The organism is Pseudomonas sp. LjRoot277 (genome assembly GCF_964253845.1).
In the GTDB taxonomy this organism is placed as follows: Bacteria; Pseudomonadota; Gammaproteobacteria; order Pseudomonadales; family Pseudomonadaceae; genus Aquipseudomonas.
This window is the reverse complement of sequence record NZ_CAXURI020000001.1, coordinates 4,589,152-4,645,861: the sequence shown is the minus strand read 5'-3', so window position 1 is coordinate 4,645,861 and position 56,710 is coordinate 4,589,152. Positions and strand designations below refer to the sequence as shown.

At 59.0% G+C, this 56,710-nt stretch carries 54 protein-coding genes and 1 pseudogene (2 of these 55 running past the window's edge); 20 read left to right on the top strand and 35 right to left on the bottom strand.

The features are described from left to right. On the top strand, positions 1-1,111 hold the 3' portion of the coding sequence (locus ACSQ87_RS21875; RefSeq protein WP_223430586.1) for a winged helix-turn-helix domain-containing protein. 119 nt of this gene lie to the left of the window's left edge; 1,111 of the gene's 1,230 nt are visible here — the last part of the coding sequence; the start codon falls outside the window, past its left edge; it ends in the stop codon at positions 1,109-1,111. A 104-nt stretch (positions 1,112-1,215) separates the two neighbouring features. Here ACSQ87_RS21875 and ACSQ87_RS21870 read toward each other — a convergent pair whose 3' ends face one another. Continuing rightward, positions 1,216-2,562 (bottom strand): class II 3-deoxy-7-phosphoheptulonate synthase, encoded by a 1,347-nt coding sequence (locus ACSQ87_RS21870; RefSeq protein ID WP_008031425.1) that lies wholly within the window; start codon positions 2,560-2,562, stop codon positions 1,216-1,218. Positions 2,563-2,711: 149 nt separating this feature from the next. On the opposite strand from ACSQ87_RS21870, the gene ACSQ87_RS21865 reads away from it, so the two are divergent. Continuing rightward, positions 2,712-3,467, top strand: coding sequence for a spermidine synthase (locus ACSQ87_RS21865; protein WP_436274360.1), 756 nt, complete (start codon positions 2,712-2,714; stop codon positions 3,465-3,467). 175 nt (positions 3,468-3,642) lie between these two features. On the opposite strand, the gene ACSQ87_RS21860 is transcribed toward ACSQ87_RS21865, so the two are convergent. Continuing rightward, the gene (locus tag ACSQ87_RS21860) at positions 3,643-4,434 is read right to left on the bottom strand and encodes a crotonase/enoyl-CoA hydratase family protein (RefSeq protein ID WP_436274359.1); all 792 of its coding nucleotides are present in this window, start codon (positions 4,432-4,434) and stop codon (positions 3,643-3,645) included. Between the two features lie 432 nt (positions 4,435-4,866). Between ACSQ87_RS21860 and ACSQ87_RS21855 the strand changes: the two genes are divergently transcribed. Further along, complete coding sequence (locus ACSQ87_RS21855) at positions 4,867-6,540, top strand: DEAD/DEAH box helicase (RefSeq protein ID WP_008146183.1); 1,674 nt, start codon at positions 4,867-4,869, stop codon at positions 6,538-6,540. Between the two features lie 221 nt (positions 6,541-6,761). Here the strand turns inward: ACSQ87_RS21855 and ACSQ87_RS21850 are convergent, their stop codons facing one another. From ACSQ87_RS21850 to minC, 8 genes are all read right to left on the bottom strand, one after another. After that, a complete protein-coding gene (locus ACSQ87_RS21850) occupies positions 6,762-8,915 on the bottom strand; it encodes a mechanosensitive ion channel family protein (protein WP_436274358.1) in 2,154 nt (717 codons plus the stop codon). Positions 8,916-8,992: 77 nt separating this feature from the next. Then, positions 8,993-9,160: a hypothetical protein gene (locus ACSQ87_RS21845; protein WP_223430688.1), complete on the bottom strand. Its 168-nt coding sequence runs from the start codon at positions 9,158-9,160 to the stop codon at positions 8,993-8,995. Between the two features lie 157 nt (positions 9,161-9,317). Further along, positions 9,318-10,607, bottom strand: a complete 1,290-nt coding sequence (locus ACSQ87_RS21840; RefSeq protein WP_046047516.1) for a M18 family aminopeptidase — start codon at positions 10,605-10,607, stop codon at positions 9,318-9,320. Positions 10,608-10,713: 106 nt separating this feature from the next. Further along, entirely contained in the window at positions 10,714-11,556 is an 843-nt protein-coding gene (locus ACSQ87_RS21835) for a hypothetical protein (protein ID WP_436274357.1), read from the bottom strand. A 148-nt stretch (positions 11,557-11,704) separates the two neighbouring features. Further along, the gene (locus ACSQ87_RS21830; protein ID WP_150656323.1) at positions 11,705-12,340 is read right to left on the bottom strand and encodes an RluA family pseudouridine synthase; all 636 of its coding nucleotides are present in this window, start codon (positions 12,338-12,340) and stop codon (positions 11,705-11,707) included. 91 nt (positions 12,341-12,431) lie between these two features. Further along, positions 12,432-12,686 (bottom strand): cell division topological specificity factor MinE, encoded by a 255-nt coding sequence (gene minE, locus ACSQ87_RS21825; RefSeq protein ID WP_007898843.1) that lies wholly within the window; start codon positions 12,684-12,686, stop codon positions 12,432-12,434. Then, on the bottom strand, positions 12,686-13,498 hold the full coding sequence (gene minD, locus ACSQ87_RS21820; RefSeq protein ID WP_223430582.1) for a septum site-determining protein MinD: 813 nt from the start codon (positions 13,496-13,498) through the stop codon (positions 12,686-12,688). The genes minE and minD overlap by 1 nt, the downstream gene beginning before the upstream one ends. 203 nt (positions 13,499-13,701) lie before the next feature. Next, positions 13,702-14,439, bottom strand: coding sequence for a septum site-determining protein MinC (gene minC / locus ACSQ87_RS21815; RefSeq protein ID WP_046054034.1), 738 nt, complete (start codon positions 14,437-14,439; stop codon positions 13,702-13,704). A 118-nt stretch (positions 14,440-14,557) separates the two neighbouring features. On the opposite strand from minC, the gene ACSQ87_RS21810 reads away from it, so the two are divergent. Together ACSQ87_RS21810 and ACSQ87_RS21805 are read left to right on the top strand one after the other, a co-directional pair. Further along, positions 14,558-15,490, top strand: coding sequence for a lipid A biosynthesis lauroyl acyltransferase (locus ACSQ87_RS21810; RefSeq protein ID WP_150656321.1), 933 nt, complete (start codon positions 14,558-14,560; stop codon positions 15,488-15,490). Positions 15,491-15,524: 34 nt separating this feature from the next. After that, on the top strand, positions 15,525-16,679 hold the full coding sequence (locus tag ACSQ87_RS21805) for a patatin-like phospholipase family protein (RefSeq protein ID WP_223430581.1): 1,155 nt from the start codon (positions 15,525-15,527) through the stop codon (positions 16,677-16,679). 87 nt (positions 16,680-16,766) lie between these two features. On the opposite strand, the gene ACSQ87_RS21800 is transcribed toward ACSQ87_RS21805, so the two are convergent. From ACSQ87_RS21800 to puuE, 8 genes are all read right to left on the bottom strand, one after another. Continuing rightward, the gene (locus tag ACSQ87_RS21800) at positions 16,767-17,552 is read right to left on the bottom strand and encodes an outer membrane protein OmpK (protein ID WP_223430580.1); all 786 of its coding nucleotides are present in this window, start codon (positions 17,550-17,552) and stop codon (positions 16,767-16,769) included. 374 nt (positions 17,553-17,926) lie between these two features. Then, the gene (locus ACSQ87_RS21795; RefSeq protein WP_223430579.1) at positions 17,927-18,712 is read right to left on the bottom strand and encodes an outer membrane protein OmpK; all 786 of its coding nucleotides are present in this window, start codon (positions 18,710-18,712) and stop codon (positions 17,927-17,929) included. A 94-nt stretch (positions 18,713-18,806) separates the two neighbouring features. After that, positions 18,807-20,165: a nucleobase:cation symporter-2 family protein gene (locus ACSQ87_RS21790; RefSeq protein ID WP_076027965.1), complete on the bottom strand. Its 1,359-nt coding sequence runs from the start codon at positions 20,163-20,165 to the stop codon at positions 18,807-18,809. 139 nt (positions 20,166-20,304) lie between these two features. After that, complete coding sequence (locus tag ACSQ87_RS21785) at positions 20,305-21,606, bottom strand: urate hydroxylase PuuD (RefSeq protein WP_056740369.1); 1,302 nt, start codon at positions 21,604-21,606, stop codon at positions 20,305-20,307. A 50-nt stretch (positions 21,607-21,656) separates the two neighbouring features. After that, the gene (locus tag ACSQ87_RS21780) at positions 21,657-22,160 is read right to left on the bottom strand and encodes an ureidoglycolate lyase (protein WP_436274356.1); all 504 of its coding nucleotides are present in this window, start codon (positions 22,158-22,160) and stop codon (positions 21,657-21,659) included. 147 nt (positions 22,161-22,307) lie between these two features. Beyond that, a complete protein-coding gene (alc, locus tag ACSQ87_RS21775) occupies positions 22,308-23,303 on the bottom strand; it encodes an allantoicase (RefSeq protein ID WP_017339775.1) in 996 nt (331 codons plus the stop codon). A gap of 101 nt (positions 23,304-23,404) precedes the next feature. Further along, positions 23,405-23,920: a 2-oxo-4-hydroxy-4-carboxy-5-ureidoimidazoline decarboxylase gene (gene uraD, locus ACSQ87_RS21770; RefSeq protein WP_223430578.1), complete on the bottom strand. Its 516-nt coding sequence runs from the start codon at positions 23,918-23,920 to the stop codon at positions 23,405-23,407. Continuing rightward, positions 23,917-24,843 carry an allantoinase PuuE gene (gene puuE, locus ACSQ87_RS21765; RefSeq protein WP_111449005.1) on the bottom strand — a complete coding sequence of 309 codons (927 nt, stop codon included), beginning with the start codon at positions 24,841-24,843 and terminating at the stop codon, positions 23,917-23,919. Before puuE ends, uraD begins: the two co-directional genes overlap by 4 nt. A 431-nt stretch (positions 24,844-25,274) precedes the next feature. On the opposite strand from puuE, the gene uraH reads away from it, so the two are divergent. Then, positions 25,275-25,628: a hydroxyisourate hydrolase gene (gene uraH, locus ACSQ87_RS21760; protein WP_008146146.1), complete on the top strand. Its 354-nt coding sequence runs from the start codon at positions 25,275-25,277 to the stop codon at positions 25,626-25,628. Between the two features lie 190 nt (positions 25,629-25,818). Here the strand turns inward: uraH and ACSQ87_RS21755 are convergent, their stop codons facing one another. From ACSQ87_RS21755 to ACSQ87_RS21745, 3 genes are all read right to left on the bottom strand, one after another. Next, positions 25,819-26,445 (bottom strand): LysE family translocator, encoded by a 627-nt coding sequence (locus tag ACSQ87_RS21755; RefSeq protein WP_223433599.1) that lies wholly within the window; start codon positions 26,443-26,445, stop codon positions 25,819-25,821. Positions 26,446-26,524: 79 nt separating this feature from the next. After that, positions 26,525-27,874 (bottom strand): NCS2 family permease, encoded by a 1,350-nt coding sequence (locus ACSQ87_RS21750; protein ID WP_150656312.1) that lies wholly within the window; start codon positions 27,872-27,874, stop codon positions 26,525-26,527. 213 nt (positions 27,875-28,087) lie between these two features. Continuing rightward, entirely contained in the window at positions 28,088-28,534 is a 447-nt protein-coding gene (locus ACSQ87_RS21745; protein WP_429510574.1) for a MarR family winged helix-turn-helix transcriptional regulator, read from the bottom strand. Between the two features lie 83 nt (positions 28,535-28,617). Here ACSQ87_RS21745 and ACSQ87_RS21740 point away from each other — a divergent pair, with 83 nt between their 5' ends. Then, complete coding sequence (locus ACSQ87_RS21740; RefSeq protein WP_436274355.1) at positions 28,618-29,784, top strand: PLP-dependent aminotransferase family protein; 1,167 nt, start codon at positions 28,618-28,620, stop codon at positions 29,782-29,784. A 79-nt stretch (positions 29,785-29,863) separates the two neighbouring features. On the opposite strand, the gene ACSQ87_RS21735 is transcribed toward ACSQ87_RS21740, so the two are convergent. The 9 genes and pseudogenes from ACSQ87_RS21735 to ACSQ87_RS21695 all read right to left on the bottom strand — a co-directional run bounded on the left by ACSQ87_RS21735 (position 29,864) and on the right by ACSQ87_RS21695 (position 36,319). After that, a complete protein-coding gene (locus ACSQ87_RS21735) occupies positions 29,864-30,235 on the bottom strand; it encodes a glutathione S-transferase N-terminal domain-containing protein (RefSeq protein WP_129436949.1) in 372 nt (123 codons plus the stop codon). A gap of 1,018 nt (positions 30,236-31,253) precedes the next feature. Further along, positions 31,254-31,733 carry a hypothetical protein gene (locus ACSQ87_RS21730; RefSeq protein ID WP_436274354.1) on the bottom strand — a complete coding sequence of 160 codons (480 nt, stop codon included), beginning with the start codon at positions 31,731-31,733 and terminating at the stop codon, positions 31,254-31,256. Positions 31,734-32,006: 273 nt separating this feature from the next. Continuing rightward, a complete protein-coding gene (gene folE, locus ACSQ87_RS21725) occupies positions 32,007-32,552 on the bottom strand; it encodes a GTP cyclohydrolase I FolE (RefSeq protein WP_010456659.1) in 546 nt (181 codons plus the stop codon). A gap of 22 nt (positions 32,553-32,574) precedes the next feature. Continuing rightward, positions 32,575-32,817, bottom strand: a pseudogene (locus ACSQ87_RS21720) (site-specific integrase); the annotation flags it as partial. 94 nt (positions 32,818-32,911) lie between these two features. Further along, positions 32,912-33,586: a polysaccharide lyase family 7 protein gene (locus ACSQ87_RS21715; protein ID WP_223433596.1), complete on the bottom strand. Its 675-nt coding sequence runs from the start codon at positions 33,584-33,586 to the stop codon at positions 32,912-32,914. Between the two features lie 253 nt (positions 33,587-33,839). Further along, complete coding sequence (locus tag ACSQ87_RS21710; RefSeq protein ID WP_223433595.1) at positions 33,840-34,574, bottom strand: XRE family transcriptional regulator; 735 nt, start codon at positions 34,572-34,574, stop codon at positions 33,840-33,842. 69 nt (positions 34,575-34,643) lie between these two features. Beyond that, positions 34,644-35,201 carry a Smr/MutS family protein gene (locus tag ACSQ87_RS21705; RefSeq protein WP_008146127.1) on the bottom strand — a complete coding sequence of 186 codons (558 nt, stop codon included), beginning with the start codon at positions 35,199-35,201 and terminating at the stop codon, positions 34,644-34,646. 75 nt (positions 35,202-35,276) lie between these two features. Continuing rightward, positions 35,277-35,597 carry a hypothetical protein gene (locus ACSQ87_RS21700; RefSeq protein WP_033057147.1) on the bottom strand — a complete coding sequence of 107 codons (321 nt, stop codon included), beginning with the start codon at positions 35,595-35,597 and terminating at the stop codon, positions 35,277-35,279. 131 nt (positions 35,598-35,728) lie between these two features. Beyond that, on the bottom strand, positions 35,729-36,319 hold the full coding sequence (locus ACSQ87_RS21695; protein WP_223433594.1) for a cysteine hydrolase family protein: 591 nt from the start codon (positions 36,317-36,319) through the stop codon (positions 35,729-35,731). Between the two features lie 238 nt (positions 36,320-36,557). On the opposite strand from ACSQ87_RS21695, the gene prmB reads away from it, so the two are divergent. Then, positions 36,558-37,466, top strand: a complete 909-nt coding sequence (gene prmB, locus ACSQ87_RS21690) for a 50S ribosomal protein L3 N(5)-glutamine methyltransferase (RefSeq protein ID WP_436274353.1) — start codon at positions 36,558-36,560, stop codon at positions 37,464-37,466. A gap of 111 nt (positions 37,467-37,577) precedes the next feature. Here the strand turns inward: prmB and ACSQ87_RS21685 are convergent, their stop codons facing one another. Together ACSQ87_RS21685 and ACSQ87_RS21680 are read right to left on the bottom strand one after the other, a co-directional pair. After that, positions 37,578-38,369 (bottom strand): hypothetical protein, encoded by a 792-nt coding sequence (locus tag ACSQ87_RS21685; protein ID WP_223433592.1) that lies wholly within the window; start codon positions 38,367-38,369, stop codon positions 37,578-37,580. Positions 38,370-38,468: 99 nt separating this feature from the next. Continuing rightward, positions 38,469-39,467, bottom strand: coding sequence for an alpha/beta hydrolase (locus tag ACSQ87_RS21680; protein ID WP_150656304.1), 999 nt, complete (start codon positions 39,465-39,467; stop codon positions 38,469-38,471). An 83-nt stretch (positions 39,468-39,550) separates the two neighbouring features. On the opposite strand from ACSQ87_RS21680, the gene aroC reads away from it, so the two are divergent. The 5 genes from aroC to mtnC are packed head-to-tail and all read left to right on the top strand — an operon-like array spanning position 39,551 to position 43,699. Continuing rightward, a complete protein-coding gene (gene aroC, locus ACSQ87_RS21675; RefSeq protein WP_129436940.1) occupies positions 39,551-40,642 on the top strand; it encodes a chorismate synthase in 1,092 nt (363 codons plus the stop codon). Between the two features lie 28 nt (positions 40,643-40,670). Then, on the top strand, positions 40,671-41,822 hold the full coding sequence (locus ACSQ87_RS21670) for an MFS transporter (RefSeq protein WP_436274352.1): 1,152 nt from the start codon (positions 40,671-40,673) through the stop codon (positions 41,820-41,822). Then, a complete protein-coding gene (locus tag ACSQ87_RS21665) occupies positions 41,819-42,445 on the top strand; it encodes a methylthioribulose 1-phosphate dehydratase (RefSeq protein WP_436274351.1) in 627 nt (208 codons plus the stop codon). Before ACSQ87_RS21670 ends, ACSQ87_RS21665 begins: the two co-directional genes overlap by 4 nt. Positions 42,446-42,465: 20 nt before the next feature. After that, the gene (locus ACSQ87_RS21660) at positions 42,466-43,011 is read left to right on the top strand and encodes a 1,2-dihydroxy-3-keto-5-methylthiopentene dioxygenase (protein ID WP_436274350.1); all 546 of its coding nucleotides are present in this window, start codon (positions 42,466-42,468) and stop codon (positions 43,009-43,011) included. A gap of 4 nt (positions 43,012-43,015) precedes the next feature. Next, complete coding sequence (gene mtnC / locus ACSQ87_RS21655; protein WP_436274349.1) at positions 43,016-43,699, top strand: acireductone synthase; 684 nt, start codon at positions 43,016-43,018, stop codon at positions 43,697-43,699. 188 nt (positions 43,700-43,887) lie between these two features. Here the strand turns inward: mtnC and ACSQ87_RS21650 are convergent, their stop codons facing one another. Further along, entirely contained in the window at positions 43,888-44,166 is a 279-nt protein-coding gene (locus tag ACSQ87_RS21650) for a DUF3509 domain-containing protein (RefSeq protein ID WP_008146103.1), read from the bottom strand. A gap of 344 nt (positions 44,167-44,510) precedes the next feature. Between ACSQ87_RS21650 and ACSQ87_RS21645 the strand changes: the two genes are divergently transcribed. Together ACSQ87_RS21645 and ACSQ87_RS21640 are read left to right on the top strand one after the other, a co-directional pair. Continuing rightward, positions 44,511-46,349: a long-chain-acyl-CoA synthetase gene (locus ACSQ87_RS21645; protein ID WP_436274348.1), complete on the top strand. Its 1,839-nt coding sequence runs from the start codon at positions 44,511-44,513 to the stop codon at positions 46,347-46,349. Positions 46,350-46,460: 111 nt separating this feature from the next. Beyond that, complete coding sequence (locus ACSQ87_RS21640) at positions 46,461-46,979, top strand: ankyrin repeat domain-containing protein (protein ID WP_223432569.1); 519 nt, start codon at positions 46,461-46,463, stop codon at positions 46,977-46,979. A 165-nt stretch (positions 46,980-47,144) separates the two neighbouring features. Here the strand turns inward: ACSQ87_RS21640 and ACSQ87_RS21635 are convergent, their stop codons facing one another. Together ACSQ87_RS21635 and xthA are read right to left on the bottom strand one after the other, a co-directional pair. After that, positions 47,145-48,485: a substrate-binding domain-containing protein gene (locus ACSQ87_RS21635; protein WP_436274347.1), complete on the bottom strand. Its 1,341-nt coding sequence runs from the start codon at positions 48,483-48,485 to the stop codon at positions 47,145-47,147. 191 nt (positions 48,486-48,676) lie between these two features. Beyond that, the gene (gene xthA / locus ACSQ87_RS21630; RefSeq protein WP_095128964.1) at positions 48,677-49,489 is read right to left on the bottom strand and encodes an exodeoxyribonuclease III; all 813 of its coding nucleotides are present in this window, start codon (positions 49,487-49,489) and stop codon (positions 48,677-48,679) included. A 176-nt stretch (positions 49,490-49,665) separates the two neighbouring features. Here xthA and ACSQ87_RS21625 point away from each other — a divergent pair, with 176 nt between their 5' ends. From ACSQ87_RS21625 to ACSQ87_RS21605, 5 genes are all read left to right on the top strand, one after another. After that, a complete protein-coding gene (locus tag ACSQ87_RS21625; RefSeq protein WP_223432571.1) occupies positions 49,666-50,316 on the top strand; it encodes a GNAT family N-acetyltransferase in 651 nt (216 codons plus the stop codon). Between the two features lie 65 nt (positions 50,317-50,381). Continuing rightward, positions 50,382-52,109: an autotransporter assembly complex protein TamA gene (locus tag ACSQ87_RS21620; RefSeq protein WP_436274346.1), complete on the top strand. Its 1,728-nt coding sequence runs from the start codon at positions 50,382-50,384 to the stop codon at positions 52,107-52,109. Further along, positions 52,106-55,780, top strand: coding sequence for a translocation/assembly module TamB domain-containing protein (locus ACSQ87_RS21615; RefSeq protein ID WP_436274345.1), 3,675 nt, complete (start codon positions 52,106-52,108; stop codon positions 55,778-55,780). The genes ACSQ87_RS21620 and ACSQ87_RS21615 overlap by 4 nt, the downstream gene beginning before the upstream one ends. Before the next feature lie 275 nt (positions 55,781-56,055). Then, positions 56,056-56,529, top strand: a complete 474-nt coding sequence (locus tag ACSQ87_RS21610; protein WP_008146086.1) for a MarR family winged helix-turn-helix transcriptional regulator — start codon at positions 56,056-56,058, stop codon at positions 56,527-56,529. After that, a protein-coding gene (locus tag ACSQ87_RS21605) for an efflux transporter outer membrane subunit (RefSeq protein ID WP_436274344.1) crosses the window boundary here: on the top strand, positions 56,526-56,710 show its beginning. The gene runs 1,285 nt beyond the window's last position; 185 of the gene's 1,470 nt are visible here — the first part of the coding sequence; the start codon lies at positions 56,526-56,528; the stop codon falls past the right edge of the window. The genes ACSQ87_RS21610 and ACSQ87_RS21605 overlap by 4 nt, the downstream gene beginning before the upstream one ends.

The window sequence follows — 56,710 nt, the reverse complement described above, 5'->3', positions numbered from 1 at the left end:
CGAGCGGCTGGGCATTCTGCAAATCGATTCGGTCAATGCGTTGGTGCGTTCGCACTACCTTCCCTTGTTTTCCCGCCTCGGCAATTACTCATCCGACTTGCTCGACCAGGCTGCCTGGAGTTCGGGCCGGCGGCGCACGCTCTTCGAGTATTGGGGGCATGAAGCCTCGTTGCTGCCCTTGTCGATGTACCCGTTGATGCGCTGGCGAATGCTGCGCGCAACTCGTGGTGAAGATATCTACCAGCAATTGGCACGTTTCGGGCGTGAGAAGCAGGACACGATTCGTCGGGTACTGGCCTCGGTTGAGGAGCTGGGCGCATTGGGTGCCGGAAGCCTGTCGACCCGTCAAGAACGGGCAGGGCCCTGGTGGGACTGGAGCGCGGAAAAGCATGCGCTGGAATGGTTGTTCGCCGCCGGTGAAGTGACCGTGGCCGGGCGGCGCGGGTTCGAGCGGCTTTATGATCTGCCGGAGCGGGTGATTCCTTCGGCGATTCTTGCACAGCCGCTGCTGAGTGAGGCCGAGGCCCAGCGCGGCTTGTTGCTGCATGCCGCGACAGCCTTGGGCGTCGGAACAGAAAAAGACCTGCGCGATTACTTTCGTTTGAGCCCCGGTGATGCCCGTCCGCGCTTGGCGGAACTGGTGGAGGCCGGTGAATTGCTGGCTTGTGAAGTCCAGGGCTGGCGGCAACCGGCCTATTGTCTGCCGGAGCCAAAAGTGCCGCGCAAGGTTGAGGCTAGCGCCTTGCTTTCACCCTTCGACTCACTGATCTGGGAGCGCAGTCGCACCGAGCGTCTGTTCGATTTCCGCTATCGGCTGGAGATTTATACGCCGCAGGACAAGCGGGTCTACGGCTATTACGTGCTGCCGTTTTTGCACAATGAACGGATTGCCGCGCGTGTGGACCTGCGCGCCGAGCGGGCGTTGGGCAGGCTGGCGGTGCACGCCGTGCATGAGGAAGAGCCGGGGCTGGATGAGGAGGGGATGACCGCGTTGGCGGTGAATCTGCGGCGGATGGCGGATTGGCTGGGGCTTGAGCGGGTTCAGTTGAATTGCCCGCGGGCGAGTGCGGCTCGGTTGCGGGTGGCATTGGCAACGATTGGCGCTGATTGAGTTGACGCCATCGCGAGCAGGCTCGCTCCCACATTAGACCGCGTCCGTATGGACAACTCGGTCAACTGTGGGAGCGGGCTTGCTCGCGAAGGGGGCGCTGCGATTTAACGGCGGACTTGCTTCAACGTCTCGGCAATCAAAAACGCCAACTCCAGCGACTGATCGGCATTCATCCGCGGGTCGCAATGGGTGTGATACCGGTCCGACAACCCGTCTTCGGTAATCGGCCGCGCACCGCCAATGCACTCGGTGACATTCTGTCCGGTCATCTCGATGTGGATGCCGCCGGCATACGTGCCTTCCGCTTCGTGAACCTGGAAGAACTGCTTCACTTCGCCAAGGATCTGCGCAAAGTCGCGGGTCTTGTAGCCGCTGCTCGCCTTGATGGTGTTGCCGTGCATCGGGTCGGAACTCCACAGCACTTGCTTGCCTTCGCGTTGCACGGCACGGATCAGTTGCGGCAGGTGATCGCCGACCTTGTTCGCACCCATCCGCGCAATCAGGTTCAGACGACCCGGATCGTTGTCCGGGTTGAGCACATCGATCAGGCGAATCAGGTCTTCGGGGTTCATGCTCGGGCCGACTTTGACCCCGATCGGGTTGTTCACGCCACGCAGGAATTCGACGTGAGCACCGTCGAGCTGACGGGTGCGGTCGCCGATCCACAACATGTGCGCCGAGCAATCGTAGTAATCGTTGGTCAGGCTGTCACGACGCACGAAGGCTTCTTCGTAGTTCAGCAGGAGCGCTTCGTGGGCGGTGAAGAAACTGGTTTCGCGCAGTTGCGGCGAGCTGTCCATGCCGCAGGCGCGCATGAACGCCAGGGTTTCGTCGATGCGATCGGCCAGGTGGCTGTACTTTTCCGCCAGCGCCGAGTTGGCGATGAAGTCCAGGTTCCACTTGTGCACCTGATGCAGGTCGGCAAAACCGCCCTGGGCGAAGGCGCGCAACAGGTTCAGGGTCGCGGTGGACTGGTGGTAGGACTGGAGCAAGCGCTCCGGGTCCGGCACGCGGCTTTTTTCGTCGAAACCGATGCCGTTGACGATGTCGCCACGGTAGGCCGGCAGGGTTACGCCGTCGATGGTTTCATCGTTGGCCGAACGCGGCTTGGCGAATTGCCCTGCCATGCGCCCGACCTTGACCACCGGGCAACCGGCGGCGAAGGTCATGACGATCGCCATTTGCAGCAGGACTTTAAAGGTGTCGCGGATTTTCGCGGCGGAGAACTCGGCGAAGCTTTCGGCGCAGTCGCCGCCCTGCAGCAGAAACGCGCGGCCCTGGGTCACTTCGGCAAACTGACGGCGCAACTCCCGGGCTTCACCGGCAAACACCAGCGGCGGATAACTGGCCAGCGTTTGCTCGACGTGTAGCAAATGCGCTGCGTCGGGGTAGTGGGGTTGTTGCTGGATCGGCAGGGCGCGCCAGCTGTCAGGGCTCCAGGGTTGGCTCATCACGGTCTCTAGTGTTTTACGCTCGGACGGTCATGTTATCAGCAATTAGTGCGTGACCTGTTCCCGTCGCTTCGCGGACAATCGCGCTTTTGCCGCGCCACTCCGCGGTTTTATTGCGTTGCCGGGTCCGGTGACGATCAGGAGACGAAATGACTGAGGAGCGCGTCGAGCATCTGCTCGCCGAGGTACAGGATGAGTTCGGCGTGATTCGCGTGCTGGAAGTGGCCGATTACCGTTTTCTCGAGTTCGGTGATGCCATCGAACAGAGCTGCGTGTTCACGGCTGACCCGAGCTGGCTCGAATACGATTACACCCGGGCGATGCTGATTGGCGCGTTGTGCCACGAGCAGCCGGAAAGCGCGCTGTTCCTCGGCCTCGGTGCTGGCACCCTGACCCAGGCCTGCCTCAAGTTCCTGCCGCTGGAAGACGTCGAAGCCATCGAGCTGCGTCCGGACGTGCCACGCCTGGCCATCGAATACCTTGGGCTGGATGACGATCCGCGACTGTATATCCGGGTGGGCGATGCGCTGAAACTACTCGATACCGCTGAGCCGGCGGATCTGATTTTCGTCGACCTTTATACCGATGTCGGGCCGGGTGTCGGGCATCTGGCGTGGAATTTCCTGGAAAACTGTCAAAAACGCCTGAACCCGGGTGGCTGGCTAGTGATCAATCAGTGGGCCACCGATGATGGCAAACCGTTGGGCGCCGCATTGTTTCGCGGGCTCTATCACCGGCATTACTGGGAACTGCCGGTGAAGGAGGGCAACGTGATTCTGCTAGTGCCTTCGGAGCTGGATCAGGAGCTGGACATGGACGGCTTGATCGCCCGGGCCGAAGGGCTGGCGCCGCGGTTGGGGTATTCGTTGCAGTCGTTGATCAAGGCAATCCGCCCGGCGACTTGATGCGATGAGGTCACCTGTGGCGAGGGGATTTATCCCCGTTGGGCTGCGCAGCAGTCGTAAAATCCGGCTGATGCGGTTTAGCTGTTACCACCGGGTTGAATGGTTTTGGGGCTGCTTCGCAGCCCAACGGGGATAAATCCCCTCGCCACAGAACCCCCTCACCACCGGTTGAACGTCAGCAGCCCTTGAACACACCCGGCCGCTTCTCGATCATCGACCGAACGCCTTCCTTGGCATCCTCACTGGCCAGCAGCTTCTTCGCCAGCGGCTGCAAACCCCGCGCCGCCGCTGTTTCCCCTTCATAACGCGCCTGTCTTGCAGACATCAGCGTCGCCTGAACCCCAAGCGGCGCTTGCCGGGCAATCCGCTCAGCCAGCTCAATCGCCCGTGGTAGCAGATCCTCGCTGGCCATGACTTCCTGCACCAACCCCAGGTGCAACGCCTCATGCGCATCGAATTCATCGCCGGTCAGCAGCCAACGCATGGCATTGCCCCAGCCAGCGACCTGATGCAGGCGTAATGTGGCGCCGCCGAACGGGAAGACCCCGCGTTGCACTTCTTTCTGGGCGAAGCGGGTGTTGCTGGCGCACAGATTGATATCGGCGGCCAGCATCAATTCGATACCGATGGTCAGGCAGTAGCCTTGCGCGGCGACAATCACCGGTTTGCTGACTCTGGGGCCAGCAAATACACCCCACGGATCGCAGCCGCCGGGCGGTGTCTGCCAGTCTTCGGCCAGGGCCGCGCTGGCACTGACCAGGTCCAGTCCTGCGGTGAAATGCTCTCCATGGCCGAACACCACCGCCACCCGCGCCTCGCTGTCGGCCTCGAACTCGCCATAGGCCAGGCTCAGTTCGTTGAGCAGGTCGAGATCGAAGGCGTTGCGTTTGGCCACCCGATCCAGGCCGATCATCAGGACATGACCGTGCCGTTCACGGCTCACGCGACTGGAGCAGGGCTGATTCATGGAGTATTTCCTCGGGCGGGAAGGGGTGGGTAGGGGTATGTGAGACAGCAGGTCTGCCTGATAACGATGAACCGTTTTAGCGCCATCGCCAGCAGGGCCGGGCCTTTGAAAAATAGACCGTTGCACGATTATCCGCAAAGCCTGTGACATAACGGTGTATCCGTCAGTTTTCCGACAAATAATGCTCCCTTTTTGGGCTAATTCCGGTATAGTGCGCGCCGGCCTTTAACCGGGCCGCGTTTAGGTAGCGCAATTCCCCGAAGTCAGCTTCGGCTGCACGTCCGCACAGCGGACTCTCCCTTGACGAATCTTTTTCATTCATTCGTTTTCGCAAATCCCCGCCGACAAAGCAGCCAGGGCGACTCTTGAGTCTTACACGGCATGCGCAGCTTTGGAGCATGGGTCTTTGCGGATGCACTTAGAGGCAGACCCATGACCCAGGAAACCGGCGGCTTCGCCGCTTTTAATCTTAATCCGAATATTCTTGCAGCCGTCATCGCGACTGGCTACGAAGAGCCTTCGGCTATTCAGCAGCAATCGATCCCGATCATCATGGCCGGCCACGACATGATTGGTCAGGCGCAAACCGGTACGGGTAAAACCGCTGCGTTCGCCCTGCCGATCCTGCATCGCATCGATCCTGCCAAGCGCGAGCCGCAAGCCCTGATCCTGGCGCCAACCCGTGAGTTGGCGCTGCAAGTAGCAACCGCTTTCGAAACCTACGCCAAGCAAATGCCGGGCGTTACCGTTGTGGCCGTTTACGGCGGCGCCCCTATGGGTCCACAACTGAAAGCAATCCGTAATGGCGCACAGATCGTTGTCGCCACGCCGGGCCGTCTGTGCGACCACCTGCGTCGCGACGAAAAAGTTCTGTCGACCGTGAACCACCTGGTTCTCGATGAAGCGGACGAAATGTTGAAACTGGGTTTCATGGACGACCTCGAAGTTATCTTCAAGGCCTTGCCTCCAACCCGTCAGACCGTATTGTTCTCGGCTACCTTGCCGCAGTCGATCCGTGCCATTGCCGAACGCCATCTGCGCGATCCGCAACACGTGAAGATCCAGACCAAGACTCAGACCGTTACCGCGATCGAACAGGCTCACCTGTTGGTTCACGCTGACCAGAAGACCTCGGCTGTATTGAGCCTGCTGGAAGTTGAAGATTTCGACGCCCTGATCATGTTCGTGCGCACCAAGCAAGCGACCCTGGACCTGGCCAGTGCCCTGGAAGCCAAAGGCTACAAAGCCGCTGCGCTGAACGGTGACATTGCTCAGAACCAACGTGAGCGCGTGATCGAATCCCTCAAGGATGGCCGTCTGGACATCGTTGTTGCGACCGACGTTGCTGCTCGTGGCCTGGACGTTCCGCGCATCACTCACGTGTTCAACGTTGACATGCCGTACGATCCAGAGTCCTACGTTCACCGTATCGGCCGTACCGGCCGTGCCGGTCGCGAAGGTCGTGCACTGCTGCTGGTGACTCCGCGTGAGCGCCGTATGCTGCAAGTGATCGAGCGTGTAACCGGTCAGAAAGTTGCCGAAGTTCGCCTGCCGGACGCTCAGGCCGTTCTCGATGCTCGCATCAAGAAACTGACCAACAGCCTGTCGCCGCTGGTGGCTGATGCCGAATCGACTCACGGTGATCTGCTGGATCGCCTGACTGCCGACATCGGTTGCACCCCGCGTGCACTGGCCGCTGCTCTGCTGCGCAAGGCAACCAACGCTCAAGCGTTGACCCTGGCTGCCATCGAGAAAGAACGTCCACTGGTGCCGAACAACGCACCGCGTGGCGATCGTCCAGAGCGTACCGGTGATCGTCCGGACCGTGGTGATCGTGAGCGTCGTGCTCCGGTTCCATTGGCCGAAGGTCGTGCTCGTTGCCGTACCGCGCTGGGTGCGCGTGATGGTATCGCTGCCAAGAACCTGCTGGGCGCTATCCTCAATGAGGGTGGTCTGGCTCGCGAAGCAATCGGTCGCATCCAGGTGCGTGACAGCTTCAGCCTCGTTGAGCTACCGGAAGATGGTCTGGAGCGTCTGCTGACCAAGCTGAAGGACACTCGCGTTGCCGGTAAGCAGTTGAAGCTGCGTCGCTATCGCGAAGATTGATCCGCTCTCGGGCTGATTGATCGAACATAAAAAATCCCCGACTGGTTCGGGGATTTTTTTTGTCTGCCGTTTGTAGCAGCTGTCGAGCCTGCGAGGCTGCGTTCGGCGGCGTAGCAGTCGTAATCCCTGTATGCACGGTGTATCAGCAAGATTGCGGTGTCTGATTTCACGACTGCTTCGCAGCCGAACGCAGCCTCGCAGGCTCGGCAGCTGCTACAGATTTAGTCCGCCACTTGGCCGCCGCTTGCCGTCACTACATGCACGCTCATGCGTGGCGTCGCCAGGTCGAGTCCGGCTTCGTCCAGGTGCCGTTTGAGTGACAGGTTGAACGCTCGGGACACTTCCCATTGCTTGATGGGTGCGGTCTTGAACCGGGCACGAAGAATCGCGTTGCCTGACTCGAAGCTCTCGACACCCTGAATCTCCAGTGGCGACCAGATGTTGCGCCGTTGCAGTGGGTCGCTGCGCATCTTCTGACCGACGTCGCGCATCAGTTTGATCGCGTTATCGATGTCCATGTTGGAAGGTATCGCCACCCGGAAAATCGCGTAGCCGAATTCCCGGGAGTAGTTCTTGATGCTTTTGATTTCGCTGAACGGAATGGTATGGACGATGCCGTCGATGTCCCGCAGGCGCACGGTACGAATGGTCAGCCCTTCGACGGTGCCCAAGTGGCCGCCAACGTCCACGTAGTCGTCGATGGCCAGCGAGTCTTCGATGATGATGAACAGCCCGGTGATCAGGTCCGCCACCAGCGACTGTGCACCGAAACCGATGGCCAGACCGATCACGCCGGCACCGGCCAGCAATGGTGTGACGTTCATGCCCATGTTCGCCAGGGCGACGATCAGCGCAATGATGAAAATCGCTACGAACAACACGTTGCGGATCAGCGGCATCATTGTCTGCGCGCGGGCATTTGCCAGGCCTTTGCGCGAGCGGGTGAGGGCGTGGTGCACGGCGGTGTCGCTGAGAATCCAGATCAGCCAGGCAAAAATCAGCGTGCCGCCAAGGCTGAACAGTTTGACGCTGACTTCATGACCTTCGCCTTCGGTGAAGCGGATCAGCGACATGCCCCAGACCCGCAGGCCGAGTTCGATGAACGCGAGCCACACCACCAAATGAGCGAGTGTGTAGAAGAAGCTTTTCAGGCGCTCCGAATACAGCGCATGATGCTTCACGCCGCGCTGTGGTTTGAGTGAATGGCGGCGCACGAGGCCGTTGATGACCATGCACAACACCAGCAGCACCGTGCAGATCAGCGACTGACGCAACGCGGTGCTGGTATCGCCGGCCGAGACGAACGTGGCGAACAGCGAAATACCCACCAGCACCAGCGCCGGCATGTACCAAAAGGTGCCGAGAATCTCGATCGTGTCGCTGAGGGCGCGGCGGGTCAGGCGTCGGGACAGCGGTTGGTTGCGAATCAAGTGGGCGATCGGGCGCCGGAACCGCAGGATGAACAGCCCCGTAGACAACGCTGCCAGTACGTTGGCGACCGTCGCGGCGGTGTGCGCCAGATGAGTGCCAAGGCTTTCGACCAGTCGCGGATCGCTCAGGGCTTCACCGAAGGCTGCGAAACTGCCGATCAGCCACAGCGGCCGAAAGGCTTGATGCCGCAGGATGTACAGGGCGCGATGGCGGTGTGGGCCGTCGAGCAGCGAAAAGGCGATCACGCAGATCGCCGAAAAACAGGTGCCGACCACCAGCGCATAAGCCAGCACCATCGCCAGGCTTTTGCCCAGTGACGAGGGCAGGGCGTAGCTCATGTAGACCGTCATCACCAAAGCAATCAGCCACGGCCCGAGTTTGCGCAGGGCGAAGCGCAGCATGTCCAGGGCCTTGGGGTGCTGCGGCAGTTCTTCGGTCAGGCCGAAGCGCATCCGCACCCGGTGGCTGACCCAGATCAGCGCGGCGGCCAGCAAACTCCAGAGCATCAGGATCATGGCAAAGGCAAAGATGATCGGCAGCCATTCATTGGCTGGCAGCACCAGCGCTGTCAGTTCATCCTCAGCCAGTTTGAACTCTTCGGACCAGCGAGTGAGAGGGCTGTCGGCGCCTGAAAACTGTTTTTCGAAACTGGCCAGGGTGCCACCGATCAGTCCCAGGACGCCTACTTCGGTGGCCGGCTGGGCTTTTTTGGTGACATCGCGCAGCTTCTTCAAATCCGCCAGCAATTTGGTGCGTTGCTGATCGTTCTCCAGCGACTTGATGACTTCGTCCAGGGATTGCCCCAAGGGCTCTTGCGCCTCAGGCTGTTTTGCCGAGCTGTTGAGCAGGCCAGGCAAGCCGACCGCCTGGGCGGGCGCCATCGGCAGCAGCGTCATGAGGCAGACAAGGAATAAACACGGCAGGGCAAAAAGGCGAGCGAACACTAGGCGGTCAACCTCGGGATGAGCGGATCGGCCGAGTGTACGAGCCCGCCAAAATCAATGCGAGCCAGGGTGAGGATTTATTCGTTGAGTTTGGCGAGGATCTTGAACACCACGGTGGCGAGGATCATCAACATGCCGATCCACATCGCGAACACGCCGATGTTCTTGTCGCGAAAATTGAAGCCGATTGCCAGCATGATCATCCCGGCAAGAATCGGGATCAGCATGGCGTGAAATGAAGACATCGAGATCATGAGCGACTGCCTTGTCGAAAGGGGTATTGAAAGTGTAGGAGCTGTCGAGTGAAACGAGGCTGCGATCTTTTGACTTTGCTATTTAAAAACAAGATCAAAAGATCGCAGCCTCGTTTCTCTCGACAGCTCCTACCAGCTCCTGCACGGGTTATGGCAGCTCGCGGCAGGCGTAAAACGCGCTCAACACTTTGACCAGGTGCGCCAGGTCATGGCTGCCGCACAGTTCACGGATCGAGTGCATGGCGAAGGTTGGCAGGCCGATGTCCACGGTGCGCACGCCCAGGTGGCTGGCGGTGATCGGGCCGATGGTCGAGCCGCAACCCATGTCGCTGCGCACTACGAAGCTCTGCACCGGCACTTCTTCGGCCATGCACAGGTGGCGGAAGAACCCGGCGGTTTCGCTGTTGGTGGCGTAGCGCTGGTTGCTGTTGACCTTGATCACCGGGCCGGCGTTGAGTTTCGGGCCGTGATTGGCATCGTGCTTGTCAGCGTAGTTGGGGTGCACGCCGTGGGCGTTGTCAGCCGAGACCAGCAGGGATTTCTGAATGGTGCGGACGAATTCATCACCTTCGGGCAACAGACGACGCAGTGTTTGCTCAAGCATCGGGCCGTCGGCACCGCAGGCTGAACAGGAGCCGACTTCTTCGTGATCGTTGCAGACCAGCACGCAGGTTTCGTCGGTTTCGGTGGTCAGCAAGGCTTGCAGGCCGGCGTAGCACGACAGCAAATTGTCCAGGCGTGCGCCGGCGATAAAGTCGCCATGCAGGCCGATGACCGCAGCGCTTTGGGTGTCGTAGAAGCTCAGCTCATAGTCGAGCACCACGTCAGCGTTCAGGCCGTGTTCGCGGGCGAGTTGATCGGTGAGCACGGCACGGAAGTCCACGCGCTCGTCACCGGCAAATTGCGCAAGGATTGGCGGCAGTTCGGTCTGGGCGTTGATCGCCCAGCCCATGTTGGCTTCACGGTTCAGGTGAATGGCCAGGTTCGGGATGATGGCGATCGGCGCCTTGAAGTCGACCAGCTGGCTCTCGACCTTGCCGTCACGGCGGAAGGTCACGCGGCCGGCCAGGGACAGGTCGCGGTCGAACCATGGCGCCAGCAGTGCACCGCCATAGACTTCGACGCCCAGTTGCCAGAAGCCCTGGCGTTGCAGTTCCGGCTGGGGTTTGACCCGCAGGCACGGGCTGTCGGTGTGCGCGCCAACCAGGCGAATGCCGCCGTGCAGGGGCGAATGACGGCCCATCTTGAACGCAACGATCGACGAGTCGTTACGGGTGACGTAGTAACGACCGTTGGCTTCGGTGGTCCATGGCTCGCGCTCGTCAAGGCGTTGATAGCCCGCCGCTTCCAGGCGCTGAACAAGGCTGGCGGTGGCATGGAATGGGGTAGGGGAGGCCTTGAGGAAATCGATCAGGCCTTGGTTCAACTCTTCGCGCATAAGTAGCTCCAGACAGCAATGGCGCAAGTTTAACGTATTGGCTCACGGCATTGCAGAGACAATGCCGTTCGACGTACGCCAGCTGCCGATTGGCGAAGAGGATGAGTCAACCGGTGATCAGCTTGCCATTGAGGAACACTTCGCGACGTTGCTTGCGGCCTACATATTCATGTTTGCTCGCGAGGTACACTTCGTTGAATTTTTCCTTCGAGATGCCCGGGATCTGTCGAATGTATTCGTCCACCAGTCGGTCATAGGCGGCTTCGGTGATGAACTTATAGATGTCCCGGCGATAGAAAAAGCCCAGTTGAAAACCGAGGGTTTCGCTTTGATGGTTTGTCTGCCCGACAAAGCAGTTTTCAAAGTCGATGGCTTTGAGTGGGGTCCGCGACGTTTCCGGGGTCATGATGTTTCCAGCCCAGAAATCCATGTGCGTGATGTTCTTGCGTGACAAGGAGCTCAGCAATTCGAAGGCATCGAGAATGAATGTTTCGACGCTGTCCGGGTTGCGTTTAAGCCATTGCACACCGTCGATATGATCGTCGAGCAGGCGCGTGATAATGAAATACTCCTGGGTCAGCCCCAGTCGGTCCTTGGTGTAACCGAACCCTTGCAGCGGCGGCATTTGTACGCCACGGCGTTGTGCTTCGAGCGTATTGATCAACTCTTCCAGCGGCCAGTCGAATCGGCCATTGCGCTGTGGTTTGCCAAAGGTGACCCGCACTTTTGCCTTCAAGGTATCCAGCGTGTGGACCTTGGCAAACAGCGGCGAATCGCCGGAGACCAGCGGCGCGCTCGCACGGGGGAGCTTGCGGGCGCGTCGTTTGTGTATGAGCTGTTCAAGCGCCTGTTGTGCTTCGGCTGAAGGCTGCTCGCTAAGGTGCAGCGTGGTGTTGAACAGGCAGAAGGTGAACGGGAAGTCGTCTTGGAATGTCTTGTTGCTGAGCACAAGGGCTTCCTGCCTGAAAACAAAGTGCGGTTATTTTACGTTTCATTACAAATTCATGACAATATTTTCACGCCATGTTCACGTCGATTTGTAACAAGAAATAAAAAACGCCCTTCAATGGAAGGGCGTTTTTTGGTTCGCCGGTTGCTTAAAAAGGAGCAGGACACTCGAAGCGCAAGCGTTCGCCGCTTTGCGGGTGAGTGAAGCTCAGCATGCTCGCGTGCAAACATAGTCGTGGCCAGGCCGCCAATGCTTGCTCGTGGGCATACAGCCCGTCACCCAGCAGTGGGTGGCCGATGGAAAGCATGTGCACGCGCAACTGATGGGAGCGGCCGGTGATCGGCGTCAATTCGACACGACACCAATCGCCGCAACGCTCCAGTACGCGCCAGAAGGTCAGGGCGTGTTTGCCCAATTCATGGTCCACCACATGGCGTGGCTTGGTCGGTGGGTCGTAGCGCAAGGGCAGATCGATGCTGCCACTGTCCAGTTCCGGCTGACCCCAGCACAGGGCGGTGTAGGCCTTTTCGGTTTCGCGGTCATGAAATTGCCGAGACAGCTCGCGATGCGTGTCCGGATCACGGGCCAACAGAATAATGCCGGAAGTTTCCCAGTCCAGCCGATGGACGATTCGTGCTTCCGGGTAGCCGTTTTCCTGCAGGCGGGTAATCAGGCAGTCCTTGTTGTCATCGGCCCGCCCAGGGACGGAGAGCAGCAGGGTCGGTTTGTTCACCACCAGTACGGCGGCGTCCTGATGGATGATGCGGATGTTGGACAGCGGCATTAAAACAGCCTCGTAACAAACGCCAACGGCGACTCAGGCCCCTTCCATTAACAGAAGGGGCCTGAGCCGCCGTGGCTCCAGCCGGATCGACTCAGCGGTCTGGCAGGGTGATATTGAGTTCCAGAATCGAGCAACTGCCCTGGTTTTCCAGAGCGACGTGCACGTCATCGGACCCGATATTGACGTACTTGCGGATGACCTCGACCAATTCCTTCTGCAAGGCTGGCAGGTAGTCCGGTGTACTGCGTTGGCCGCGTTCGTGCGCCACGATGATCTGCAGACGCTCTTTCGCTACCGACGCGGTGCTGACCTTTTTGCTGGCACGAAAGAAGTCAAAAAGATTCATTATCTACCTCCAAACAGGCGCTCGAAGAATCCCTTCTTCGTTACATCGAGAAAACGATGCTCCACGTTTTTTCCCAGCAGACGATCGACCGCATCGCTGTATGCCTGACCGGCATCGCTCTGGTCATCGAGAATGACCGGCACGCCCGAGTTGGAAGCCTTGAGTACCGCTTGGGATTCCGGAATGACACCCAGCAGGGCGACCGCCAGAATCTCTTTGACGTCTTCGACGCCGAGCATCTCGCCGTCACTGACCCGTTGCGGGTTGTAGCGGGTCAGCAGCAGGTGTTCCTTGATCGGGTCTTCGCCCTTTTCAGCGCGGCGCGATTTGCTGGCCAGCAGGCCGAGCATGCGGTCCGAGTCACGAACCGAGGACACTTCCGGGTTGGTCACGATAATCGCTTCGTCTGCGAAGTACATGGCCAGGTGGGCGCCTTTTTCGATGCCGGCCGGAGAGTCGCAGACCACGTATTCGAAGTCTTCTTTCAGCGCCATCAACACTTTTTCCACGCCTTCCACGGTCAGCGCGTCTTTGTCGCGGGTCTGACTGGCGGCCAGTACGTAGAGGTTTTCCAGGCGTTTGTCTTTGATCAGGGCTTGTTGCAGGTTGGCTTCGCCGTTTACCACGTTGACGAAGTCATACACCACGCGGCGCTCGCAACCCATGATCAGGTCAAGGTTACGCAAGCCCACGTCGAAGTCGACGATCACTGTTTTGTGGCCGCGCAGAGCGAGGCCGGTACCGATAGCGGCGCTGGTGGTGGTCTTACCCACACCACCCTTGCCGGATGTAACCACGAGAATCTTGGCCAAGGTGTTTCACCCCTAAGGAAAAAGGACTTGTTAGCCCCTGAAAAACATCTCTTTTAAAAACTACTGCAGTCGGACAGCCTTGGCTGGAATTCGGTTTTGAGCGATGCCTACCCCCGGTAAACACTGCTTTTGGCCTTTTTCCTACTTCGTTTGAGCCGTTTTCGCTACGTTTTAGAGATGCTTGGAAAATGCGGCAGTATCCGTTAAAGACGAATGATGTTCAACACATCGCCCGACAGGCTGACCTGTACACCCGCGCCCCACAAAGGGTCGCGACGCAGATCCTCCGAAACCTTGTAGTGGCCTGCGATGGAGACCAGTTCAGCGCTCATTTGCTGACAGAAAATCCTGGCTTTCGTGTCGCCTTTGACGCCGGCCAACACTCGGCCACGCATCGGGCCGTATACATGGATGTTCCCGTCGGCGAGAAGTTCCGCCCCCGGGCTGACCGACGAGATCACCACCAGATCGCAGCCCTGGGCATAAATCTGCTGCCCACCGCGTACGGGCGAGGTGATGATCTTCGTTGGCTTGATCGTCGGCTCCGGCGGTTTTTCCGGTTTTTTCTTGATTTGGCCTTCGAGCGGGTCAAGCGGGCGCTCACGGGCGCCGGACGGTGGCAGCACCGGCAGGTCGACCGCGATGGCCGCGGCGATGTCTTCGATGCGGCTGGCACGGATCGCCAGGGTGCGCAGGCCATGTTGGCGGCAGACGCGCATCAGGCCCGGCAGATCGACCGCACCTTCGCTGGCCGGGAGTTTGTCCAGGGCCAGCACCAGTGGCGCGTTACTAAAGAAGTTAGGCGCCTGGGCGACCTTGGCGGCCAGTTGACGATCGAGGTTCTCGAGGTCGTTACGGGCCAGTTCCAGCACCGTAATGGCGAGCATGCTGCCCTTCAGCTGGAACACGGGATCTTGGTCTAGCGGTTCGGTTTGGCTCATGGTCGGCATACAACGACTTGTCACTAAAAGTGCCGAGACTTATAACGAGAACGCCCGCGAGCCGCAAGCCGGGTCGAACGATGTAGAATGCGCGGCCATTGTCTTTCCGGAACCTTTAATGGATCGCCCGCGTTTTCGAACAGCATTTCTATCTCCACGTTTCTGGCCGCTGTGGTGTGGCTTGGGGCTGTTGTGGCTGATTGTCCAGCTGCCGTATCCGGCGTTGCTGTCGATTGGTCGCGCCCTGGGTGCATTGATGTATCGAGCAGCGGGCGACAGACGGCGCATTGCCAAGCGCAATCTCGAACTGTGTTTCCCTGAAAAAACCGCTGCCGAGCGTAAGCGCCTGCTCAAGGAAAACTTCGCCTCAACAGGCATCGCGTTTTTCGAAATGGCGATGAGCTGGTGGTGGTCGCGCGAGCGTCTGGCGAAGCTGGCTCACGTCGAAGGCCTGGAGCATTTGAAAAAAGCCCAGCGCGACGGCAAAGGCGTGATCCTGATGGCCGTTCATTTCACCACGCTGGAAATCGGCGCGGCGTTGCTCGGCCAGCAGCACACCATTGATGGCATGTACCGCGAACACAAAAATCCGTTGTTCGACTACGTCCAGCGCCTGGGTCGCGAGCGGCACAACGTCGACTCGCTGGCAGTGGAGCGCGACGACGTGCGCGGCATGCTCAAATTGCTGCGGGCAGGCCGGGCAATCTGGTACGCACCGGATCAGGACTATGGCGCCAAGCAAAGTATCTTCGTGCCGCTGTTCGGGATTCAAGCCGCGACCGTCACCGCCACCAGCAAGTTTGCGCGGTTGGGCAAGGCGCTGGTGGTGCCGTTCACTCAGGAGCGTCTGGCGGACGGCAGCGGTTATCGACTGGTGATTCATGCACCGCTCGAGGGTTTCCCCGGCGAAACCGAAGAGGCCGATTGCCTGCGGATCAATCAATGGATCGAAGGCGTCTTGCGTGAATGTCCAGAGCAATACCTCTGGGCCCATCGTCGCTTCAAGAGCCGTCCGCCGGGTGAGCCGAAGCTGTACGCAAAACGCGGTTGAACCACCGTCCTTATAAGCACCATGGAGTGTTGCGATGAGTCCTGCTGAACCGGTTACAGGGTTGATTCTTTCCGGCGGCGGGGCTCGGGCGGCTTATCAGGTCGGTGTGCTGGCGGCGATTGCCGAGCTGTTGCCGGTCGGCGCGAGCAATCCGTTTCCGGTGATCGTCGGCACCTCGGCCGGCGCAATCAACGCGGTCAGCCTCGCCAGTGGAGCGATGGATTTTCGTGGTGCAATTCAACGTCTGACAGCCTTCTGGCAGGGCTTTCGCAGTCATCTGGTGCTGCGCAGCGACTGGCCGGGCGTGATCCACCAGGCCAGCCGTTTTGTCACCCACAGTTTGCTCGGGATTGGCGCTCAGGTGCCGGTGGCGTTGCTCAACAGTTCGCCGCTGCGCGGATTGCTCGACGACAAACTGCAGATGAGCGGGATTGCCGAGGCCATTGCACAGAAGCAGTTGCAGGCGGTTGCGGTGACTGCGTTTGGCTACGAGTCCGGTCAGGCGGTGACCTTTTATCAGGGCGGCGGCACCATCAATGCCTGGTTGCGCCATCGGCGAATCGGCGTCCCCACGCAATTGACCGTCGACCACTTGCTGGCCAGCTCCGCCATTCCGCTGTTGTTTGCGCCAGTGAAAATCGGTGAAGAGTATTTCGGCGACGGCGCGGTACGTCAGTCGGCACCGATCAGTCCGGCGCTGCACCTGGGCGCCAGCCGAGTGCTGGTGGTGGGCGTCAGCGGCAACCCCCGCGGCGTCGACCCGGAACAACCGCTGCTGCGCGCCTACACTGGCCAGCAGCCGAGCCTGGCGCAGATCGGTGGGCACATGCTCAACAGCACGTTCATTGACAGCCTGGAAAGCGATATCGAGTTGCTGCAGCGGCTCAATCAGTTCAGTCATCTGCTGCCCGATGGCACGCCGACTCGCGCGCTGGGTGTTGCGCCGGTGGACGTGCTGGTGATTTCGCCGAGTCAACCGATCGATGAGATTGCGGCGCGGCATCGGCAGGAATTACCGGCAGCGCTGCGCCTGTTTCTGCGCGGGCCGGGGGCGACCAAGACGAGCGGGGCGGGGGTGCTGAGTTATCTGCTGTTCGAGGCGGGGTATTGCAGCGAATTGATTGATTTGGGGCGGCGGGATGCGTTGGCCAAGCGGGATGAGTTGTCCCGGTTTCTGGGATTGTCATAAAGCAAAGATCGCAGGCTGCGCCAGCTCCTACATAGGAACGCATCTCCCTGTAGGAACTGCCGAAGGCCGCGATCTTTTGACTTTAAATCAGAAGTGGAACTTCACCAGGAAGCTCGTGGTGCTCTGATCGGTTTTGAAGCCCTGACTGTCTTCAATACCGTACTTGTTTTTCCAGTAGTCATACTCGACGCCAACGTACAACTGCTTTTCGCCAAGGTTCAGCGCCTTGCCCAAGTCGTATTTGACTTGTGGATTGAAGTGCAGGTTGGCGTGGTATTCGCCTTTTTTGTTGACGTCGTTGTCGACCACCCAGTCCATGAAACCGTCGATCAGGATGTTCGAATCGCCCACCGGGATGGTGTAGGACCAGACCGGGGTGATCTGCCAGATGTTGTCACCCGGACGGTCGCCTTCGGTGTGACGGTTGTAGAAGTTCAACTGGAAGTAATCGAAGCCCGGGATCGCCAGGTCAAAAGCAGGACCGACCAGGTAGGACTCGGTATCGTCTTCACCGAACTCGTAAGTCATGGCCAGCAGCACATCTTTGATCGGGCCGAACTCGAGTTTCTGATCGAAGATCTTGCCGAACGAAAGGCGCGGGCTGATTTCACCGTAGTAGCTGTTCTCACCGGCGTAGTAATCTTCCTTGCCGTTGTAGAAAATCTTGTCGATGAACATGAAGTTGTCACCGTATTTCCAGCCATCGACGTGTTCGAAGGTCACCGTCTGCTGAATGCGCGGATTGACCTGGAAGTCCTTGCCATACAAGTAGGACAGGCTGTTGTTCTGCCATTGCAGCAAGTCGCCGGCCATGGCCTGGCCCCCGGCCAGCAAAGATCCCGCCAGCATCAGGCTAGTGCACGTACGTTTCATTCGGTTGCTCCCAAAAAGTAGGTGGTTCCACGTTATTTTTCTAAGGTCGGCGCTCTGGTGTGGCGCCTTTTTCTGTCGCTGTAAAAATCATCCAATCGGTCAGCTTCAGTGCTGTTAGCAAGAGCTGAGCCAAGGCTTTTGAAAAGCCAAAAAACTCCCGTTCGGCGGCTCAAGAGCGGTCGATTGAGAGTGGTTTTGGAGTGCCTTGGTACCGTCCAGTGCCGGGATAAGTTGGCTTTCTGGTCAGGAATTAAATCCGGGCTTTTTTTTAGACCAGATTCGGGCGGCCGCGGAGAATACTGACTCCTTGGCCAGGTCTCAAGTGCCCCGCAACAGCGCACCGACGACAGGTTTGGAGCACGGTTGCGGGCCATCTAGAAATGCACCTTCAGCAGCAGGCTGGTGGTGTTCTCATTAGTGTCGAAGTTGGCGGTGTTCTCGATGCCGTATTTGTCTTTCCAGTAGCTGTACTCGACGCCGACGTACACCTGTTTCTCCCGCCAGCCCAGGGCTTTGCCCAGGTCGTACTTGATCTGCGGGTTGAAGTGCAGATTGGCGTGGTAGGTGCCATGTGAGTTCTGGTCGTTATCCACGACCCAGTCGATGTAGCCGTCGATCAACAGGTTCGAGTTGCCCAATGGCAGGGTGTAGGACCAGGCTGGCGTGATCTGCCAGACATCGTCGCCGGGACGCGAGCCTTCGGTCTGGCGATAGTAGAAGTTCAAGGTGAAAAAATTGAAGCCCGGTACCGCGAGGTCGAAACCGGGGCCGATCAGATAGGCCTCGGTGTCGTCTTCGCCATTCTCGTAGGTCATGGCCAGCAACACGTCCTTGATCGGACCGAATTCGAAACGGCGGTCGAGGATTTTGCCGAAAGACAGGCGCGGACTGAACTCGCCGTAATAGGCGTGAACGCCTTTGTTCCGGTCTTTCTCGCCGTTGTAGTAAGTGCTGTCGACGAACAGGAAGTTGTCGCCGTACTTCCAGCGGTCGGCGTGCTCAAAGGTTATCGTCTGCTGGATCGACGGGTTGACCGCAAAATCCTTGCCATACAGATAGCTCAGGCTGTTGGTCTGCCACAGCAGTAAATCGCCGGCCATGGCCTGACTGGCGGCCAATAGACCACCGCCCAACAGCATGTTTGTCTGTGTCCGAATCATCTGTTGCTCCCTCTTGTTTTTATTGTTTGAGGCACAGGCAGCCGCTGACCTGTGGGAGCAGGCCCGCTCCCACAGGTTTTGTGGCTTTAGTCAGTTAATGCGGGTGCGCGTGGCAGTCGTTGATGGCCGCGCGTTCGGCGCCGCCGAGGATGTTGAACAGCAGGTTCAGCGACAGCGCACTCAGCGTGGCCATGGCGATTCCGCTGTGGGTGATCGGGCTCATCCACAGCGGCAGGTGGGCGAAGAATTCCGGACGGACCACCGGAATCAGCCCCATGCCGATGCTCACCGCCACCAGCAACTGGTTGCGACGGTCACCGATGTCGGCTTCCTGAAGAATCTTGATGCCGGTGGCGGCGACCATGCCGAACATCGCAATGGCGGCGCCGCCCAGTACGGCGGGCGGAATCGAAGCCACCAGAAACGCGGCTTTCGGCAGCAAACTCAACACCACCAGCAAACCGCCGGCGACGATGGTCACCGAGCGGCAACGCACGCCGGTCATCTGCACCAGGCCGATATTCTGCGCGAAGGAGGAGTGGGTGAAGGTGTTGAAGAAACCGGCAAAGAACGAGGCGCCGGCATCACACAACAAACCGCGACGCAGCATCCGTGGGCAGACGTCCTGGCCGGTGATTTTACCCAGCGCCAGGAACATCCCGGTGGACTCGACGAAGATGATCACCACCACCAGGCACATGGAAAGGATCGGTGCGAGTTCGAACTTTGGCATGCCGAAATGCAGCGGGGTCACGAATTGCAGCCATGGCGCCTGGGCCATGCCGCTCAGGTCGACCATGCCGATCAGGCCGCAGAGCACGTAACCCAGGCACATGCCGATCAGCACCGAAATGTTGACCCAGAAACCGCGCATGAAGCGGTGGACCAACAGAATGGTGGCCAGCACCAGCGCGGCGATGGCCAGGTAAATCGGTGAGCCGAATTGAGCGGCGCCCGCACCGCCACCCGCCCAGTTGACAGCCACGGGGAACAGCGACAAACCGATCGAGGTGATGACTGTGCCGGTCACCAGAGGCGGGAAGAAGCGTACGACTTTGGACATGAATGGCGCGATGATCATGCCGAAGAATCCGGCGGCGATGGTTGCACCGAAGATCCCTTGCAGACCGATGCCCGGCATGCCGGCCATGGCGACCATGCTGCCGACGGCGGCGAAACTGGCGCCCATCATCACCGGCATACGAATGCCCATGGGGCCGATGCCCAGCGACTGCACGATGGTAGCGATCCCGGCCACCAGCAGGTCGGCGTTGATCAGGAAGGCGATTTCTTCACGACTCAGGCCAGCGGCCTGTCCGATGATCAGCGGCACCGCGATCGCTCCGCCGTACATCAGCAGAACGTGTTGCAGTCCGACCAGGATCAGTTGCAAAAGGGGCAAACGCTGAATGGCGGGTGCGTCGGGGATGCGTGCTTTGGATAGCTCGGACATGCAACACCTCGGATCTTTTTTATTCTTGTGATTTTGTGCATCAGGTTGACCGCGGTGCGGCCAATCGCGAGCAAGCTCGCTCCCACACAAGCAATGCAAAACCTGTGGGAGCGAGCCTGCTCGCGAAGCTTTTCAACGGTTAGTTGGTTGGAGCTCCCTGAACAATCCAGGCGCCGATCAGGTCACGTTCCTGCTGGGTCATCTGGGTGATGTTGCCCAGTGGCATGATCTGGCTGGTGACGGCTTGAGCCTGGATGCGCGCCGCGTTCTGACGGATCTGCTCGGGGGTATCGAACATCACGCCGGCCGGTGCAGCGCTGAACAGCGGGCTGGTCGGTTTGGCCGAGTGGCAGACCGCGCAACGTTCCTGAATCACGCTGTGCACCTTGTCGAAACCGGGGCCGGCGTTGGACGCCTGAGCCGGTGCTGCGGCAGGTGCAGCAGGTTTCGCCGCTTCAGGTTTCACACCACCACCAAGAGCGGTCTCCGGCAGCGGCTGGTACTCGATGGTGCCAGGCGCCTTGGCCACTTCAGGTGCGCTGGGCATCTGCGCCGGGCCAGTCACGTAAGCCAGGCAGATCATGCCGACTGCCGCAACGGGCAGGGTCCAGGCAAATTTGTGGCTGTCATGACGGGTGTTGAAGTAGTGACGCACCAACACCGCCAACACCGCGATCCCGGCCAGGATCAGCCAGTTGTATTGGCTGCCGTAGGTGCTCGGAAAGTGGTTGCTGATCATGATGAACAGCACCGGCAAGGTGAAGTAGTTGTTGTGACGCGAACGCAGCAAGCCTTTGGCCGGCAGCGCCGGATCCGGCGTGCGGTTTTCGGCAATCGCGGCAACCAGTGCGCGCTGCGCCGGCATGATGATGCGGAACACGTTGCCGACCATGATGGTGCCGATGATCGCGCCGACGTGCAGGTACGCACCACGACCGCTGAACACTTTGCTGAAGCCGTAAGCGGCGCCAATGATCAGCACGAACAGGATGAAGCCGAGCAGGGCAGGGCGTTTACCCAGGGCCGAGTCGCAAAGGAAGGAGTAGACGAACCAGCCGACGAACAACGAGGCAATGCCCAGCGCGACCCCTTCAGGGCCGGTCAGGCTGCTGCCCGGTGCCAGCAGGTACAGCGTCGGGTTGGAGTAGAACACCACGCACAGCAGCGCGATCCCCGACATCCAGGTGAAGTAGGCTTCCCATTTGAACCAGTGCAGGTTGTCCGGCATGGTCGGTGGAGCCAGTTTGTATTTTTCCAGGTGATAGATACCGCCGCCGTGGATCGCCCACAAATCGCCCGCCAGACCACTTTTCGGGTTGACCCGATTGAGGTTGTTTTCCAGCCAGACGAAATAGAACGACGCGCCGATCCAGGCCACGCCAGTAATCATGTGAACCCAGCGCACGCTCAGGTTCAGCCATTCCAACAGATGTGCTTCCACAGTCTTTACCTCTCGCCTGTCACTCTGTTGTCGAGTGATCAGACCTTCTCTTATTGGTGGGGGGCGAGGATCAAACGCTCATCCTCTTTGAAAAAATGCTCATCGCAGTTATTGCCTGTGCCACTGCGATCAACCACCAGGAAGTCATCCCGCTTTTCGATCGTCAGCACCGGATGGTGCCAAACGCCGCGATGGTAATTAATGCCCTGCCTGCCGTTGGTGACGAAGGCGCGGACCAAGCCTGATACAGGTTCATCGCCAAGTGGCGCGACCACGATCAGAAAAGGGTTGCCGAGCAGCGGAATGAAAGCCTGGCTGCCCAGCGGGTGACGCTCCAGCATGCAGACGGTCAGCGGCATGTCCTGCGCGTCGGCGCGGAAGATGCTGATGATCGCGTTGTCCGCCGGCGTAGCGGTTTCCACCGTCGCCAGTTTGTGGAAGCGCATGGTCGAACCGTTGTTGATCATGAAGTGATCGCTGCCGTCGGTTTCGATCACGTCACCGAAAGGGGCGAAGGCTTCTTTGGTCAGCGGTTCAATCGTCAATGTGCGCATGCTGGTCTTCTTTTCCGAGTTCTGTGTTGTTTGTACTGCTTTTGTGGCGAGGGAGCTTGCTCCCGCTGGAGTGCGCAGCGCTCCCAAGCTTTTTGGGCCGCTGCGCAGCCCAGCGGGAGCGAGCTCCCTCGCCACAGGGTTCAGCGCTTACTTCGCGACCTTGCCCAATACCCGCAGGCGGCTCACACCACCATCCGGGAACACGTTCAGGCGGATGTGAGTGATCGGGCCCAGCGCCTTGATCTGCTCGGCGAAGGTGTGTTCGGCGTGCATTTCCAGTTTCTGCGCCGGCAGCAATTCGCGCCAGAACAGCGATTGGGTTTCGATCTGGCTGTCGGTACCACCCTTCACGAACGCGCCCTGGATCGAGCACGTGTCCGGGTAGTTGCCCTTGAAGTGCAGGGTGTCGACGATGACTTTCTCGATTTCGCCGGCATGGCCCAGCGCGACGATGACCCAGTCATTGCCTGGCGTGCGACGACGTGCGGTTTCCCAGCCGTCGCCCATGTTGATGCCACGGCCCGGGTTGAGGATGTTGCTCATGCGACCGAAGTGTTCGTCGGAGCAGGCGAGGGCGCGACCACCGTTCAGGGCTGCGGCCAGGTCAACTTGCTCGTTGTCGCCCACAGCCGACCAGTCGCGGAACGGAATACCGTAAACACGCAGACGGGCTACGCCGCCATCCGGGTAGATGTTGAAGCGCAGGTGACTGAACGCCTGGTCGTTGTTGATTTCGTGGTAGTGGTGGCTGTTGCCTTGCAGCTCGACGGCGGACAGCACTTCAGTCCACTGGGTGTTTTCGTCTGGCTCGCCCGAGGCCAGGAAGCACGCTTCCAGGGAGGCCGACGGCGGGAAGTTGCCGGTGAAGAATGAAGTGTCGATGTCCACGCCTTTGATCGAACCCGGTACGCCCAGGCGGATCACGGCGCTGTCGTAGCCTTCGAAGCGCTTGCGGCGCGACTCCCAGCCGTCCATCCACTTGCCGTTGTCATCGAACACGCCCTCCTTCCACACAGCCGGGGTCGGCTGGAACAGGCGGTTGGCATCAGCGAACCAGTCATCGGTGACCGAGATGATTTTGGTGCCCAGGCGGGCGTCGGCCAGGTTGACGAACTTCTCGAAAGGTACGGCGTAAGCTTTCATTCTTCTTGTCTGCCTTTAATTAGTTGGCTTGGGATGCTCGCAGGAGCCCTGGGTGCTTTTTGCGTTTAAGAACACTCGGGGTTTTTCACAAGGGCTGCTCGCTAAAGGGTCAGTAATCGGAACAGGGCGATCTTGTTGATCTCCGCCAGCGCGCACTTGAACTCGGTGTCTTCCGGGTTGTGAATACGCGTTTCGAACGCCGCGAGGATCTGATGCCGGTTGCTGCCTTTTACCGCCATGATGAAGGGAAACTTGAACTTGGCTTTGTAGGCGTCGTTCAGCTCGGTGAAGCGCTGGAACTCTTCGGCCGTGCATTGGTGGATACCCGCGCCAGACTGTTCTTCAGTGCTGGCAGCGGTAAGCTGGCCCTGGACGGCGGCTTTGCCGGCCAGGTCCGGGTGAGCGTTGATCAGTGCCAATTGGCTTTCATGATCGGCGCTCAACAGGATGTCGCTCATGCGCTGGTGCAGGGTTTCGATCTCGTCGATCGAAGCGTCCTGGCCCAGGTCGAAGGCCTTTTCGGCCACCCATGGCGAATGTTCGTAGATGTCGGCGAAAGCGGCGACAAACGCGTCGCGGCTCAGGTTCGATGGTTTCAGGGTTTGGAACTGACTCATTTCGTGGCCCCTTGATACGGGTGGGTTTCGTGCCAGTGGCGAGCGATGTCGACGCGACGGCTGAACCACACCTGTTCATGACTTTTAGCGTATTCGATAAAGCGTTTGAGCGAGGCCAGACGCGCCGGACGGCCAATCAGACGGCAGTGCAGGCCGATCGACAACATCTTCGGTGCTTCGGCGCCTTCGGCATACAGCACGTCGAAGGCGTCTTTGAGGTATTCAAAGAAATCGTCGCCCTTGTTGAAACCCTGGACCTGGGTGAAGCGCATGTCGTTGGTGTCCAGCGTGTACGGAATCACCAGGTGCGGCTTGCCGGTCGGGTTGTTCGGTTCCCAGTAGGGCAGGTCGTCGTCGTAGGTATCGCAGTCGTAGAGGAAACCGCCTTCTTCCATCACCAGTCGGCGAGTGTTCGGACCGGTGCGGCCGGTGTACCAGCCGAGCGGACGTTCGCCGGTGATTTCGGTGAGGACGCGGATCGCTTCGAGCATGTGCTCGCGTTCCTGCGCTTCGTCCATGTACTGATAGTCGATCCAGCGGTAGCCGTGGCTGCAGATCTCGTGTCCGGCATCGACCATCGCGCGGATCACGTCCGGGTGGCGCTGGGCGGCCATGGCCACGGCGAAGATGGTCAGCGGAATGTCGAATTCCTTGAACAGTTTCAGAACCCGCCAGACGCCGGCACGGCTGCCATACTCGTAAAGGGATTCCATGCTCATGTTGCGCGCGCCTTGCAGCGGCTGCGCCGAGACCATTTCCGAAAGGAAGGCTTCGGATTCTTTATCGCCGTGCAGGATATTGCGCTCGCCGCCTTCTTCGTAATTGAGCACGAAGGACAAGGCGATGCGGGCATTGCCCGGCCAGTGTGGGTGAGGAGGGTTACTGCCGTAACCGATCAGGTCGCGTGGGTAGTCAGCGCTCACTGCAGTCTTCCTTCTTATTCGTTCGACTTGTTCAAGGTCAGGGTTGTGTGGCGGCCTGCAATGTGATGACAGGCTGGCGTCACAGCGATGGGCTGATTGTATACAACTTTATATCAACTTTGTAAGCCTGTTTTTTTGCATTTTTCAAAACTGTCATCTTCACATGTTATTGCAAGAAACCTGCCTGATTGGTCAGCTAATGGATGGAAGGTCCTCTGATTCTATGGCGCGGCGGTAGATTCGGCGGGAATCACTGAATGACGGGTATAGCGGTAAATATGTTGTTTTTATTGTGTACAATTTTTTTGAAAAGTGTCTTAATCAGTCGCTCGCCGCAGCGTTTCGTGCTCCGAATCGGTGCGGTCTCCTTTTCAACTGACTTCGGGAGGCGCGAGGTCTGACTGCTCCACGCAGGCAGGCGCGCAGAATCAATGGGACGTTTGACTACACACGTTTTGGACGCTGCACACGGTTGCCCGGGCAGCTCGATCAAGGTCGAGTTGTATCGCGTAGAAGGTTCGCAGCTGGAATTGGTCGCCACTGCGATAACCAACAGCGATGGCCGGGTCGATGCACCGCTGCTGCAAGGCGATGACTACCGTTCAGGGGTCTATCAGGTTCAGTTTCATGCGGGCGATTACTACCGCGCCCGTGGCGTTCAGCTGCCAGAACCCGCGTTCCTGGATGTGGTGGTGCTGCGGTTTGGCATCTCTGCGGAACAGGACCACTACCACGTGCCGTTGCTGATTTCGCCGTACAGCTATTCGACCTACAGAGGAAGCTAGGACTTTCCCCCCAGAATCCTGCGCATAAGCTTCTTTGGTCTTTCGCCCGCTCACACTGCGGGCTTTTTTTTGCCTTTGGGAAAGTCAAAAGATCGCAGCCTCGTTTCACTCGACAGCTCCTACAGGGGATCGCGGTTTCCTGTAGGAGCTGTCGAGTGAAACGAGGCTGCGATCTTTTGATCTTGCTTTACTAACGGCTCAACAGAGACGCAGCACCGGCACCACTGAACAACCCCGCACTCACCCGGTTAAACCAGCTCTGTCCCTTGCCGCTGCGCAGATACCGCGCCGCCCCGTGAGCACCCAGCCCATAAGCCAACTTGCACAGCAAATCCAGCACGGTCCAGGTCGCAATCATCATCAGCAACTGCGGCAGGAACGGCTGCTCGGCACTGAGGAATTGCGGGAGGAAAGCGGCGAAGAACAAAATGTCTTTCGGGTTGCTGGCGCCCAACATAAACGCGCGCCCGAACAGTGCACGAAAGCGCGGAACCGGCGCAGCCTGGGGCACTTCAGCGCCGTGGGAGGGCTGGCGTGATTGCTGCCAGCTCTGCCAGGCCAGGTAGAACAGGTACAGCGCCCCGACGATCTTCAGCGCGCTGAACAACTGTTCCGATGCCAGCAGCAAGGCGCCCAAACCCAGCGCCGACGCACTGAGCAAGCAGATCGACGCAATCACGCCACCCAGAAACGCCGGGTAAGAACGACGCAAACCGAAATTCAGACTGTTGCTGATCATCAGCAAAGACAGTGGCCCCGGGATCAGGATTACCACCAGCGCAGCGCCGCTGAACAGCAGCCAGGTTTCCAGACTCATCACTTTCCTCCATTTGCACAAAAGCCTCACCCGACGGGGTGAGGCTGTTTTGAAACACTGTTTTTGAAACGTAGACGGCTTACAAGAAAATGAACTTGGCGATGAAGATCGCGCAGAGCACCCACAGGCTGACGGAAATTTCCTTGTGCTTACCGGTACAGGCTTTCAGTACCACGTAAGTGATGAAGCCCAGCGCAATGCCGTCGGCGACCGAGAAGGTCAGCGGCATCATGATCGCGGTAACGATCGCCGGAATGCTGTCGGTCGCTTCGTCCCATTCGATGTGCGCCATGCCGCCCATCATCAGCATCGCTACATAAATCAGCGCACCGGCGGTTGCGTAAGCGGGGATCATGCCAGCCAGCGGTGCGAAAAACATTGCGGCAATAAATAGCACACCTACGGTCACGGCGGTAAGACCAGTCCGACCACCTGCCGCTACGCCAGCGGCACTTTCCACGTAGCTGGTGACTGGCGGAACACCGACCACCGCACCAAATACGCTGGAAGCACTGTCGGCTTTCATAGCGCGGGAGAGGTTTTCGATTTTGCCGTCAGCATTCACCAGACCGGCGCGCTGGGCGACGCCCATCAGGGTGCCGGCGGTGTCGAACATGTGCACGAAGAGGAAAGCGAGTACCACGCTGATCATGCTGACGTTGAATACGCCGGCGACATTCATCGCCATCCAGGTTGGTGCCAGGCTCGGCGGGGCAGACATGATGCCCTCGTAGTGCACCAGGCCCAGGCCCCAACCGGCCAGAGTCACGGTGATGATACTTATGAGAATTGCACCGAACACTTTGTGGTAGCTGAGCACGGCAATCATCAGGAAGCAGATGGCGGCCAGCAGCGGGCCAGGTTCGCGCAGGGAACCGAGCTTGATCAGGGTGGCCGGGCTGTCGACCACGATGCCCGCGGTTTTCAAGCCGATCAGCCCCAGAAACAGGCCTACACCGGCGCCCATGGCAAAACGCAAACTGACCGGGATGCTATTGAGCAGCCATTCGCGGATCCGCGAAAAGGTCAGGAACATGAACAACACACCGGACACGAACACCGCGCCAAGGGCGGTTTCCCAGTTGTAGCCCATGGTGCCGACCACGGTGTAAGTGAAGAAGGCGTTCAGGCCCATGCCCGGCGCAAGGCCGACCGGCCAGTTGGCGTACAGGCCCATCAACAGGCAACCCAGCGCGGCGGCGATGCAAGTAGCGACGAACGCGGCACCGTGATCGATCCCGGCGTCGGCCATGATGTTGGGGTTGACGAAGATGATGTAGGCCATGGTGATGAAGGTTGTCAGACCGGCAATCAACTCGGTCTTCACCGTGGTGCCATGCAAGCTGAGTTTGAAGATGCGCTCCAGCCAGCCATTGCGTAATGGCGGCGAGAGTTCCAGCGTCGGGGCTTCGGATTTGCGGCTTTCCACAGCGAATACTCCTCAAGAGTTTTATTGTTATTTCCAGGGCCGGACCCATGAGGGTGGCAGCGACCCTTTGAGGTACTTGCGAATTTGTTGATCTCTTGGTCAGGAACTCGCACGAAGTGGATTATGCTTTTGTATACAAATAAAGCAAATAATGTTTTTGATTTTGTAGACGAAAAGTTTGTTGATCGGGATATATCGGCTATAGACGATCGGTTACTCGGTTGGCGCTTGGGTTTTTCCTAAAGCCAGATTCACCGCCAGCCACCCATTCACCGCCGTCTCCCCGGCCTCGGCAAATACCCGCTCCAGCAATTTCACCTGCTCACGCCGCAACGACTGCTCAAACCGCGCACCATCGTCGGTCAGCTCCAGCAACCGCTTACGCTTGTCGGTTTCGGACGCGACACTGTTCACCAGATGCATCTCCACCAACTGGCGCAGCGGAATGTTCAGCGCCTGCTTCGTTACCCCGAGCAACGCCAGCAACTCCTTGACGCTCAAGTTCGGGTAGCGCGCGATAAAAAACACAATGCGCTGATGCACCCGGCTCAAACCGCGCCGCTCGAGCATTTCGTCGGCTTTCGCGGTGAATGCCTGATAACCGAAGAAAAACGCTTCCATCGCCTGTTGCTGAGTCGCAGGGTTTTTAAGGTCAAGCATGTTGACGTATCCGTCCGGTCTGTCGTAATTTCGGTCAATCAGTTTGACTCATTTTCCTCAGGCCTCGCTACCGGTGACCCCCCATGGCATTTTCCGAACGTGTCTCGCGCCTTAAAAGTTCTTTGATCCGTGAAATTCTCGCCGCCGCCCAGCGCCCGGAAGTAATGTCGTTCGCCGGCGGCTTGCCCGCCGAAGCCATGCTGCCAAAAGTCGAGTGGGCCGACATGCCGCTGTCCATGGGCCAATACGGCATGAGCGAAGGTGAGCCGGCGCTGCGTGAAGCGCTGGCAGCAGAGGCGCGGGCGCTGGGCGTACCCTGCGAGGCGAGTCAGGTGTTAGTGGTCAGCGGCTCCCAGCAAACCCTCGATCTGGCGGCCAAGCTGTACATCGACAACGGCACCGAGATTTTGCTCGAAGCGCCGACTTATCTGGCGGCGTTGCAGATTTTTCAGCTGTTCGGCGCCGACTGCATCACTGTCCCGCTGGAGGCTGATGGCCCGAACCTGGCGCAGTTGCGTACTCGTCTGGAGAAACACCGTCCGGCGTTCATCTACCTGATCCCGACTTTTCAGAATCCTTCGGCCGTGCGCTACAGCGAAGCCAAACGCGATGCCGTGGCAGCATTGCTCGATGAGTTCGGCGTGACCTTGATCGAAGACGAGCCTTACCGCGAGCTGACGTTTGATGGCGGCAGCGCCACGCCGATTGTCAGTCGCTTGAAAAAGGCCAGCTGGATCTACACCGGCACCGTATCGAAAACCCTGTTGCCCGGATTGCGAATCGGTTATCTGATCGCCAGTCCGGATCTCTTCCCGCACTTGCTGAAACTCAAGCAATCGGCCGACCTGCACACCAATCGCTTGGGCCAGTGGCAAGCGCTGCAGTGGATCGGCACCGACAAATTCCAGCATCACTTGAGCGAGCTGCGGGACTTCTACCGGGTTCGTCGGGACGCGTTCCAGTCAGCCCTGGAAACGCATTTTGCGGATTTGGCGGACTGGAATGTGCCGCAGGGTGGGCTGTTTTTCTGGCTGACGCTCAAGCAGCCGCTGGACACGCGTACGCTGCTCAAGGCTGCACTGGCAGCGGATGTGGCGTTCATGCCGGGCGAGCCGTTCTTCCCCGAACCGGCCAGCAATCCGGGGTATTTGCGCCTGAACTTCAGCCACATCGACCCGGCACGGCTGGACGAAGGGCTCAAGCGGCTGGCAGCGGTGGTGCGTAAGGCCCAGGCGGTAAAAGCAGCCTGAAGCAGCTGATGCGAGAGGGTGCAGAAACAAATAAACCGGCCAATGGGCCGGTTTATTTTTATCCGAAATCTGTACGGTTTCAGGCGGCGGCAAACCGCTTGTCCAGATAATCGATGATCACCTTGGACTCATACATCCAGGTCGTCTGGCCATTCTCTTCGATGCGCAGGCACGGCACCTTGATCTTGCCGCCCTGTTCCAGCAGGGCCTGGCGATCCTGTTCGTTGTTCTTCGCGTCGCGCAAGGCCACCGGCACGTTCAAGCGGCGCAGGGTGCGACGGGTTTTCACGCAGAACGGGCAGGCGTGGAACTGATACAGGGTCAGGTCCTTGGCGGCCGTCTCGACCTGAGCCTGAGCGGCGGCAGGGCGCTGCTTTTTGCCTGGGCGGGTAATGAAGTCGATGAAGATGATCAGTTGGCCAAGGCCGACACGAAGTGCTTTAACGAACACGGTATAAGCCTCACAGGGGCAAACAGAAGGCGCGCAGCTTACCTGATTTTCACGGACGAAAAAAAACCGGCGATGAATGCCGCTAAAAGAATGTTTTATCCGCTTTTACGTAGTAGCTGATCCGCGAGACGCATGAAGCAACCATCGCGGATTACCGTGGCGGTCCCGGTGAACAAGGCGGCACCGTCCAGCGCCCCGGCTCCGCTGACCGTGATCCTAGAACGGCCCAGCGTGACCGGATGTTGTCGCGCCGCCGGGAACTGCTGTAAGTCACCTGATGGAGTCCGCTATGTGTCGTGACCCGAAGTCCAAACCCAACCTGCGTGGCAACTACTGTGATGTGCAATCGTTCCCCTTCCAGCTCCAGCTGGAAATTGTTCCGTTGGAAACCTGAAAGGTTGTTTGGCATCCCATGTTATAAGTTTGTGCTGGGGTGCCTCCTAAACTTGTGGTGGTGGCACTGTTGGAGTAGGGGTTGTAATTTGTTGTGTATGTTGGAGCTGTGCCTGGGATGTAAACTTGACGCGAACTTGAGTAGGTTAAGTATTTTATACCGCCGTCCGTGTCATAGACTTGTTGAGGCGCCCCCCAGCTTAGTATGAGATCACCCTCAGGCGAGCCAACCCAAGAGGCTAGCTTGGCCTCATATTTTGCGGTAGTTGCGCATCCAGCTATAAAAACTGCACAGCAGACTAAGAGAAAATTAGGGGTGTTCATGATGCTCCTCTTATTAAGTGCATAACTCCTATTAGGCGGCATACCCTGTCGCGAGAGGATGTCGTCTTGTCTAGCTTAGACGTGGTTGCTGCAAACGCGACATCGCCCAGAGAGAAACGCGATTGGGGTGACGGCAAGCCCGACAGCGGTGAAGGTAGCAGGACACCGCCTATTTGCCATAGGCGGCACCAGAAACGTCAAGGGCCTGCATCGCTCCCTTGGCGACCGGGCGCACACGACCCCTAGCTGCCATCCACGAAAGCCAGGCGGCTTACCGAGTGCTGAACCTTGCCGGGGCTAACTATATTGCATCACCGCCATAAGCTTTCCATGCGACATCAAATCCTTCTGCTGGGATTTTAATATGGTAGCCTTGTATGTTAACTAGCACTGGCTCTCCTTTTTTAAATGCGTTGACCAAGTAAGAATTACCTTCTTTAGTGGACGCAAAATATCGAAGCACGCCCATAATACCCAATCTTTTACATCCGGCCTTCATTTTTACTCTCTGCCCATTAATTTGTATAATTACATCACTTAACTCATGGCTGGCCGGTGTAATACAGTTATCACGCGCTGAGTCGTAGAATCTGAACTCTACTATCTGCATCCCTGTTGGGCTATCACCAATTCCAGCCTGAATTGATTTAGTGCTCTCGTCTTGATGAGTTACATAGGCTTGAGCGAACCCATCGTTGAGCCAAGAGTTTATGCTTCTCCATTCTTCTTCAGCGAAGGCTGAAAACGATACTAAGCACAATGCACAAATGATTTTTTTCATTATGTCCTCCGGCCAAGCTGCTTGGCGTATATGGTGAACAGACCTCGGTTTCTTAAGCAAGACCATAGGTCTGCTTTTGGCCGGCCTGGGACAACCAGCACGGGCGGAATCTGCGCCCCGATAGATTCCGACCAGCGGCAGCGTATCCCCGCCGTACCCTGACCAGAAACGATAAGGGCCTGCATCGCTGCAAGCCCTTGTTTTTTATGTGATTCTGGTGAGAACCAGTCACATGCAAACCGGCGAAGAATGCCGGTTTTCTTCTGCCGCAAATTACTTGATCAGACTGAGAAACTCGCTGCGAGTAGCCGCGTTTTCGCGGAACTCACCCAGCATCACCGACGTGATCATCGACGAGTTCTGTTTCTCTACACCGCGCATCATCATGCACATGTGCTTGGCCTCGATCACCACCGCAACGCCCAGGGCGCCGGTGACTTGCTGGACCGCATCGGCGATCTGGCGGCTGAGGTTTTCCTGGATCTGCAGGCGGCGGGCGTACATATCGACGATCCGCGCGACTTTCGACAGGCCCAATACCTTGCCGCTCGGGATGTAGGCGACGTGAGCCTTGCCGATAAACGGCAGCAGGTGGTGTTCGCACAACGAGTAGAGCTCGATGTCCTTCACCAGCACCATTTCGCTGTTGTCGGAGCTGAACAAGGCACCGTTGGTGACCTCTTCCAGTGTTTGTTCATAACCGCGGCAGAGGTACTGCATGGCTTTGGCGGCACGTTTTGGCGTGTCGAGCAGGCCCTCGCGGGAGACGTCCTCGCCCAGTTGGCCGAGAATCGCGGTGTAGTTCTGTTCCAGTGTCACAGAGGCTGATTCCATACGGGTTTCAGAGGGGTACTGTTTCTGTCTGTACCAATTGTGTACCAATCAAGCTCTTTTCAATCTTCCCGGGCTCACCCCAGTCGGTGCTGGCGTTGATCCATCGGGTGCAGGTCGATAGCAATATCTGAACGCTATGACCGAGCTGAGTGGCAATAAACGCAGGGTTCATCCCCGACATGGGGCACATGGTAGCGTATGTGTGCCGGCAGTTGTATTGCCGGCGGGCGCGAATCCCCAAATCGGTCATTTCGGGTTTGCGCATCCCGCTACACCCTGTCGCCAAGGTGCAGCAGTGATGCTTCCCTTAAGCCTGTCTTGCTCATCAGGCCGAGCAGGTCGTCTCAGGCGTGAGTGATCGACAGATCGCTGATGATGCAGACAGAACCGTCTAGCGGGTCGGTGGTGTCGGAGTAATCGATCTGGTTGTACACACCACCGTGGAAGGCGAGTGTTTTCGTGTCCCAGGTGTTGTCGAGGCGCATGATCGCGGAAGTGGATTTAACGCCGTTACAGCTAGCCGATACAGAGACGGCGCCGCTCGAATTGGCGTGAATGTTGATTTTGAAAAGTGCACCGAGCGGCACGTTCTCCAAAATCGTCGAGTTGACCGGATCGTCCTGGAGGTAACTGGTTCGGAACCCCATGGTGATTTTTCCTTTGTTCCAGAACACCTTTACCGGAGGTCGCTCTGAATCCTTCACATGGATCTGGCCGATCACGACTTTCTGCAGCGAGTTGACCTTCGTCAGTCGCATTTCTTGTCGGTTCCAGTGGTCCGCTGCGCTGGAGAACAGCCAGTAACCTGGCTCTTTCCACTCACAGCGGGTTCGTAGTGTGCTCTTGCTCGAGGCTCCAAGTGTCGGCGCCGTCATCTGCAGCGAACCATCTTCAAGCATTGAGATGACGTCGGGGCATTCGAGAAGTGCCCGCCAGCCGATGAGCTCAAGCGCAATCGGGTTGGTGTCGGAGATTGGAAGCGGGGTAGCGATGGTGAAGTTGCTGATGTCTACAGTCATGGTTTTTGCCTCAGTCCATTGATGTCGCTTTTTGCTCTGGTGAGCCTTGCGTTTGATGCAGGCCTACATCCCACTGCCCACTCAGTGAATGGGCAGAAGTGATGCCTGGCAGCTTCCGATCGATTTCCCGTTGGCTTGAAAACAAATATGGGCGTTCCCATATTTTGTGTCAATGGGTATTCCCATATTTTATTCCGCGCCTATATTTCAGGTACAAAAAAGCCCGCGCTTGGCGGGCTTCTCTTGGATGAATTTACCGCGAGTACATCGCCCACCAAAAGACATGGCCCAGGATCGCAATCTGCTGCTCCTGAATCTCGGCGAACGTGTAGTCCTCGTCTGGATGCTCGTCACGGTTGAAACTGCGGAGGCGGATCCCACTTGGCAGTCGGTAGACCTGTTTCACACGGAGCTGGCCGTTGTGGTTGATCGCGTACATCTCGCCGTCGACGATGTCGCCCAGCGAGTTCTTTCCGACGTTCATGCCAACCGTAGCGCCGTCGCGCAGTACCGGGAGCATGCTGTTTCCGCTCACCACCACGCACTTGGCGTTGTTGAACTGCACGTTGTTGTGACGCAAGTCTTTCTTGAAGAAACGCAGCCTGGCGCTGTCGTTTTCTGCGATCACGAAACGGCCTGAACCGGCCGCCAGCTCAACTTCACGCAGGAAGGGGACATAAACCTCGTCGTCATCCAGGGGCGTGCTGTCGTCCCAAGGCTGGATGTCTGACATTGAAACGCCTGGAGGGATGCGATTCAACGGAACAGCATCGGACACGCCTTTAAGCATGTCACCGACACCTTCAGCCAGCCACATCGGTGAAACGCCACACACCGAAGCGATCTGGGCAGCAAAGGCTGTTGCCTTCGATTTCCCGCGCTCAAGGTCGGAGATAGAGGTTTGCGTCAGGCCGGCGCGCGCGGCAAGCTCGGTCTGATTGAGCTTGGCGTGTTGGCGGGCTGCTTTGAGTCGTTCTTTAAATTCCATCTGCGGAGTATTACGGGAGCTCCCATATCATTGCAAATCGTTATCCCGATAATTTGCCAGGCGACCGCTTTACTCGTCGCGACCTTCCATCATGGTCCGTTTGAGCATCACATAAACGGCCCCGGCGCCGCCGTGTTTCGCTTGGCACGAGGTGAAGCCGAGTACCTGCGAATGTTGGCGCAGCCAGGTGTTGACATGGCTTTTGATCATCGGCCGCTTGCCGTCCAGACGCACGGCCTTGCCGTGGGTGACGCGCACGCAACGGATTTCGAATTTGGTCGCTTCGGCCAGAAACGCCCAGAGAGTTTCCCGGGCTTTTTCCACGCTCATGCCATGGAGGTCGAGGCTGCCTTCGAACGGGATCTGCCCGATCTTGAGCTTGCGCATCTGGCTTTCCTGAACACCGTCACGCGCCCACATCAGCTCGTCTTCCGGGCCAACATCGATAACGAACTGATCGGACAGCCCGTCAACGGTGGTGGCATCGGTGCGAACGGTGGCGGCCTGACGCAACTTGGCAATTTGCGCACGGTCAGCTTTGGGTTTGCCGGTTTCGGCGCGATCGTGTTTGATCGGCTTGACGCCTTGGATCGCGCTTTTGAACAGGGAAAAATCGTCGTCTTGCATGTCAGCCTCCGCGAAGGGCGGCCAGTTTACCCAACTCGAGGCGAATGGGGCTCGAGAAAACGCGCAGCGCTCGGCTCAGTCGTGCTTTTTCATCAAGTGCGGGGAGATGTTCAGCTCTTGCGACTGCCGCGAGCGGCGACGGCAGCGACGCCACAGCCACACGCCGAGGTACAGCACGAACAGGCCAATCGCCAGAATCACTGCCGAACCGACCCGGTTGGTATTCAACTCGCCCAGGGCGGGCGCGTGGCCAAGCAGGCTGGCTATGCCTGCCATCGCCAGCAACACACCGCACATCGACAGCAAGGCAGCAAATGCCGCGCCGATTCGAAAACGCCAGTTGCGTTGGCCTTTGGGCCGCAAGCGGCGAGCGTCAAAACCATCGGATAACTTCATTCCGACCTTCCTCAATGGGTATCGGCCCTTCGACCGGGAGTTGACCGGGATGTTCCTGAGGCTAAGACAATTACAGCAAATGATAGGCTTTTGCGGATGAGCGGCGGCATGGACCGCTCATCGAGCATTGATCAGATCAGTCCGTGAGTCAGTGCGAGGGTGGCAAAGTTGTCCGCCATGATCGCCATTTCGGTCTGCTGAACGTGGTCTGCGCTCAATACGCCGCCCTTGTAAGGCAGGTCGCGAGTCGCGCAGGCGTCTTCCACCAGCGTGCAACGAAAGCCCAGGTTCTTCGCGGCGCGCACCGTGGTGCTGACGCTGGAGTGGCTCATGAAACCGCACACGATCAGGTCCAGCGAGCCGAGATTCTGCAGGCGTTCCAGCAGTTCGGTGCCGTGGAACGCACTCGGCAGCAATTTACCGATGATGGTTTCGTCGCCCTGTGGTTCCAGCCCCGGGATGAACTCACCGCGCTCACCTTGCGGATCGAACAGCCCACCGACGGTGCCGAGGTGGCGGACATGGACGATCGGCCGGCCGGCTGCACGGGCAGCGGCCACCAGTTGCTTGATGTTCGCGACGGCAGCATCCATGCCGCTCAAGGCCAACGGGCCGCTGAGGTATTCTTTCTGGGCATCGATGATGACAAGGGTCGCATGGCTCAGAACGGCTGCTGCATAACCGCGGCCGCTGAGTTGAAACATCGTTTTTGGAACGGACATTCTGGGGCTCCTTCGAGTGGGGCTTTTGCGACATTGTCCTCTGGCTGAGCGCTTCTGTGAATCGCTACCATCGTAGGCGCCGTCTTTTCTGGCTCGCAGCCTTGTCAATAGGTCCGTTTTGTTCAATAGCCGGCCGAAAAAATAGAATAGTCCTACATTTGCGCCGGTAGTTTTCCCGCGTCGTCGAGACGCGTTTTGGCTGTTAGAATCGCCAGTCGTTTTTTTTGGAGTTTGCCTCGTGATCACTTCCCGACTTCGTACCCTGCGTGACCATATCCGTTGGGCCGTCAGCCGCTTCCATGGGGAGGATCTGTTTTTCGGCCATGGGACCGACAACGCCTGGGACGAAGCGCGTCAGCTGGTGTTGGGTGCCTTGCACTTGCCGTGGGAAATCGCCGACAGCTACCTCGACTGCAATCTTGAAGAAGACGAGCTGGTCAAGCTGCAACGCATGCTCAAGCGCCGTATCGAAGAACGCATTCCTACCGCCTACCTGTTGGGTGAAGCGTGGTTTTGCAGCATGTCGTTCATTGTCGATGAGCGCGTATTGATCCCGCGTTCGCCGATTGGCGAACTGATCGAAAAACGTTTCGAGCCGTGGCTGGGCGCCGAACCTGCGCGGATTCTCGACCTGTGCACCGGTTCCGGCTGCATCGGTATCGCCTGTGCCTACGAGTTCCAGAACGCCGAAGTGGTGTTGGCCGATCTGTCGTTCGAAGCACTGGAAGTGGCCAACCAGAACATCGAGCGCCATGGCGTCGATGAGCGGGTGTACACGGTTCAGGGTGATGGTTTCGATGGTTTGCCGGGTCAGCGTTTCGACCTGATCGTGTCGAACCCGCCTTACGTCGATGCGGAAGATTTCGCCGACATGCCGGACGAATACCAGCACGAACCGGAGCTGGGCCTGGCCTGCGGTGATGATGGTTTGAACCTGGTGCGTCGCATGCTCGCCGAAGCGGCAGATCACCTGACCGAGAAGGGCTTGCTGATTGTCGAAGTGGGCAACAGCCAGGTTCACGTCTCGGCGCTGTACCCGGAAGTCGACTTCGCCTGGCTCGAATTCGAGCGCGGTGGGCATGGTGTATTCATGCTGACGGCGCAACAGTGCCGTGATCATCAGGCGCTGTTCGCTTCCCGCGTTTAACTGCGATCATTGTGGCGAGGGGATTTATCCCCGTTGGGCTGCGAAGCGGCCCCAAAAAAAGGGACTGCTGCGCAGTCCAACGGGGATAAATCCCCTCGCCACAAAAAGTTGTTACCGGTGCGTCGCAATCCAGATCAACAACCCCGCCTGAAACACCGCAAACGCCACCAGACAGGTAATGGTAAAGCGCAGCCCGGCGTCTTCGCGCTTGTACTTGCTGACCTTTTCTTCGTGTTTCTTGAGTTTGACTTCCTGCTCGGCAAGATTTTGCTCGGCTTGCTGGAGCATCTGCGCCGCCTCAAGAATTTCCACGACCTGCAGCTTTTCCGTACTCCAGTCACCCAACAGGTCACCGACCTGCACTTCTTTGACGCTGCCCTTCAAATGCTGGGCGTCGGCGTAGATCACATCGAAACCATGCATCCGCAAAAAGTGATCGCGGCGCAGGCGAGTGTCTTCGTTCAGCGCATCCTTGTTATTCAGGTCTGTGCCGTCGACGGTGTAGCCGGGCCATCTCTTTTTCGCCCAGGTAATGCCCTGAGCGGCCATGAAGCGACCGATGCCACGGTTCATCGGTTCGATCTGCAAACCGCTGTCAGGTCCAAAATGCACGCGCTTGGTGGCGTGATCGACCCACACGTCCAGATGATTCTGTTCCTTGCGCACGCGCTGGCCGGGCAGCGCAATGCTCATGCGCATCAGGCTGTGTTCCTTGTTGTTGCGCTCGGCGTAACCGAACTCAACAAAGCGCAGCGGCCGTCCACCGGTGTTGCGGTCGGTTTGCAACGGCGCCAGACGGAGCATCTTGTGGTGCTCGGCGTGGACGTCCGCCCACGGCAGCTCGACCACTGGTGGTGCGTCTTTTTCAGCGGTGGTGTCGGGTGAAGTCTGGGTATCAGTCATAACGGCGAGATCCTGTCCAAGCTCTGCTTGCCGCCAGTCATAGCGCTGGCGACAAAGGCTTATCGGCCGTTTTTTTCAGGACTGGAGGGTTAGGGGCGCTTAACTGCTGCGAAGTCCGTCAATAAACCCGATGATTCGCGCGCCGAGTTCGGCCGCCAGCGGCAATTGTGGATCCTTATAAGAGGCCAATTGCCGTTTTACATCGTTGGGCACGATGCGCATCACGTGGTTCATGCCTTCGATCAGCGCCAGCTCGGCGTCCGGTTTGGCGGCCTTCAACAACCTGGCGTCACCGACGCCGACCTGGATGTCATTGCTGCCCTGGATGATCAGCGCCGGCATCTTCAACTTGGCGAACGCCGCCGCCGGGTCCTGGCGGAACAATGAAATCAGATACGGCTGCACGCTCGGGCGGAAAATCACCTGCAACTGCGGCGGCACGTTGTCGTCAGTGTGGCCAGCCTTGAGGCTGTCGAGCAATTCATTGCTGCGCAGCATCAGCGGTGGCGGCAGGCGATTGCTCAATTGCTGGCGCAGCACCTGATCGATCGGCCGGGCGCTGCCGGACATGGAGATGACCGCGGCGGCGTCCAGGCTCGGCGCCGCGAGGCTGGCGATCAAGGCGCCTTCGCTGTGGCCTAGCAGGATCAGTTGGCCAAAGCGCGGGTCGGTTTTGAGCTTCTGGCCCCAGGCCTCGGCGTCGGCTACGTAGGCTTCAACCGACAGATTGCGTTCATCCGGGGTCGCCGCAAGGCTCGCCGCCACGCCGCGTTTGTCATAACGCACGCTGGCGATGTTGTGTTTGGCCAGTACCCAAGCGAGACGCTTGAGGCTGTCGTTGCGTCCGCCGTCGGGGTTGTTTCCGTCACGATCTGTAGGACCGGAGCCGGAAATGATCAGGACAACCGGTACCGGCGTGTCGGACTTTGGCAGCAATAACGAGCCGAAAAGCTCGCCGGTGCCGGTGTCCAACGTGATCGGGCGTTGTAGGACGGTGGCCTGTACAAAGCCGGTAAACAGGGTAAGGCTCAAGGCTATAACTCGCAGCATCATCACGCCATCATGAACAAGATGCCGGTTGGACTCGCAGGCACCCATAAGGTTCGAGGATGAACTAGTTGGGTAGCCTGCGTATACTGGCGCGCATTACGTATTTGGTTCGAATTCACGGAGCGTCCTGCATGTCCGGCAATACCTACGGCAAGCTGTTCACTGTCACCACCGCGGGCGAAAGCCATGGTCCGGCGTTGGTCGCCATTGTCGACGGCTGCCCGCCGGGCCTGGAGATCTCCCTTGAGGATCTGCAGCGTGACCTGGACCGCCGCAAACCCGGCACCAGCCGCCACACCACCCAGCGCCAGGAAGCCGACGAAGTCGAAATCCTCTCCGGCGTGTTCGAAGGGCGCACCACCGGTTGTCCCATCGGCCTGTTGATTCGCAACACCGATCAGAAGTCCAAGGATTACTCGGCGATCAAGGACCTGTTCCGCCCGGCCCACGCCGACTACACCTACCACCACAAATACGGCGAGCGCGATTACCGCGGCGGCGGTCGCAGCTCGGCCCGTGAAACGGCCATGCGCGTGGCCGCCGGTGCGATTGCGAAAAAATACCTGGCCACTCAGGGCATCGTCATTCGTGGCTACATGAGCCAGCTCGGCCCGATCGAAATCCCGTTCAAGACCTGGGATTCGGTGGAGGAGAACGCCTTCTTCAGCCCTGATCCGGACAAGGTCCCGGAGCTGGAGGCTTACATGGACCAGTTGCGTCGCGACCAGGATTCGGTCGGCGCGAAGATCACCGTAGTCGCTGAAGGCGTAATGCCGGGCCTCGGCGAGCCGATCTTCGACCGCCTTGATGCCGAACTCGCCCACGCGTTGATGAGCATCAACGCGGTCAAAGGCGTGGAAATCGGCGCCGGTTTTGCCAGCGTTGCCCAGCGCGGCACTGAACACCGCGATGAAATGACCCCGCAAGGTTTCCTCAGCAACAACGCGGGCGGCATTTTGGGTGGCATTTCATCGGGTCAGCCGATCGTCGCGCACCTGGCACTCAAGCCAACCTCGAGCATCACCACGCCGGGTCGTTCCATCGACATCCATGGCAACCCGGTGGAAGTTGTCACCAAGGGTCGCCACGACCCGTGTGTCGGCATCCGCGCCACACCGATCGCCGAAGCGATGATGGCCATCGTGCTGATGGATCACCTGTTGCGTCATCGCGGGCAGAACGCCGACGTGCGCGTGAGCACGCCGGTGCTGGGTCAGCTTTAATGGTTGACCTCAGAGCCGCTGCAGTCTGATGACGGCAGCGGCGCTCCCGTACTGGCGGCTCTCCAGTTTCTATCTGTTCTATTTCGCCTTGCTCGGTTCGACAGCGCCGTTTCTGGCGCTGTACTTCGATCACCTGGGCTTTTCCAGCGCGCGCATCGGCGAACTGGTGGCGATCCCGATGCTGATGCGCTGCGTGGCGCCGAACATCTGGGGCTGGCTCGGTGATTACACCGGCCGACGCCTGGCCATCGTGCGATTCGGTGCGGTCTGCACGCTGCTGACGTTCTCGCTGATTTTCGTCAGCAAAACCTACGCCTGGCTGGCAATGGTCATGGCCTTGCACGCGTTCTTCTGGCACGCGGTGTTGCCGCAGTTCGAAGTCATCACGCTGGCGCACTTGCAGGGCCAGACTCACCGTTACAGTCAGATCCGCCTGTGGGGTTCCATCGGTTTTATCATCACCGTGGTCGCGCTTGGCCGGTTGTTCGAATGGTTGAGCCTGGATATCTATCCGGTGGCGCTGGTGCTGATCATGGCCGGGATCGTGGTCAGCAGCCTGTGGGTGCCCAACGCTCAACCGGTTCAGGGTGAACGACCGGCGGGGGACGGTTTTCTCAAGCAATTGCGCAATCCCGGGGTGTTGGCGTTTTACGGTTGCGTGGCGCTGATGCAGATGAGCCACGGTCCTTATTACACCTTTCTGACCTTGCACCTGGAGCGACTCGGGTACAGCCGTGGGCTGATCGGCGTGCTGTGGGCGGTCGGCGTGGTCTCCGAAGTCTTGATGTTTCTGGCCATGAGCAAGATCCTCGCGCGTTTCTCCGTGCGACGGGTGTTGCTGGCGAGTTTTCTGCTGGCAGCGTTGCGTTGGTTGTTGCTCGGTTCGTTTGCTGAGTTCCTTTGGGTGCTGTTGTTTGCCCAAGTGCTGCACGCGGCGACATTCGGCAGCTTTCACGCGGCTGCCATCCAGTTCGTGCAACGTAGCTTCGGCGCGCGCCAACAAGGGCAGGGCCAGGCGTTGTACGCCGCACTGGCCGGCACCGGCGGCGCACTGGGCGCGTTGTATTCCGGCTACAGCTGGAATGCCCTCGGCCCCGCATTGACCTTTAGTATTGCCAGCCTCGCAGCCTTCGCGGCAGCCGTTATCATTGCCACACGTATGCAAGAGGACAGGCCATGAGCCTTACCCGTGAGCACCTCGCCCAGGAAATCATCGATGCCGGGCGTTTTCTCTATGGCCGCGGCTGGTCGCCGGCCACCAGTAGCAACTACTCGACGCGCCTGTCGCCGACTGAAGCGCTGCTGACGGTGTCCGGCAAGCACAAAGGCCAACTCGGCCCCGATGATGTACTGGCTACCGATCTGTCCGGCAACAGCCTGGAACCGGGCAAAAAACCGTCCGCCGAAACCCTGCTGCACACCCAGCTCTACAACTGGCGTCCGGAGATCGGCGCGGTGCTGCACACGCATTCGGTGAACGCCACGGTGCTGTCGCGCCTGACGCCGCAAGACTTCATCGAGTTCGAAGACTACGAACTGCAAAAAGCCTTCAGTGGTGTGTCGACCCACGAATCCCGGGTGCGTGTGCCGATTTTCGACAACGACCAGGACATTGCGCGCCTCGCCGCCAAGGTGCAGCCTTGGCTCCAGGCCCATCCCGATTGCGTCGGCTATTTGATTCGCGGCCACGGCCTCTACACCTGGGGCGCACGCATGAGCGATGCGCTGCGGCAGATCGAGGCCTTTGAATTTTTGTTCGAGTGCGAGTTGAAGATGCGCTCGGTCTCGAACCATAAAGCATGAACCGTTAAGGAGTTGCCCTGATGAGCAGCCTGTCCGTTTACCACGTCTCAAGCCCTGATTTGCCAAACAAGGTGCTGACACATTTCGAAGACATCGCCTCGACCCTGGCCGAGCAGGGCGTGCGTTTCGACCGCTGGCAAGCCGCGGCGAAAATCCAGCCTGGCGCCAGTCAGGAAGAAGTGATCGCCGCGTATCAGGAGCAAATCGACAAGCTGATGACTGAACGCGGTTACATCACCGTCGATGTCATCAGCCTGAACAGCGATCACCCGCAAAAAGCCGAATTGCGCGCCAAGTTTCTCGACGAACATCGCCATGGCGAAGACGAAGTACGATTTTTCGTCGCCGGCCGTGGCTTGTTCACCCTGCACATCGACGATTACGTCTACGCCGTGCTTTGTGAGAAAAACGACCTGATCTCGGTACCGGCCGGCACCCCGCACTGGTTCGACATGGGCGAGCATCCGCATTTCGTCGCGATCCGTCTGTTCAACAATCCTGAAGGCTGGGTCGCCAATTTCACCGGCGACAACATCGCCAGTCGCTTCCCGCGTCTTGAGGGCTGAGGCGATGCCGATCAACGCGATTCTCACCGACATCGAAGGCACAACGAGCGCGGTGAGTTTTGTGTTCGACGTGCTGTTTCCCTACGCGGCCAAACACTTGCCGGATTTTGTTCGCCAGCACGCCGCGCGCGCCGATGTGGCCGAGCAACTGGACGCCGTTCGCCGGGATACCAACGAGCCGAACGCCGACGTCGAGCGGGTGATCGACATTCTTCTGCACTGGATCGCCGAAGACCGCAAAGCCACGCCGCTGAAAGCGTTGCAAGGCATGGTCTGGGAGCAGGGCTATCAGGCCGGAGAGTTGAAAGGCCACATTTACCCGGACGCCGTTGAAGCGCTCAAACGCTGGCATCAGGACGGCTTCAAACTGTTTGTTTATTCGTCCGGTTCGATTCAGGCGCAAAAGCTGATCTTTGGCTGCTCGGAAGCGGGGGATCTGTCACCACTGTTCAGTGGCTATTTCGACACCACCTCGGGGCCCAAGCGTGAATCGAAGTCCTACGAGCGCATTATCCAGGCCATTGGCCTGGACGCTTCGCAGATCCTGTTTCTGTCCGACATCGTCGAGGAACTGGACGCGGCGCGCGCGGCGGGAATGGCTACGTGCGGGCTGGCCCGAGAGGGTGGGCAGCTGGCGGGGCATGTGACCGTCGACAGTTTTGCGTGGATCGATCCTGCTACTTTTTAAGATCAAGGCACATAACCTGTGGGAGCGGGCTTGCTCGCGAAAGCGGTGTGTCAGACAGCGTCAATGTTGAATGGCACACCGCTTTCGCGAGCAAGCCCGCTCCCACAGGGAACTGCGTGATTCCAGAAACAACTCAGGCCGTGAAGCGAAAGCTTTCACGGCCTGTTTGTTTACAGCTCTGGAACGGTTTACACCGAGTGATACGTCGGCAGGGCAAACCGCTGCTGGCTTTGCAGCATGGAAATCTGCGGCAGTTCGCTGGCCTGTTCGGCGATGTCACGGCGAATGGCACTGATCACCCAGGACAGCTGATCGCCAGCATGCAATTGCTGGTAGGAAATCGAGCGTTTGAAGACTTTGCCGTCGGTGCTGCTCAAGGTCAGCAGAATGCCGCCGTCCGGACGTGGCTGGGTGGTCACTTCGAAGTTGGAGAACAGGGACGAAAATTTTTCTTGGATCAGGTTCATGTCTATCAGCTCCGTTAGCTCTTGAATGGCAAGCATGCAGAGGTAGTTGCAGTGATTGTGCCAGCACCTGATTTTTTAAAAGTCCTTACATATCAATTAGTTAGTTTTTAAGTGCTTTTGCACTTTCGTGCAATCTGCATGAATGGCCATCGTGCATCCTGCATTTTGCGTGGTCGACGTCGATTCGATGGAACCATTTGCCCGGCGCAAGCTCACGATTTCGAATGCCGCAGACGTGGATACAAATCATTTCAAAAACCGCGTGTACAGCTCAGGAACCGCTGACGTATTTTCGGCCTCAATCAACGCCGCCCGAACAATAAAAAGATCGACCGGGAGCAACCATGAGCCGCACGCCGAACGACACGATTACCTGGGGCATGATGCTCCGCAAGCTGCCTTCCATTGCCAAAGCCATTCCCAGAGTGGTGAAAGGTATGAAAGCCGCCAACGTCAAGGACCCGACCCAACCGTGTGGCCTGGGCTGGAGCTTCGAGCAAGCGACGTTGCGCAATCCCGACGGCCAGGCATTGCTGCAGGGCGAGGTAGCGCTGACGTATTTTCAGGTCAACCAGTGGGCGAATCGCATTGCCCATCATCTGATTGCCCAAGGCATTCGCAAGGGCGATGTGGTGGCGGTCTTTATCGAGAATCGCCCGGAACTGCTGGTGACGATTCTGGCGGTGGCCAAGGTCGGCGCGATCAGTGCCTTGCTCAATACGTCGCAGACCCGCGATACACTGGCTCACAGCCTGAACCTGGTGGCACCCGCGGCAATCATTGTCGGAGAAGAGCTGATGCCGGCGTTTTCGGCGGTCCGCGAACGGGTGTCGATCGAGGCGGCGCGCACCTGGTTCGTCGCTGATCAAGACACCTTCAGCCATCCGGGCATTGCGCCCGACGGGTTCATCAACCTGATGACCACCAGTGCCGACAGCTCCAGCGCCAACCCCGCCAGCAGTCAGCAGGTTTTTTTCGACGACCCTTGTTTCTATATCTACACCTCGGGCACCACCGGCTTGCCCAAGGCGGGGGTGTTCAAACACGGCCGCTGGATGCGCAGCTCCGCAAGCTTCGGGCAGATCGCCTTGGATATGCGCCCGGAGGATGTCGTCTATTGCACTTTGCCGCTCTATCACGCCACCGGGCTGTGCGTGTGCTGGGGCTCGGCGATCAGTGGCGCCTCGGGCTTTGCCATTCGCCGCAAGTTCAGCGCCAGTCAATTCTGGAACGACGTGCGCAGGTACCGCGCGACCACCCTCGGTTATGTCGGCGAATTGTGCCGCTACCTCGTGGATCAACCGCCCAGCGCCGACGACAGCAAGCACCGTGTGACGAAGATGATCGGCAATGGCCTGCGCCCCGGCGCGTGGGGCGAGTTCAAGACGCGATTCGGGGTGAACCACATCTGTGAGCTGTACGCCGCCAGCGACGGCAACATCGGTTTCACCAACATCCTCAACTTTGATAACACCGTCGGTTTTTCCCTGATGTCATGGGAGTTGGCGGCGTACGACCACGACAGCGGCGCGCCGATTCGGGATGCCCAGGGCTTCATGCGCAAAGTCGCCAAAGGCGAGCAGGGTTTGTTGCTGGCGAAGATCGACGACAAGGCGCCGCTCGACGGCTACACCGATCCGCAGAAGACCGAAAAGGTTGTGCTGCACGACGTGTTCGAGAAGGGCGACCGTTATTTCAATACCGGTGACCTGCTGCGCAACATCGGTTTCGGTCACGCGCAGTTTGTTGACCGGCTGGGGGATACTTTCCGCTGGAAGGGTGAAAACGTCTCGACCACCGAGGTCGAGAACATCCTTTTGCAACACCCGAATATTTCCGAAGCCGTGGCCTACGGCGTGGAAATCCGCAACACCAACGGGCGTGCGGGGATGGCGGCGATTACGCCAGCCGAGTCCCTGGCGACCCTGGATTTCAGTGAGCTGCTGGCTTTTGCCCGAGAGCAAATGCCCGCCTATGCGGTGCCGTTATTCCTGCGGGTGAAGGTGAAAATGGAGACCACCGGCACCTTCAAGTACCAGAAGACTCGCCTCAAGGACGAAGCCTTCGACCCCGGCAAAACCGGCGATGATCCGATCTACGCCTGGCTGCCGGGGACCCAGACTTACGTGCAGGTCACTCCGCAGTTGCTGGCGGATATTCACGGCGGCGCTTTTCGTTATTGAATGCAGCGTTATTGAATGTGGCTATGGCCGTCCATGAGAAAAAAGAAGTGACAGCCTCGGGGCTGCTCGGGAAACTGTCGGCTTTGCGAATAACCGAACGTGGAGTGCCCAATGTCAGACCAAAGCCGCCAGATGTCCCCCGAAGAAGCCGCTGAATTTGCCGAACAGGTATTCAACAAGGCGCGCGAGGGCGATGCGGCCATGATGGCTGCGCTGTTGACCAAGGGCCTGCCGCCGAACCTGCGTAACCACAAGGGCGACACCTTGCTGATGCTGGCCGCTTACCACGGCCATGTGGATACCGTAAAAGTGCTGCTCGAGCACAAGGCCGATCCGGAAATCCGCAACGACAACGGCCAGAGCCCGATTGCCGGCGCGGCGTTCAAAGGTGACCTGGCGGTGGTCAAGGCACTGGTTGAAGGCGGCGCGCAAGTGGAGGGTTCGTCCTTCGACGGTCGCACTGCGCTGATGATGGCGGCGATGTTCAATCGCGTCGAAATCGTCGACTACCTGATCAGCAAAGGCGCCGACCCGAAAGCCAAGGATGCCAATGGCGTCTCTGCGCTGGATGCCGCCAAGACCATGGGCGCGGTGGACACCACGGCGCAGCTTGAGAAATTGCTGGGCTGATCTCCTCCGTGTAGCAGCTGTCGAGCCTGCGAGGCTGCGTTCGGCTGCGCAGCAGTCGTAAAACCTGTATGTGCGGTCTCCCTGAAACACCGCATCGCCTGATTTCACGACTGCTGCGCAGCCGAACGCAGCCTCGCAAGCTCGACAGCTGCTACACACACACCGTCAATACACCCAAACCTCAACCCGCCGATTCTTGATTCGCCCCTCATCCGCGCTATTGGCCGCCACTGGCATCTCGGCGCCAAAACCACGAATCTCGCGAAACACCACGCCGCTTTTCACCAGTTCGCGCCGCACCGCCATGGCGCGCAGTTTCGACAGCAGATCGGCGCGCGCCGGATCACTTTTGGCGTCGCCAAACCCCACCAGCGTCACCTGCCGATTGGTCTTGTCACGCTGCTTTATATAGTCGAGCACCCGCCAAAGGTCCTGCCGGGCCTTGTTGTCCAGCGTCGCACTGCCTTCTTCGAAACGGAAATTCACCGTTAGTCGCTGGGCGTGACGGCTGAGCGCCTGATAACCCTCCGGCATCAGTGCATTCGGTGTGACGGTCATGGCCTGGATGGTCTGAGCTATAAAGCCATTGGCCGCGACAATCGCCTGACCCTTGCTGCTTTGGGCGAACGCCACCAGAGCTTCGGCCCAGGGATTTTTCCCATTGGGCGGCAGGTAAAAGAACAGCCGGCGCGACAGCGGATAGTCTTCCGTGGCAATCAGACTGTTGAGCGGCAACATGGCTTGGGATTGGCCGTCAGCAATCGCCACGGCTTTGGCCTGACGCACGTAAGGCAGGCCGATGAAGCCGATACCTTGCGGGTCGAGGCTGACCGCGTCGGACAATTGCTCGCTGGATTCGAACCGTTTCGCCGCGCTGCTCAGCGTTTTCCCACGACGGCTGAGGACCAGTTCCTTGAACGTGTCATAGGTGCCCGATTGGTCATCCCGCGCATAGAGATGAATCGTCCCACCGGTGCCGCCGAGTTCTTCCCAGGTTTTTGCCTCGCCGCTGAAGATTCGCGCCAGTTGTTCGGTGTTCAGTTCACTCAACGGATTTTGCGGATGAAGAATGATCGCCAGGCCATCGATGGCAATGACCTGCTCGGCGCCGGGGCTTTTAAAGTCGCCCAGGCGTGCAAGGTCTGTCCGTTCGCTGTCCTTGATCGGGCGCGAAGAGGCGGCGAGGTCGGCGGTGGCGGTTTTCAGGGCGGTGAAACCGGTGCTGGAACCGTGGGCCGCAATGTCCACCGCGACTCGGCGGCCTTGAACGGTTTCGCCGATCACGCGCAGTTCGTTGGCTTTGTCCGGGGCTTCGCTGTGAATCTTCAGCAGGCCCTGTTCGCGCATCAACCCCTCAACCAGCGCCGGGCCCAATGCCGCGCCAATGGTGTTGGAGCCCTGGATGCGCAGCACCGGACCAGACTCGGGCGTCGGCAAAGCGCCAGCCGAAGCCGTCAGCGGCAGCCAGGCGCACAGCATCAACAGGAACAACACGCGCAGCGTCATGCCGGCACCTTATAAGCCAAAGGAAGTGCCGGGAGAATAAGTCAGTAAGGTTTCTGAAAGATGACAGTTACTCAATGTGGGAGCGGGCTTGCTCGCGAAGGCGGTTTATCATTCACCATTGATGTCGACTGATGCGACGCCTTCGCGAGCAAGCCCGCTCCCACATTGGATTTGTGTAGTTCTTGTGGGGATCAGCTCAGTTCAAGCCAGATCGGCGCGTGATCCGACGGCTTTTCCATCCCGCGCAGTTCGTAATCCACCCCCGCATCCTTCACACGTGGCAACAACCCGTGGGACGCCATGATCAAGTCAATCCGCAGCCCACGCTTGGGCTCATCCTCAAAACCGCGGCTACGGTAATCGAACCAGCTGAAACGGTCGGCCACCTCCGGGTTCAAGTGACGGAAGCTGTCCACCAGGCCCCAGTTCTTCAAGCGGGCCATCCACTCGCGTTCTTCCGGCAAAAAGCTGCATTTACCGGTTTTCAGCCAGCGTTTCATGTTGTCCGGGCCGATACCGATGTCGCAGTCTTCCGGGGAAATGTTCACGTCGCCCATCACCACCACCGGCTGATCGTTGCTGAACTGGCTTTCCAGTAATTGCTGCAGATCGCTGTAGAAGCGTTCCTTGGCCGGGAACTTGGTCGGGTGATCGCGGCTTTCGCCCTGTGGGAAATAGCCGTTCATGATGGTCACCGGCACGCCATTGGCATCGGCGAATGTGCCCCAGATGAAGCGACGCTGAGCGTCTTCTTCATCGGTGGCGAAACCTTTGTGCAGCGCGATAGGTTCCTGACGCGAGAGCAGGGCGACGCCGTAGTGACCTTTTTGACCGTGGAAATACACGTGATAACCCAGCGCCTGAACCTCGGCCAGCGGGAATTGGTCGTCGTGTACCTTGGTTTCCTGCAGTCCGATCACATCTGGCTGATGCTTTTCGATCAGCGCCGCCAGCTGATGGGGGCGAGCGCGCAGCCCGTTGATGTTGAAGGAGACGATCTTCATGGTCGGCAGTCCTGGCAAAAGGGCGATGCTAGCTGACATGTAGGATCGGGGCCAGCGTGGCAGTAGTCCAAATGCGCTGCTAATGTCTGGGGGCGTGGGAACGATCGCGACTGCGCAAGGCTCGTACCAATAAGAACGAGGCCTTTTTGAGCCTCGCCCAGGGGAGATCTACCGTCATGCCCGAAACCTCGACCGTCATCGCCGATATTCACATGCTCGACAACGGCTATTCCCGCGAAGCACGTTCGCTGTTGTACCAGGCTTACCGGCATGAGCCGACGTTCGGCTACCTGTTCGAAGCGGAGCGTCCCGGTTATGAACAGCGGGTTCGTGCCACCGTGCGCGAGCTGGTCAAACAACATTTTCTTCAGGACTTGCCGGCCATCGGCCTGCTGGTCAACGACCGGTTGATCGGCATCGCGCTGATCGCGCCGCCGCAACGTCGCCTTGGCATCACTGAGAGTTGGGCCTGGCGCCTGCGCATGGTGCTCAGCACCGGGTTTCGCTGCACCCGACGCTATCTCGAGTATCACGATGCCGTGATGGCTTGCGTGCCGTCCGATTCGGTGCACCTGCTGCCGTTGCTGGGGGTTCATCCGCAATTTCAGGGCCAACACTTTGGCGAACAATTGCTGCAAGCGGTGCACAACTGGTGCGCGGTGGATGAACACTCCGAGGGCGTAATCCTCGATACCGGGAATCCTCGTTATCTGGAGTTCTATAAACGCCAGGGTTATGAGGAAATCGGTGAGGTCGCCGTAGGACCAATTCGCGAACACGTGTTTTTCCACGCCAATCCGCAGGTGTTACAAACAGCAACGGCATAAAGGTAGAACTTTCACGCCACGCCAGGCTCTATCACGCTCCCAAGCTCGTGATAGCATCCGCGCCTATGAAGTTTCCAGGAAGAATGACCAGCGGCGTGCTGATGCTGATTTCCAGCTGCGCGGCGCTGGCGCAAAGTGAATTGGATGTGCGGATCAAACCGTCCAACGATGAACTGAAAGCCAATATAGAGGGCTATATCGGCAGCCTCGGCGATCGTGACGAAGAAGCCTTACTGCGCTTCAGTCGCGGCGCCGAAGAACAGGCACGCAAGGCCGCCCAGGCCTTGGGTTATTACCAGCCGCAGATCGACTCGGATGTGAAGGGCGGCAAGACGCCTCGCCTGGTGCTGAACATCGATCCCGGCGAGCCGGTGCATTTGCGCAACGTCACTATTCGCATCGACGGCCCGGCCGCCTCCCTCAAATCCTTCCGTGTACCCAAAAGCAATGCGCTGAAAACCGGCGCCGCGCTCAACCATGGCCATTACGAAGACGCCAAGCGCCTGATTCAGAATCAGGCCTCGCGCTATGGTTTTTTCAGCGGTTACTTCAGCAGCCAGAAATTGTCGGTCGACCCGCGAGCCGGCGTTGCCGACATCGAACTGATCTACAACAGCGGCCCGCGTTATTCACTGGGCAAGGTCAGTTTCGAAGGTGACACGCCGTTCGACGAAGACCTGCTGCGGCGCATGGTGCCCTTCAAGGCGGGCGCGCCTTATGACTCCGAACTGATCGCCGAACTCAATCAGGCTATGCAATCGAGCGGCTATTTCGAAAGCGTGCGAGTGGATGCGGCGCCCACGGCGTCCAAGAACAACGTGATTCCGGTGGACGTCAAACTCGAAACCCGTAAACCACGGACCATGGGTCTGGGGTTGGGTTATTCCACCGACGTCGGCCCACGGATCAAGGCCAACTGGACCCGCCACTGGGTCAACCCTCAGGGGCACAGCTATGGCTGGGAGACCGAAGTTTCGGCGCCCCGGCAAAACGTCGGTGTGTTCTACGACATTCCACTGGACCCGCCGCTGACCGACAAACTGCGGTTCGCTGGCGGCTATCAGAACGAAGAAATTGCCGACAAGGACTCCCTGAGCAAACTGCTGACCATCGGCCCCGAGTGGCACAGCAAGTTGCCCAGTGGTTGGCAGCGGGTGTTGTCACTCAAGTGGCAGCGCGAGGAATACAGGCTCGGCGACGACTCGGGGCTCAGCACATTGCTGATGCCTGGCGTCAGCTATTCCTACCTTAAAAGTGACAACCGCATCGACCCGCACAACGGCTATCGCCTGGGATTCGAGACCAAAGTGGCCAAGGAAGGTTTGGGCTCCGACACCAACCTGATTTACGGCACCGCGCTGGTGAAAGGCTTGACCACGGTCTTCGATAAACACCGCTTCCTCGGTCGGGTGCAGGTCGGCGGCAGCGCCACCAACGGCTACAAATCGGTACCGCCATCGCTGCGCTTCTTCGCCGGTGGCGATCAGAGCGTGCGCGGCTACGACTACCAGAGCCTGTCCCCGGAGAACTCCGAGGGCGACCGCATCGGTGGCCGCTACATGGTTGCCGGCAGCGTCGAGTATCAGTACTCCATCGCCGAAAAATGGCGGGTCGCGACCTTCATCGATCAGGGCAACTCCTTCAATACCCTCGAACTGCCGGACCTCAAGACCGGTGTCGGTATCGGCGTGCGCTGGGTTTCTCCGGTGGGGCCGATACGCCTCGACCTGGCCCATGCGATGGACGACGACGGCGGGATTCGATTGCACTTTTCCATGGGGCCTGAGCTGTGAAGCGTGGTTTGAAAATAACGCTGCTGGCGATTCTGGCGCTGCTGATGCTGGTCGTCCTGACCGTGGCCACGGTGCTGGGCACGGCAACGGGCAGTCGCTGGGCGCTGGGGTTTGCGCCAGGTTTGACCGTCGAGAATTTCCAGGGTCGTTTGGGCGGACAGTGGAGTGCCGACCATGTGCTGTGGCAGCAGGACAGCAGTCGGGTTGAGCTGAACAAGGTGATTTTCGCCTGGTCACCGTTGTGCCTGACGCGCATGACCCTGTGCATCGAGCAATTGAAAGCCGATCAAATCAGCCTGCAATTCCCACCAGGCACAGAAGAAGAAAGCAGCGGGCCGATCAGTCTCCCGGATCTGAAGTTGCCCTTGGCTATCGAGCTGGGCGATGTCCAGGTCGGCAGCCTGATGTTCAACGGCAGCGAAGAACTCAAGGGCCTGCAACTGGCGGCGCACTGGACAGCCAACGGTTTGCAGATCGATTCTGTTTATTTGCAAAGGGATGACCTGAGCCTGAATCTTTCAGGCCTGCTGCAACCCAGCGGTAACTGGCCGCTCCAGGCCGAAGGCAAACTGACCCTGCCAGCCCCCGGCACCGGGCCTTGGACGCTGGCGCTGAAGGTCGACGGCGATCTGCTGAAAACCCTCAACCTGAAAGCCGACAGCAGTGGTTACCTCAACGGGCAATTGACCGGTGAACTGCAGCCGCTGGCGGAAAACCTGCCGGCCAAGGTGCGAATCACCGCCGACGGCTTCAAGCCTGGCGCTGATCTGCCGGACACCTTGCAACTCAACCAACTGGAACTCACCGGCGACGGCGACCTGAAAAACGGTTACCGGTTGCTTGGCAAAGCCACGTTGCCTGGCGAAAAAGGACCCGTCGCGTTGTTGCTGCAAGGCAAGGTCGACGCCAACGGCGCTCAGATCGCCGGGTTGGACCTTACAACCAACGACAAGCAAAGCCTGAAACTGACTGGCAACCTCGACTGGAGCAAAGGCCTGAGCTTTGATGCCAAAATCGACTGGCTGGATTTCCCGTGGCACAGCCTTTATCCACTGATCGACGAGCCCGAAGTGGCGTTGCGCAGTTTCAACGGTGAAGTCTCCTACACCGACGGTAAATACCTCGGCAGCTTCAAAGCCGCACTCGACGGCCCGGCCGGTGCGTTCAGCCTGACCAGCCCGTTCAGCGGCGACCTGACGAAAATCTACCTGCAACAAATTCAACTCGAAGCCGGGCAGGGCAAGGCCGAAGGGCACCTGAACCTGCAATTCGCCGATGGCATTGCCTGGGACACCGCGCTGGACCTGTCGGCAATCAACCCGGCGTACTGGGTCGCGGAGTTGCCGGGCACCCTGGCCGGACCGTTACGCAGTAAAGGCGAGATGAAGAATGAAAAACTCAGCCTGACCGCCGACCTCGATCTGAAAGGCAAACTGCGCGGCCAACCGGCAGTGATCCAGGCCAAAGCAGATGGCGGCGGCGAGCAATGGAACCTCAGCGCGCTGCAAATTCGCCTGGGCGACAACAGCATCAACGGCAAGGGCAACCTGCAACCGAAGCTTGCCGGCCAAATCGACATCAAGCTGCCGCGCCTGGCTCAGTTGTGGCCGCAACTGCGCGGTCAGCTCAATGGTCGCGTCGATGTCGCCGGGACGCTCAAGGCCCCGCAAGGCAAGCTCGGGCTGCAAGGCACGCAACTGGCCTTCGAAGACAATCGCCTGCAAAGCCTGAATCTGGACGCCACCCTCGACAGCGCGCAGCGCGCGAAGATCGACCTCAAGGGCAGCGGCATCCAGGCCGGTGAGACGTCACTGGGCACGCTGACCGCCAGTGGCCAGGGCGATATCAAAAACCAGAAACTCACCCTCGACCTGCAAGGACCGAAGCTGAAGCTCGCGCTCGGCCTCGACGGCAATCTGGACCAAGGCAATTGGCGTGGGCGCCTGGCCAGCGGCGATATCCAGGCCGGAGGGCAGGACTGGAAACTGCAAGGTCCGGCGAAGTTGGAGCGGCTGGCGGACGGCAAAATCAATTTTGGCGCCCACTGCTGGGCGTCCGGCCCAGCCAGCCTGTGCGGTGAGGATCAGCGCCTGATGCCTGAGCCGAAGCTGCGTTACCACCTCAAACAGTTCCCGATCGACAGCCTGGCGCAGTGGTTGCCCAAGGATTTCGCCTGGAAGGGCCGGCTCAACGCCGACCTGCAACTGGACCTGCCGGCCAGCGGCCCGAACGGCCAGATCAGCGTCGATGCCAGCGGCGGCACGTTGCGCATCAAGGAGAAGGACCAGTGGCTGGACTTCCCGTACCAGACCCTGAAACTCAACAGCAAACTCACGCCCAAGCGCATCGACACTGACCTCAACTTCGTCGGCGGCAAGCTCGGTGAGCTTATGCTCCAGGCGCAGATCAATCCGTTGCCGAAGGACAAGCCACTGACCGGCTCCTTCCGTTTGAATGGACTGGACCTGTCGGTCGCGCGGCCGTTTGTGCCGATGGTCGAGAAACTGACCGGGCGCTTGAATGGCAGCGGCACGCTCGCAGGCACGCTGCTGGCGCCGCAGGTCAACGGCAATCTGTTGCTCAGCGACGGCGAGATTTCCGGGCCTGAACTGCCGATGGACCTTGAAGCGCTGCAACTTCAAGCCGTGATCGCTGGCGAAACCGTGCAATTGAACGGCGGCTGGAAAAGCGGCAAGACCGGGCAGGGCACCTTGAGCGGCAACATCGCCTGGGGTCAGGCGTTGGTGGTTGATCTGGCGCTCAAAGGCACGCAATTGCCCGTCACCGTCGAGCCGTACGCCAAGCTGGAAGTGGCGCCGGACCTGAAGATTTCGGTGAAGGACGACAAACTGGCGATCACCGGCAAAGTGCTGGTGCCGAAAGGCGAGATCACCGTGCGCGAGTTGCCGCCATCGACGATCAAGGTGTCCGATGACACGGTGATCGTCGGTCAGCAGACCGAAGAGGGCAAACCACCGATGGCCATGGCGATGGACATCGATGTGGTGGTCGGTCAGGACAAACTCAGCTTCGCCGGGTTTGGCCTGACCGCCAACCTGCAAGGTCATGTGCACATCGGCGACAACATGGACACCCGCGGCGAGCTCTGGCTCAACGATGGGCGATACCGTGCCTACGGTCAGCGATTGACCGTGCGCCGGGCACGTTTGCTGTTTGCCGGCCCGATCGACCAGCCGTATCTGGACATCGAAGCAATCCGCCAGACCGACGACGTGATCGCCGGCATTCGCCTGAGCGGCAGCGCCGAGCAGCCGACCACACAGATTTTCTCCGAGCCGGCGATGAGCCAGGAACAGGCGTTGTCCTATCTGGTGTTGGGACGTCCGTTGAGCAGCAGCGGTGAGGACAACAACATGCTCGCCCAAGCGGCCCTTGGGTTGGGCTTGATGGGCAGTTCGGGGGTGACCAGCGGCTTGGCCAAGAACCTGGGGATTCAGGACTTCCAGCTCGACACCCAGGGCAGCGGCAACGCCACCAGCGTGGTGGCCAGCGGCAATATCTCCGAGAAGCTCAGCCTGCGTTATGGCGTTGGCGTGTTCGAGCCGGCCAACACCATCGCCTTGCGTTACAAACTGAGCAAGAAGGTCTACCTCGAAGCGGCGGGCGGCGTGGCCAGTTCGCTGGACATCTTCTACAAGCGGGATTTCTAAACTCCCGCGCGGTCCCCTGTGGCGAGGGGGTTTACCCCCGTTCGGCTGCGCAGCAGTCGTCGCTTTTAGATTCGCAGGGTTTCAGAAGGAATGAAGTTGCAGGTTTTGGGGCCGCTGCGCGGCCCAACGGGGGTAAACCCCCTCGCCACAGGGGATTTGTGAAACGCCATTTATCGCTCAAATACAAAGCAACCTAACTATTACGTTGACATTCGCTGCCTAGGCAGTAACATCTCGACATACATTCTCTGCCTAGGCAGCTAATTGGTGGTCAGATGAAACATTTCACCCCAGACGAATTCCACACTTGCCATCTAGGCCTCCTGCTCGGGCGCGCCGCGCTGCTCAAGGACCGGATCATCGACACGCACATGGAACCCCACGGCATCACCGCCGCGCAGTTCAAAGTGCTGATCATCATGGCCCAGTTCGGCGTCGATACCCCGGCCGAGCTGTGCCGTCACCTGTCGCTGGATAGCGGATCGATGACCCGCATGCTCGACCGTCTGGAACAGAAAGGCTTCCTCGCCCGCCAACGCTCCGAAGCGGATCGCCGTCAGGTTCAGCTGGTGCTGACCGAGCAAGGCCAGCAGTTGACTGACCGCCTGCCAGAGATCGGCGCCGACGCCATGAATGAACTGGCCGGCGCGATCACCCCCGAGGAGTTGCAGACCCTCGAACAGATCCTGAAGAAAATTTTGGTGGCAGCCGGTGACTCGATCACCCTGCTGCGGGTAGGTGACAAATGAGCAGTAAAACCTTGCGTGCCGGCCTGAGCCTGGTGCTGGCGGCCATGACCCTGGCCGGTTGTGCCAGCTACAGCGGCCTGACCACCGAAGGCAAAAGCCTGGAGGCGAAAAACCTCAAGGCCGGGCAATCCCTCAGCGGCGTGACCCTGTCGCCCGCGGCCTGGCCGAAAAGCGACTGGTG

Excerpts from the sequence above, each read along its gene's own strand:
- minC (WP_046054034.1), bottom strand. The coding sequence starts at position 14,439 with ATGAGCCAAACCGAACCGCTAGACCAAGATCCCGTGTTCCAGCTGAAG.
- alc (WP_017339775.1), bottom strand. The coding sequence starts at position 23,303 with ATGAAAGCTTACGCCGTACCTTTCGAGAAGTTCGTCAACCTGGCCGAC.
- ACSQ87_RS21695 (WP_223433594.1), bottom strand. The coding sequence starts at position 36,319 with ATGTCCGTTCCAAAAACGATGTTTCAACTCAGCGGCCGCGGTTATGCA.
- ACSQ87_RS21870 (WP_008031425.1), bottom strand. The coding sequence starts at position 2,562 with ATGAGCCAACCCTGGAGCCCTGACAGCTGGCGCGCCCTGCCGATCCAG.
- ACSQ87_RS21745 (WP_429510574.1), bottom strand. The coding sequence starts at position 28,534 with ATGCTTGACCTTAAAAACCCTGCGACTCAGCAACAGGCGATGGAAGCG.
- ACSQ87_RS21635 (WP_436274347.1), bottom strand. The coding sequence starts at position 48,485 with ATGACGCTGCGCGTGTTGTTCCTGTTGATGCTGTGCGCCTGGCTGCCG.
- ACSQ87_RS21855 (WP_008146183.1), top strand. The coding sequence starts at position 4,867 with ATGACCCAGGAAACCGGCGGCTTCGCCGCTTTTAATCTTAATCCGAAT.
- ACSQ87_RS21715 (WP_223433596.1), bottom strand. The coding sequence starts at position 33,586 with ATGACTGTAGACATCAGCAACTTCACCATCGCTACCCCGCTTCCAATC.
- uraD (WP_223430578.1), bottom strand. The coding sequence starts at position 23,920 with ATGAGTCAGTTCCAAACCCTGAAACCATCGAACCTGAGCCGCGACGCG.
- ACSQ87_RS21710 (WP_223433595.1), bottom strand. The coding sequence starts at position 34,574 with ATGGAATTTAAAGAACGACTCAAAGCAGCCCGCCAACACGCCAAGCTC.
- ACSQ87_RS21795 (WP_223430579.1), bottom strand. The coding sequence starts at position 18,712 with ATGATTCGGACACAGACAAACATGCTGTTGGGCGGTGGTCTATTGGCC.
- ACSQ87_RS21645 (WP_436274348.1), top strand. The coding sequence starts at position 44,511 with ATGAGCCGCACGCCGAACGACACGATTACCTGGGGCATGATGCTCCGC.
- ACSQ87_RS21740 (WP_436274355.1), top strand. The coding sequence starts at position 28,618 with ATGGCATTTTCCGAACGTGTCTCGCGCCTTAAAAGTTCTTTGATCCGT.
- ACSQ87_RS21790 (WP_076027965.1), bottom strand. The coding sequence starts at position 20,165 with ATGTCCGAGCTATCCAAAGCACGCATCCCCGACGCACCCGCCATTCAG.
- ACSQ87_RS21700 (WP_033057147.1), bottom strand. The coding sequence starts at position 35,597 with ATGAAGTTATCCGATGGTTTTGACGCTCGCCGCTTGCGGCCCAAAGGC.
- aroC (WP_129436940.1), top strand. The coding sequence starts at position 39,551 with ATGTCCGGCAATACCTACGGCAAGCTGTTCACTGTCACCACCGCGGGC.
- xthA (WP_095128964.1), bottom strand. The coding sequence starts at position 49,489 with ATGAAGATCGTCTCCTTCAACATCAACGGGCTGCGCGCTCGCCCCCAT.
- ACSQ87_RS21860 (WP_436274359.1), bottom strand. The coding sequence starts at position 4,434 with ATGAATCAGCCCTGCTCCAGTCGCGTGAGCCGTGAACGGCACGGTCAT.
- ACSQ87_RS21805 (WP_223430581.1), top strand. The coding sequence starts at position 15,525 with ATGAGTCCTGCTGAACCGGTTACAGGGTTGATTCTTTCCGGCGGCGGG.
- ACSQ87_RS21705 (WP_008146127.1), bottom strand. The coding sequence starts at position 35,201 with ATGCAAGACGACGATTTTTCCCTGTTCAAAAGCGCGATCCAAGGCGTC.
- mtnC (WP_436274349.1), top strand. The coding sequence starts at position 43,016 with ATGCCGATCAACGCGATTCTCACCGACATCGAAGGCACAACGAGCGCG.
- ACSQ87_RS21685 (WP_223433592.1), bottom strand. The coding sequence starts at position 38,369 with ATGACTGATACCCAGACTTCACCCGACACCACCGCTGAAAAAGACGCA.
- ACSQ87_RS21780 (WP_436274356.1), bottom strand. The coding sequence starts at position 22,160 with ATGCGCACATTGACGATTGAACCGCTGACCAAAGAAGCCTTCGCCCCT.
- ACSQ87_RS21610 (WP_008146086.1), top strand. The coding sequence starts at position 56,056 with ATGAAACATTTCACCCCAGACGAATTCCACACTTGCCATCTAGGCCTC.
- minE (WP_007898843.1), bottom strand. The coding sequence starts at position 12,686 with ATGAATCTTTTTGACTTCTTTCGTGCCAGCAAAAAGGTCAGCACCGCG.
- ACSQ87_RS21865 (WP_436274360.1), top strand. The coding sequence starts at position 2,712 with ATGACTGAGGAGCGCGTCGAGCATCTGCTCGCCGAGGTACAGGATGAG.
- ACSQ87_RS21680 (WP_150656304.1), bottom strand. The coding sequence starts at position 39,467 with ATGGGTGCCTGCGAGTCCAACCGGCATCTTGTTCATGATGGCGTGATG.
- ACSQ87_RS21755 (WP_223433599.1), bottom strand. The coding sequence starts at position 26,445 with ATGAGTCTGGAAACCTGGCTGCTGTTCAGCGGCGCTGCGCTGGTGGTA.
- ACSQ87_RS21660 (WP_436274350.1), top strand. The coding sequence starts at position 42,466 with ATGAGCAGCCTGTCCGTTTACCACGTCTCAAGCCCTGATTTGCCAAAC.
- ACSQ87_RS21810 (WP_150656321.1), top strand. The coding sequence starts at position 14,558 with ATGGATCGCCCGCGTTTTCGAACAGCATTTCTATCTCCACGTTTCTGG.
- ACSQ87_RS21800 (WP_223430580.1), bottom strand. The coding sequence starts at position 17,552 with ATGAAACGTACGTGCACTAGCCTGATGCTGGCGGGATCTTTGCTGGCC.
- ACSQ87_RS21830 (WP_150656323.1), bottom strand. The coding sequence starts at position 12,340 with ATGCCGCTGTCCAACATCCGCATCATCCATCAGGACGCCGCCGTACTG.
- ACSQ87_RS21670 (WP_436274352.1), top strand. The coding sequence starts at position 40,671 with ATGACGGCAGCGGCGCTCCCGTACTGGCGGCTCTCCAGTTTCTATCTG.
- ACSQ87_RS21730 (WP_436274354.1), bottom strand. The coding sequence starts at position 31,733 with ATGAAAAAAATCATTTGTGCATTGTGCTTAGTATCGTTTTCAGCCTTC.
- ACSQ87_RS21625 (WP_223432571.1), top strand. The coding sequence starts at position 49,666 with ATGCCCGAAACCTCGACCGTCATCGCCGATATTCACATGCTCGACAAC.
- uraH (WP_008146146.1), top strand. The coding sequence starts at position 25,275 with ATGGGACGTTTGACTACACACGTTTTGGACGCTGCACACGGTTGCCCG.
- ACSQ87_RS21665 (WP_436274351.1), top strand. The coding sequence starts at position 41,819 with ATGAGCCTTACCCGTGAGCACCTCGCCCAGGAAATCATCGATGCCGGG.
- ACSQ87_RS21650 (WP_008146103.1), bottom strand. The coding sequence starts at position 44,166 with ATGAACCTGATCCAAGAAAAATTTTCGTCCCTGTTCTCCAACTTCGAA.
- ACSQ87_RS21640 (WP_223432569.1), top strand. The coding sequence starts at position 46,461 with ATGTCAGACCAAAGCCGCCAGATGTCCCCCGAAGAAGCCGCTGAATTT.
- ACSQ87_RS21845 (WP_223430688.1), bottom strand. The coding sequence starts at position 9,160 with ATGTCTTCATTTCACGCCATGCTGATCCCGATTCTTGCCGGGATGATC.
- ACSQ87_RS21840 (WP_046047516.1), bottom strand. The coding sequence starts at position 10,607 with ATGCGCGAAGAGTTGAACCAAGGCCTGATCGATTTCCTCAAGGCCTCC.
- ACSQ87_RS21620 (WP_436274346.1), top strand. The coding sequence starts at position 50,382 with ATGAAGTTTCCAGGAAGAATGACCAGCGGCGTGCTGATGCTGATTTCC.